The organism is Gardnerella nova (genome assembly GCF_049244055.1).
Lineage (GTDB): Bacteria > Actinomycetota > Actinomycetes > Actinomycetales > Bifidobacteriaceae > Bifidobacterium > Bifidobacterium vaginale_H.
Window position 1 is genome coordinate 749,248 of sequence record NZ_CP058369.1, and the last position, 57,671, is coordinate 806,918.

The window sequence follows — 57,671 nt, forward strand, 5'->3', positions numbered from 1 at the left end:
AAAGCGCATGCTCCAGACGTTGCGTATCTGTCTGCAATCAACTTTTTCACTCTGTGGATTCGAGAAATGCGACGCATACGAACTATTGCGCTTCCCTCGTCGTCGCGCGTCTGAGCCTCAATCATAAGATTATTGAGACTTGCACGAGTCACTCGAGGAATTGCACCTTCTGCAGCAGCCATGGCAAGAGACAACCATACCAACAATATTGCCAATATCACGAGCGCTGCTAAGCCAAACCACACGTGTACAGGCCAATCTGGAAACGACATACTTGCTAACATTTTTATAATATCGTTCATGACTTATTGCTCTTATTATTCTTATTATTTGAATCATGCTCAGCGTCGTAACGTTCCAGTTCGTTTATAGCACCTTCAGGAAGCGTTGCATCGAATAATTCGCCCGAACGCGCGGCAAAGAAAGTGAGCAGCAACTGTCGTTGCAAACCAAACATTTGACGTTCCTCATCAGCAGTGGTGTGATCGTATCCTAGCAAATGTAGTATGCCGTGAATAGTTAACAGCAACATTTCTTCCATAGTGCTGTGCCCCGCTGCGAGCGCCTGCTGCTGAGCAACCCACGGGCAAATTACTAAATCACCGAGCATACCTTCAGAAACTTTGTCGTCACTTCCTGGCGTCAGCTCATCCATAGGGAAGCTCATAACATCGGTTGGGCCTTCTAAGTTCATCCAACGTTCGTGGAGGCAAGCAATTGGCTCTGGATCGACGAAAGTAATGGATAAATCTGAGTGTGTGCTCACTTTCATTTGTTGCAACACCCACATGCCAAGATCGGAGAAAATTTTGGCATCGATATTCCATACCGTTTCGTTCATGACTTCAATGCTCATGATTATTCATTATTCCTCTCGCAGAATGTTCTGATACATTCTAAGCTTGCGTTTGCTGCGTTTGTTGCGTTTGTCGTTTGTGCTCTTTAGCGTTTCGCGCAAGCATCGCATCATATTGTTCATAAGCTTCCACAATGCGACCAACTAACGCATGCCGAACCACATCTTGTGCCTGTAAATGAACAAACGCAATATCTCGCACATCGCCCAAAATCCGCTCAATTGAGACTAAACCGGAACGCGGTACCGCCAAATCAACTTGTGTACTATCTCCCGTAATCACCATGGTGGTATTAAAACCAAGGCGTGTGAGGAACATTTTTAACTGCTGAACGGTAGCGTTTTGAGCCTCATCTAATATGACGAAAGCGTCGTTTAATGTGCGGCCACGCATATAGGCAAGCGGAGCAACTTCTACAACGTTTTCATCTAAATAACGTTTAAGTTGCGTAGCTCCGAGCATGTCGGACAACGCATCGTATAACGGACGCAAATAAGGGTCGACTTTATCGTTCAAAGTGCCAGGCAGGAATCCAAGATTTTCTCCAGCTTCTACGGCAGGACGCGTAAGTACAATCCTACGCACTCGACCATCTTCCAAAGCTCGCACTGCCTTAGCAACAGCCAAATACGTTTTTCCCGTACCAGCAGGACCAATACCGAAAGTTACAATATGTGAATCCATAGCCTGCACGTAGGCCGTTTGACCAGCTGTTTTTGCTCGTACAGGATTGCCACCTGCAAAAGTAATAACTCCTTTGCTTGCGCGCGCTCTTCTGCTCATTGCGCGACGGTGCGCTTCCTCACTAGAAGGTAGTAAATCACTTTCGTTTCGCGAAAATTCACTCTCTGAACTTGAGCCAGTACTGCTCATACTATACGTGCCACTCAGACTGTTAGCCAATACTCCGCCACCATGTCCTATGCGGTCTACTCGCACATTATGCTCATTGTTGTGCAATATATCGCGTTCAAGCATACGCCTGACTTCATGCGCATCCATAGGCTGCTCATATGCAGCATCAATCATGCGACGAAGCGCATACTCGGCCTTTGCAGCGTCTTCGTCAGCTCTTGCAGAACGAGCAACTATTTGCACACAGTTACCTCGAACGGTAATATCCGCCTCGGGAAAAGCGTGCTCGACTTCCCTTAGCCCCAAATCAGCCGCCCCCAATACCGCGACTGAGCTTAATTCGCTGGGGATTTGCACACAACGAGTAGTACTTGCCACGATTTACAAGCTGCCTTCTACCAATTTTTCACCGGTTAACACGTGAGCGTGCACGTGAAACACCGTTTGACCAGCATCAAGGCCGGTGTTGAACACCAGTCGGTAATCACCATTAAAACTATCGTCCGCAATATGCTGAGCGATTTGTGCGATATGAGCCAAAGTTTCAGGCGCCTCTTTTGCGAGCTCAGCAACGTTCTTGTAATGGTTGCGAGGGACGATAAGCACATGAACCTTTGCTTGCGGATTGATATCCTTAAACGCTACAACAGTTTCGTCTTCGTAAACGCGGCTGCTTGGAATTTCTCCCGCAATAATCTTGCAAAAAATGCAGTCTGGTTCAGTATGATATGCGGTATTGCATGAATTATTGCTCATGGTCTCCCCTTGCTATTATTCAAATCACAAATACGTGCTTAATACTTGCGTAATTCTGCACACTACACACTATTTTACACAAACTTAAGGCATTTTATTTATGATTTTTGCACTATTCGTAGCGCCCTAACGTGCGAGAAAGTAGCGAAAGTGCCACTGGTCCTGCGGTTGACGCACGTAAAATATTATTTCCTAGCACGCAACTATGCGCCCCTGCTTCAACAAACATGGATACTTCATTATCGCTGATACCACCTTCAGGACCAACGAGCACGTATATAGTTCGTTCTTTCCCATCGTTTAAGCAACGCTCAGTAAGCGTATTTACAGCACTCTCAATTTGACTCCAGCAGTCAGTTGCATCTTGATGCAACACAATTACAAGATTGCCGTGCACGCAAGCTCTGCGGCATATTGCCACAATTTGTTTACTCGAAACGCAGTCTTGAAGTTCCGGCATCCATGCGCGACGAGACTGTTCAGTTGCAGCTTGCAGAACTTGTTTCCAGCGTTTATCGCTACGCCCTGGCTTCCACTTTGCAATCGAGCGATCCGCACACCACGGGATTATTTCATCAACCCCAATTTGTGTTGCCATGTCAATAGCCTGCTCATCATGCCCTGTTTTTGCTAACGCTTGAACCAAAGCAAGCCTTGTAGTTTGTTTTGCTTCCCTACTAAACGCATCCACATGCACCAGGCCATTGTCAGCATCGGTAACCGTGGCGTGGATACGAAGTCCCTTGCCGTCAGCAAGCTGCAAAACATCACCATTTGTCAGACGCATAGCGGATAGGGCGTGACGTTTCACATTGGAAGGAAGAGTAAGAGTCCACCCTTCTTCAATACCGTCAGCTAAAACTGGAGCATCATCATGGTCAGTGTCTAACAAAAATAAAGCGTCGGTCATAGTTCAAGCCTAACGTGAGGATGCGCCAAGTTTTATATGAGCGCGCAACAACAAAGCGACAACAAAGCGACAACAATCGCGCGCGTTTGGAGCGATACGCCACACCAAACCCTCCAAACGCGAGAGAAATTACCGGCAAATGTGGTCAAAACAATAATCAAGCTACAAGTTTTTGCGCTCGTTCACGAGTGTTGTAAGTTGCCAAATTTCTTCTCCGACGTCAATTCCGCGCGGGCACTGCCTTGAGCACGCACGAACCGACTGACACGCGCTAATACCATCGCTACTATCTACTAAATCAAGACGATGCTCAGTTTCACTATCCCTGGAATCGTAAATAAAACGAGCAGCGTTAATCAAAGCAGCAGGTCCAATAAAAGCCTCGCCGCCGGCGTAGATTGGGCATATTCCTTCGCACGCACCGCACATAATGCAGTTACTTAAAAGCTCAAACTTTTGTAACTCTTCAGGATGCTGCAAAAACTCAATAAGCTTAAGTTTTCCTTCGGCATTTCGCACAGAAACGTCTGCTGCTTGTAAGTAAGGCTCTAAACGTTTTATTTGCGAAACCATAGGCGAAAGGTCGCAAATAAGATCGCGCTGAACTGCAAATCCCGCAAGAGGAGCAAGCTCAATAATACCGAAACTTCCATTTTTTTGAGCTACAGTCTGCGTAGATTCTTTTTGTAGAATTGACGATTTTGCTGAGCTTTCGCCACTACTTGCAGTTCCGGTTTTTCTAAATCCGCGAGATTGCACGTTATTTATGATTTCTGGACGAGCGTTCGCGCCTATTGTTGCGCTGCAAAGTAGAGTTGGCATGCCGTTTACGTTTGCAGCATCCGATCCGCAAACTCCGTGGCCACAAGAGTAGCGAAAAGCCAAAGTCGGGTCGATTGTGCGCTTAATAGTTAGCAAGCAGCTAAGAATAGTATCCGTGGAACGAACGCGTAAACTGTAATCTTGAACCCAATGCTTGCCTTGAATACGTTTCACAGAAGGAACGGAAGATTCAGCAGCGCTATCTTCTTTTTGTGCAGAATCTACTTTTGCAAAAGGGTTGCTACGCTTTTTTCGAGCAAATGGACTTTCGTGACGCTTTCGCACGAGTTTAGTAGCGTCTTCATCTTCAGGATTTTGCGTTTCTTCACACGGCACAAAGCGCGAAATACGCAAAGTAACAAGCGCAGTGTTATCACCAAGCTCATTACTCATTGCAACCTCCAGTACGTACTGTTCTAGTTTGCCACAATACTTGCACAGGACTGAACCGATTGCGTCGTTATTCATTCATGTGGATATTCGTGTGGTAGAGATTTGAGATTTTTCGCACTGAACGAAGGCGGACGTCAGAGCCGAAGGCTGCTGACAAGCCGAGCGAAGAAGAAAAATCGAAAAATCTCTGCGATAAAACACGGTTATTAAAGATTAAACACGCAGAGTTTGGGGGATTTCTCTACGAGAACTAAAAGAGGACTGAGGAAGCAACATTCTTTAAAGAACAAAGCAGACATAAAAAGCCTCTAACGGTCAGAGCGACGAAGGACGGGACGTTCGAGGAGAGAAGGAACGCTCGCGCGGGTAACGCGCTCGCTACTGAGCTTGCGTTGAAAGCACACCGTGCTTTCAACTTGAGCAAGCTCACGCTCCGAGTTGCCTTCGCGCGCGCAATGCTGCGCGAAAGCAGGTCATCGCGCAAAACTCGCGCCACATTAAACGAATTGCAATATAAACTTATACACAACTGTAAAGAAAATGTCACTTTCGCTTAAAATGCGGCTCGGCTAACAACTTAATTAGTACCAGACGCAATGCGCACTGCTTCCAGAGGGTCGTCCGTAATAGCGAAAAGATGCGGGTCAAAGGAGGAAATCAATCCACGATCCGTTACCGTGGATTGAAGCCAATCAATAAGCCCTTTCCAATATTGAGTTCCAAACAATACTACCGGCACTTTCGCAACTTTATGCGTTTGCACCAAAGTAAGAGCCTCAAACATTTCGTCCATAGTGCCAAAACCGCCAGGGCACACAATAATTCCTGAAGAATATTTCATAAACATTGTTTTACGAACGAAAAAGTAACGGAATTGCATTCCTAAATTAATCCACTGGTTCAAACCTTGTTCGTGTGGAAGTTCAATGCCGAGACCAACTGAGGTGCCACCAGCCTCAGCAGCGCCACGATTCGCAGCCTCCATGATTCCTGGACCACCGCCGGTAATCACAGCAAAACCGAGTTTTACAAGTTCCGCTCCCATAGTGCGTGCGGCAGCATATTCTGGCTCATTTTCTCGTATGCGTGCAGAACCAAAAATAGTTACCGCCTTACCAAGCTGTGATAACGCATCAAAACCGTCAACAAATTCAGCCTGAATCCGCAGCGCACGCCATGGGTCGGCACTGCGCCAATCCCAATTTTTATCTACTTCCACGCCAACACCCGAAGCAATCTGCTGACTATTATTGTTACGAAGTAATGTTTCTGTAGTACTTTCCTTAGGAATCATGGATCCTCTCATAACTACCGATCCGCAATGATAGGTTTTATGCCACGGAGGAACTTCGGCAGAGTAGTCCTGGCACTTGTCGTCCATACTTTACTCCTTATAACTATCGTTATACGTAACGTTATGCTTAACAATCTCGTTGTATAACATTACACAACTTACCAAAATAAACGCTTAATTAATCGTCTACGTCGTCCAATTCTTCTTCCATATGCTTAGATTGGCGAGCAAGCAGGAAACCTGCGACGCCAGCTGCCACAATCGAGGCAACGAGCACACCAAAACGAGCCTCAGCAGACAAATCCGCATCAGAGTACGAAAGAGAAGCAATAAGAAGCGAAACCGTAAAACCAATACCACAAGCACATGCAGTAGGTAGCAAATCACGAACTCGCAAACCGGACGGCACGCGCAAACCGATGCACTTTCGAGCAAACCAAGCAGTTAACATAATGCCAAGCGGCTTACCTACTACCAAAGCAATAGTAATGGCAATCAAAATTGGCGAAAGGAACAGCTCCCACGTAAGTGTCTCGAAATGAACACCAGTAGCAAACAACGCAAAAATTGGCAAAGCAACTAATGCAGATACTGGCTGAATTTTTTCACGGTAACGCTCAGCTCGAAGTGACTTTTCACCATGCACTAAATGAGCAGGAGTAAGCAACCCTACCATTACACCGGCCAACGTCGGATGCACGCCAGCCTCATACATCATTACCCAAGCCATAATGCCAACTATCGCTACCAGAGGCCATGGCACACGCTTTAACCGCACTAAAGTAGTCCAAATTAAACCACATACCACTACCCCAGCAAACCAATACCAGGCATTGAGAGAGGAGAAGAATACTGCGATAAGCGCTATGCCAAGGAGGTCGTCAACGGTGGCAAGAGTCATTAAAAATGCTCGCAACGCAGAAGGCAACGTTTTAGCAAATAGCGCAAGAACAGCTAGAGAAAAAGCAATATCCGTTGCTGTTGGAATAGCCCAACCGCCACGAACCATATCTAACGTAGGCAATGCGCCTGAAGTAAGACGCATAATCTCCTGGCCAGCATGAAGTTCAGAAAATATGGTTACTGTTGCCACAAAAAGTAACGGTGGAACGATCATGCCTCCAACTGCGCAAATCATAGGCATGGCTGCAGCACGAGGATCGGAAAGAGAACCGGCAATAAGCTCATGCTTTAAATCCAATCCAACCGAAAGGAAGAATATGGTAAGCACACCATCTTGAACCCAATGACCAAGCGACATGTGTATATTTGTAAACGGAATACCAATCTGAGTATGCGAGATAGCTTCAAAAACGGGCGCAGTTACGGGAATATTGGCAAGCAATAAGCCAGTAAGAGCAAAACCAAGCATAATCAAACCAGAAATACGCTCGTTATTGGCAATATTGCGAGCTATTCTCCAACTGCGTCTTATCATAATTGTAAAAAACTCCCAACTGCATTATTACGGGCAACGTAACCCATAATCTGCTCAACGTGTTGCCTCTCCCCAGTATACCCAGGGGGCCTCAACCATATATAACGGATCTATTTACAGGCAATGGCATCAGCCATTCATTGTGCACTTAATGGTGCGCGAAGAATAATAAAAGGCGGCAGAGTAGGACGCTCTACCGCCTGACGTAAATCTAGCTGCGAAACTAGCTGTGGAACTAGCTGCAAGTTTATCTGCGAGTTTGGATGTGAGTTTGGATGTAAATCCGGCTTTATAACTTTATAACAGAGTAAGCCTGCTGAAAATTGCCAGCTAACTTTTATCTGTTAGAACATACAAGCCGCAACTCACAAGCGCAACTCACAAGCCAAAACTCACACACCGAGATTTGCATCGTCCAAATCTAAACCTTCAAAATCAAAGTCATCGAAGTTGAAATCGAAATCATCCATGTTGAAATCGAAATCATTGAGGTTATCGTCTGCAACCGTCTCACTTGCCTGAACATTTTCTACGTTCGAATTCAGCCAATCTTCGATATTAAAATCATCAAATTCAATATCATCCATGTTGAAATCATCGAAATTAAATTCATCGAGATTTGCATCATCTTCTGGCTTATTCTTTTCAGCTTCAGCGGCAACTTCGGCTTCATTCTCAACATCCGTCTCAGCCTTATCTGCTGCTGGCTTCTCTGCTGCTGGCTTATCAGCAACAGCTGGCTTCTCAGCGTCGCCACCTGCCTTAGCGTTATTATCCTCTACCGGCTTTTCAGAATCTGCTGGTTTCTCGGAATTTGCTGGTTTCCCGGAATTTGCTGGCACTACAGGAGCCGAAGGAGCTGCTGGAGCGACTGGAGCAGAATCCGCAGGATTAGAAGCTGGAGGCACTGCTGGCGCAGGCTGCACATCATTAGGCTTATTTTCTCCCTCTACATTATCGAGAGCAGGATTAGGAGCAGCAGGATTAGGAGCTTCAGAAACAGATTCACTTGCCTTGCCTGAATTTTCATCGACTTTTAATTTCGCACCATTAGGCAAAACCTTCTGCAGAGCTTCCTTATCTTCTTCACTTATATTACCGGCAATATCAAGTTTGCCTAGTTTATTTAAGCCTTTTAACGCCTCAGCAGATTCTCTCGAATAATTTACACTCACCCATTCCAACTTAGTATTGTTTTTCAACAAAGCGGAAGCGTCAGTCACCTTTGTACCGCCAAGACCTAGTGCCACAAGATTAGTCAACTTAGAAAGAGAAGAAACGTTGGAAATGCTTGGATTATTATCAAGGTGCAAACGTTCTAAGTTGGTCAAACTAGCAAGTGGAGAAACGTCAGAAACTTTCGTACTGATAAGATCTAATACTTTCAAGTTTGTTAAGTCTTTCAACGCCTTAACGTCAGAAACTTTCGTGAAATCCAAGTGCAAATTTGTTAGATTCTTCAGCTTACTTAAAACAGATATGTCAGATACATTAGTGTTACCAAGTTTAAGAATGCGAAGATTGGTAAAATACTTAAGATCACTGATATCAGTTATATCAATATCCTCATCTGCATTATTATATAAACCCAAATCTTCAATTGTTGACGCCTTGGCAGGGGTGATTTCAGCAATTTTTTCCCCAGATTTGATATCTTGATTCAGATGCTTAAGTATTGCTTTCTTTAATGCTTTGTTAGTAAATTGAATAGGCGTATTAGGATTTTCAGTAGTTTCGGCAACCACAGTTTCACTCGCATAAGCGGTAGTTGGCATTGCTAGTAATGTAAATCCGCCGAGCAGCGTAGCGGTAGCTGTTAAGGTCGCTATAAACTTCTTATTCATCATGTACACCTTCTTTTTTAATTCCCAAAATATTGTTGTTACTTCACGGAGCGCAGCGCTTACAGATTATTCCATTTTTAGCCGTCAAAGCAGTTATCTATAAGCATAGGCCCTACGGGTATAGATTACAGGATAAACAGGAACGACACGCCCGAATTCACGCAAATATTTATAAGTCGTTTGACACGACAAGCAAGCACGCGTCTTTTGATAAAAATAGGCGGCGAGGATGCAATCCCCACCGCCTTACTAAATTGTTTTATTTAGTTATATGCAATCACTCCACTGCAATAAGAAGCAGAGCAATAAACCGTTCGGTGATTATTCAGCAATAGCTGGAGCAGCCACATCAGCCTGGGCAGCAGGAGCAGCCTCAGCATCAGACTTAGCATCAGACTTAGCATCAGAATTTTCAGACGAAACAGGCGCAGCCTCGGTCTTAGCAGAGTCAGCAGGCACAGCAGGAGCAGCTTCGGAATCATCCACGCCAAAGTCACCCAAATCTAAATCATCCAAATCCAAGTCGCTAAAATCGATGTCATCGAAATTAAAATCATCAACACTGAAATCATCAGTGTCACTTACATCAGAAACATCTGGAGTATCTGAATCATCCGACACATTTGACACATCAGACATATCACTCAAATCAAAATCACTCAGATCTATGTCATCAAAATTAAAATCATCGAAATTAAAATCAACATCCGGATCTACTGAAGGATCTACTGAAGGATCCACCGGCGGATGATGATCAACAGGAGTATCAGGACGTATTTGATCGTCGACATTAACAAACACTTCTGGGAAATTCTTAGATAAAGTATTTACTGTATCATCATCAATCGAAGGATTAACATTAATCATCCACAACTTACCAAAGCGGGAAAGAACAGAGTCACTAGGAACACTAGTACTGTGCACTTCAATTTCAGTCACCAAATCCGCAATAGTATCTATATTCTGTGACTTAGCTTGTGAGTCATCAATTGTTAGATCATCGACTAACAAATCCTTTAATATCGAGAAATCTTGATCCCCGATACCAGCAGTATTAAGCCCTAAATGACAATCTAATCCAACAAATGGTTTCAAACTTGAAACAGGCATATGAGATACATAAGCAAAACTCAAGTTAGGCAAATCTGATAATGGTGACAATTTACTGATAGTAGAATTAGTAAGACCTAAACGAGATATCTTAGATCCATTCAATTGAGATAAATCAGAAATTGTAGAATTTTCTATATGTATATCTTGCAGATTTTTTAGTCTAGTTAACGGCGACAAATCAGAAACATCACTAGAATCAATAGTCAAGTCCCTAAGTTTCGTCAAATTGCTCAACGCAGACAAATCAGAAGACTTATCAGCCTTAATAGTCAAGGTTTCCAAATTCTTCAAATTGCTCAACGCGGACAAATCAGAAACCTTACCAGCCTTAATAGTCAATTTAATAAGTTTCGTCAAATTGCTCAACGCGGACAAATCAGAAACCTTACTAGCATCAATATCCAAATAATGAAGGTTCGCCAAATTACTCAACACAGACAAATCAGAAACCTTACCAGACTTAATAGTCAAGGTATAAAGATTCTTCAAATTACTCAATACGGACAAATCAGAAACCTTACCAGACTTAATAGTCAAGCCACTAAGGTTCGACAAATTACTCAACGCAGACAAATCAGAAACCTTACCAGACTTAATAGTCAAGCCACTAAGGTTCGACAAATTACTCAACGCAGACAAATCAGAAACCTTACCAGCAGTAATATCCAAATCATTAAGGTTCGTTAAATTGCTCAACGCGGACAAATCAGAAACCTTATCAGCAGAAATAGTCAATCGATCAAGATTCTTCAAACCAGACAAATCAGGCAACTCAGAAACCTTATCAGCATAAATATACAAATACTTCAGATTCTTCAAACCAGACAAATCAGGCAACTTAGAAACCTTATCAGCAGAAATACTCAAACTATCAAGATTATTTAACCCAGTCAACGGTGGCAACTCAGAAGCGTCACCAACATTAATACTCAAATCCTTTAGTTTCGACAATCCGGCTAACGGCGACAAATCATGAGCATTGCTAAGACCAATACTTAAATTCTCAAGATTTGCTAAATCAGCCAACGGTGACAAATCAGAAACCTTACTATCATAAAGATATATTTTCTTCAAATTCTTAAGACCAGATAACGGTGACAAATCAGAAATGTTAGGAGCTGAAAATTGCAATTCTCTCAAATGCGTTAAATTAGCTAATGGAGACAAATCAGAAGCGTTAACACCTTCAAGCCAGATATATTCAACGTTAGGGAAATAACGTAGATCTGAAAGATCGTTGATACGCAGCCTTCTCACAGACTCGATTGGGTTCTTGCTAAAGACATTGCTTATATTATTAATCTCTTTAGCTTGAGCCTTAGTAATCTCATCGTTATCAGGCTGATTGTTATACATTACAATTGCACGCTTCAGCACAGGATCTTTGAACTTAATAGGCTGATTATCTTCGTCTGTAGTCTGAGTGCTGGTAGCCTCATCCGCGTAGGCGGTTGCTGGAGCGACAGCAAAAACAACGCCGCTCATAAGCGTGGCCGTAGCAGTCAAAGTTGCAATGAACTTCTTATTCAACATATGTACCTTCTTTAACTCGTATGCAAAACTGGGTCACGCCCAAAACTCTTTGCACTTGGTATCAGTGGCCCATAACCATAGATAATCAAAACGGTGCTACCCAAGTGGTTATCAACAAGCCCAAACGCGCCACCAAAGTCAGAGTACTCAGAACAAGAGAAAACGACATGCGAAACCAATACGCGCAACCAGTGCAGCGCTAGCATACAAGCTAGCTAAACCCCAGAGCAGCTCCCGTTTTTGGCTCCATCTTCAACGCAACTGCGACTTATGTTATCTCGTACTTTAATCACGGCATATTCTTCGATTTGATAACGCGCATTGAGCTGTAAAAAAAAACATACAAAAAAGCGCGGAACCGATGCTCCGCGCTTGCCTGTGCGCCAGACAGGATTCGAACCTGCAACCTTCTGATCCGTAGTCAGATGCTCTAATCCGTTGGGCTACTGGCGCATGTTTTCCGACTCCAAGAACCAAGCTCTTGTTTCCGGCAACTTGACTAATATACAACCATCCGCAGTAAAACACAAACCCCGGCGTGTCGACCGGGGTTTGCTGCATATTCTACGCGTTACGCTCTATGCTCAAGCACTTCATCAACCATGCCATAAGCCTTCGCTTCTGGCGCGGTCAAAATAGTATCAACCTCAATATCTTTGCGAATACGCTCAATATTTTGACCAGTATGCTTAGCCAACGTAGCTTCCAACCACTCTCGCAAACGCAACATTTCCTTAGCTTGAAGCTCAATCTCAGTAGCCTTGCCAAAATCCTGACCCATTGAAGGCTGGTGAATGAGCACGCGAGCATTAGGCAAAATCATGCGCTTACCTCTAGCACCTGCAGCAAGTAAAATGGCAGCAGCAGAAGCAGCCTGACCTAAGCAAACCGTTTGAACATCCGGCTTAATATACTGCATAGTATCGTAAATAGCAGTCATAGCAGTCATGGAACCGCCTGGAGAATTAATATACATCATCACATCGCGATCAGCGTCCATACTCTCCAACACCAAAAGCTGAGCCATAATATCGTCAGCAGAAGTGTCATCAACCTGAACACCCATGAAAATAATGCGATCCTCAAACAGTTTCGTATACGGATCTTGCGTTTTCAAGCCGTACGGTGTCTGCTCCCCAAACTGTGGAAGCACATAACGATTAGTAAAACGTTGCGCAGAAGCAACACCGCCAAAACCAGCTAAACGCTCCGCGCGCGCCACAAATTTCGCTTCTTCACTTGCCATAAATTACTCCTCACCGCGCATAGAAGCAGGAGTGGTCACAATCTTGTCTACGAAACCATACTCCAACGCTTGCTGCGCTGTAAACCAGTGATCATATTCGTTATCTCGATAAATTTCCTCAACAGTATGACCAGTCTGCTTTGCAGTCAATTCAGAAAGCGTTTTCTTCATATCCATAATCAGTTCAGCATTAATGCGAACATCCGTAGCCGTACCGCCAACACCACCAGAAGGCTGGTGCATAAGCACGCGAGCATGCGACGTAATAAAACGCTTACCAGGAGTGCCAGAACTGAGCAAGAACTGACCCATAGAAGCAGCCATGCCAACAGCAATAGTTGCAACATCTGGTTCAATCAACTGCATAGTATCGTAAATCGCCATGCCTGCCGTAATAGAACCGCCAGGTGAATTAATATACAGCCAAATATCCTTCTTAGGATCTTCTGCGGCAAGCATCAACATTTGCGCGCAAATAACATTGGCATTCTCATCTTTTACTTCAGATCCCAACCAAATAATGCGATCTTTTAATAACCGATTAAAAATAGAATCAGTTGGGGACGGTGCTTCAGCCTGTTCCATAACAGGAGAAGCTGTAAAAAACTCAGTCACCTTATCTCCTTACCATAAACTTAAGTATTCCTAGATTATCGTGTGTGCGTGACTGTAAAGCAAAAATGCGAAATAAAGTACTCAATACAATTAGCTACACAACTAGATACAATCACAGCAAATAGCATAAGAAAAAGTAACTCAAACTGTGCGTTTACTAATTCAGCAACTAAAAGCCACGCCATAATTGGAGCTTTTCTGGAAGACGCAAGTAAAGAAGCAGCACCAATAATAGCTACAGAAATTGCAGAAACTTGCGAAATATCAAAAGTTGAGGAGAAAGCAGTGTATAAAATCGCGCCAAAGCAAGCGCCAGTTGAAATACTCGGCTGCAGAACGCCGCCGGAAGCTCCATATCGCAAAACAAGAAAAGTAACAACCATTTTCATTATTGCAAGAATCAGCAAAATTTTCATAATATTCGGAACAGCTGCCACAAATGGAAAACTAGATACAGAAAACGCAAGCTGAGAAAGCGACCTACCATTCCCCATAATATGCGGAAACCAGCAAGCTGCAATACCAATAATTAAGCCTGCTACAGGCATCAAACAAAGCATTTGCATGCCACGCAAAGCATGAGTGCGGCACCAAATAATACCCAAGCGAAAAACGTAACCAATTAAGCCGCACACTGCACCAACAGCAACAGCTAAAGCGCAAATTTGCCAAGAAATATCGCAAGAAAATTGCGGAATATTGTAGTAGCTAGAATGATGCAGTAAAAATTCAACAACAAACGCCGAAATATAATTCATAACAAGAGCAAAAGGCAAGCAATACAAACGCTCAGAACGCGCAATATTTTTAACTACATTAGCTACTACAGAACCATTTTCGCGATTTAGCCACGCGTAAAAACCAACGCCCTGAGTTTTATTAAGCAGGCCTAACGAAAGCACGGTGCCAGCTAAAGGCGCGTGATACACTGCAGCCAAACCAGCACCTGCAGCAGACGCAACTAGTATGCGCTGTGTTTTATCAGACAAGTGAAAAATACTGCTGTAATGCTGAGCAATCATTGCAGCTAATTCTCGCGGAGCTACTTCCCTGCCGATTGAAATTCCAGAACCAACAATGCCGATTTGCAGCAAAACGTGTGCGATAGTAGAAAAAATTGGCATGCTATTTCCGTTAACAGCTTGCGGAATTGTGACAATACGAGGCGGATTCTCTCTTTTACGCAACAAATACCACGCTACTGCAGCAATAGTCATAGCAATCGTTGTAGATAGTACGTAGCGATACCACGGAAGCCCTGAAAATACAGTATTTTTAGCAGATTCGATTGAGCCAAAAGCAAGATATTGTACTGCGTAAAAAGTAAGCGTAAGAACTGTTGCGCCTAAGCCGGTAAGAAGTCCAAGAACTACAGAAGCTGCAGCAAAACGCGCTACTCGAATTGCGAAATTAAGTAACCTGCCAAATCTGTAACAAGATTCAGCCTTCGTTTCATCGCTACTATCCATAACTTCTCGCAATTCTTAATATTTTCCACAATTAGTTAAGTTCTTGTTTGGTGTGGCGCGAGTTTGAGGGGATTTCTCTCCTCAAACGTCCCGTCCTTCAGTCGCTCTGTTCTTAAGCGTTCGTAATGAGACGCTCGCGTTTTACTACGCTCGCTTGAGAAACTCGCGTTGGAAGTCCCCCGGACTTCCAACTTAAGCGAGTTTCCGCATTGAAGTGCCTACGCGCGCTACGCTTTAAGCGCTCCGGCAAGTCAATGCGCCTCAGTCCTCTTTTAGTTTTCGTAGAGAAATCCCCCAAACTCTGCGTGCTAATCGTTAATAACCGTGTCTATCGCCGAGATTTTTCGATTTTTCTTCTTCGCTCGACTTGTCAGTAGCCTACGGCTCTGACGTCCGTCTTCGCTCAGCGCGAAAAATCTCAAATCTCTACCACACTAATATCCCTACAAATTAATTTGCGCAGCCAACCGTAAGATAAATATAATTAAGACCCAGCAGAATAGAATAATTCCGCTAGGTCTTACTTAAAGTCGTTACGATTAAATTCGTTACGATTACAATCGTTACGAAATAAACGCAGCTATCACTTACTTGTTAGCAAGCTCGTCAGCAACGGCAGCAGCCTTAGAAGCAGCCTCGACGCTTTCGTCCTCAGACTCGTCTTCGTCGCTCAAGAAAGCGCTCAAGTCGACAGGCTCACCGCCAGAAACAAACTTAACAGCGCGCATACCGGCAAGAAGACCCTTAGAACGAGCGACTTCCTGAACAGCAGAACCAAGCTGACCATTGTTGATAATTGCACTGATGAACTGGTTTGGATTCATACCGTACTGCTGAGCAACAGAAACTAAGAAGTTGCTTACGTCTTCCTGAGAAACGGAGACATCAAGGCTCTCAGCCAAAGCATCAAGCACCATCTGATCGCGAAGCTCCTTCTCAGCAGACTTCTCGGCTTCTTCCTTCTGTTCCTTCGTAGCCTTCTCAGGATCTGGAGTCATACCCTTCAAATGCTCGGCAACAGCCTTTTCAAAAACACCCTTTGGAACTGGAATCTCAACATCTTCCTGAAGCTTAGCAATGAAAGCATCACGAGCGTTAGTAGCCTGACGACCTTCGGCAGCCTGCTCGCAAGCCTTGCGAACATCAGCTTTAAGCTCATCCAAAGTATCAAACTCAGAGGCTTCCTGAGCGAAATCGTCGTTAAGCTCCGGCAATTCCTGAGTCTTTACGGAATTAACCTTAACCTTAATCTGAGCCTTCTCACCCTTATGCTTGCCGGATTCGAGAGTACCTTCAAAAGTAGTCTCTTCGCCTGCAGAAAGGCTATCCAAAGCCTCATCCAAGCCATCGAGCAACACGCCAGAACCGATTTCATAGCTTACGCCTTCTTGTGCGTCAACCACTTCATCGTTAATGCGGGCTTCCAAATCAATATTGGTGTAATCACCCTTGGCAGCTGGACGATCAACGCCAACTAAGGTAGCAAAACGCTGACGAAGATTCTCCAAACGGGCTTCCACGTCCTTGTCAGAAACTTCTGGCTTCGCGACCTCAATTTCAACGCCCTTGAACTTGTTCAGCTTGAACTCTGGACGACGCTCAACGGTGACAACAAACTTAAGCTTGGCGTCCTCGTCAGTTGACGTTGGCACTTCCTGCACGTCAAATTCTGGCTGATCCATTGGGCGAATCTTCTTTTCTTCCAAAGCCTTTGAATAGAACTCTGGTACAGCGGAATTGACGGCTTCACCGGCAACAGCTGCAAAACCGACGCGCTGATCTACAATCTTGCCTGGCACATGACCCTTACGGAAACCTGGCACATTAATTTGCTTTGCAATCTCTTTACGAGCCTCGTCCAAGAATGGGTTGAACTCTTCGAGATCTGCGGTAATGGTGAGCTTAACCTTAGTTGGCTCAAGATTCCTGACGCTGATTTTCACGCTTGCGCTCCTGAAATTACGTTTTCTACCTTCTGCCGTATGGCACAACCGTTACATGATAGCGCGAGTTACGGACTCAGCTATAAGCGACGCCTGCCACGGACGCGCACCCTGCTCTAATAGAAACTCAGAAATATCAACTTCACGAATATTCTCAATCCAACATAAATTGCGAATAATCTGTGGTTTAATAATCACTTCTACCGGCGTACGCGTATCTTCAGCAATCTTGGCAAGAGTAGAACGAACACGCTGCAACTGTTCATAACGAGTAGGATGATGCTCTTTCCAATAGCGCATGGAACGCGGCGCAGTTTGCGCATCCTGTAGGTTCTGTACGTCATCAGATTCGCAGCTAAGAGTCTTATTTGACCGGTGCGATTCGTGCGATTCTCGCGCACCAGCACACACTGTGCCGTTTGGAAGCACCGTCGTTACATCACTCATAGCAGTTTCGCCAGTTTGAGCATAGTCAAGCGCTTTTTCAATAACATTTTTCCAAAGAGACGGCTTAATTTTACGCTGAATTGGAGCGTAGCGTTCGAACATTTTGTCTTGTTCACTGCCGGTATGTATACGCACTCGCTCGTTCAACACGCGAATTGCACGAAACGCACGAGCATTGCGCGGCTTGCGTTTTCCAGCTTCAATAATTGCAGCGTCAGAAAGTAGCAGTGTAGGCGCAATATCGTATTGGCGAGCTAAAGCGTCACGCTCTTGCCACAATGCTTTTGCAATAATTAAACCAACGCGATCGTGCATAAGAACGCTTATATGAGATATTCTCAACCACGGACGCGGATGCGGTGCTTTCTTTTGCGCTCCCTTGTTAAGTAAGTGCGCAAATTCTTCCTCCGCCCAAGAAAGTTTACCTTGTTTCTTTAGTTCCGCACGCATGACTTCTTCTAATTCGATAAGTAATTCAACGTCTAAAGCCGCGTAATTTCGCCAATCTCTAGGAAGTGGACGATAAGACCAGTCCGCTGCGGAATGTTCTTTTGCGAGGGTAAGCCCTAAATAATATTCAGTTACCGAACTTAAACCGAATCGTTTTCTTCCAAGCAGTTTAGCCGCAATCTCAGTATCAAATAAAGCACGCGGGCGCAAACCAATATCAAAAAATCCCGGCAAATCCTGCATCGAATCGTGAATAATCCAAGGCGCATCCCCTACTGCCTCGTTAAACTCATGCCAATCAACACCAAGCTTTGCAAGCGCTACAGGGTCAAGCAAACCAATGCCCGCACCTTTGCGCTTAAATTGAATCAGCCAATCTTCATGACTATAACGAAAACCGGAAGCTCGCTCAGCGTCCGCAGCCAAAGGTCCCGTTCCTGCTGCTAGTAAACTGCAATATTCTTTGTATGCTTCAAGCGTGTCAATGACTTCTGGAACTCCTTCTCGCGGCTCTTTTAAAAGCTTTGGTTCCTCGTTCAAGAAAGCCTCCTGATTGTACGCTTAGCAAACACATGCACTTAAAACTATACGTAATATTACACACATAGTTTGCACATTGCTACAGCGAGTAACGCAACCGGATATTCTAATTACGAGATTTACGCAACAATAGTATTCCTCGAGTAATCGCAAAACCTAATACGCTTATAACTAAGGTTGGAAGCATTGCAGTAAGGAAATATGATGCGTCCAAATAGAAGAATCTTAACGATATTGAGCCAAGACTAAAGCACACATTCTCGGCTACATTTTTAGAACCACAAGGTAAACCGAGCAAATGCAGAGGTACTGCAAAATACACTAAAAGCGCGTCATAAATAATACCTACAAGTACCACAATCCATCCGCCTTTGCCAGCCATTCCAGCGCACACGGACACTCCAGCCATAAGCAAGAATGGGAATATCATAAGCGAAATCATAATGCCAATGCCTTCGCTCAATAGCACGAGTACTGTAGAAGCAATATAACCAATAACTAAAGTAAACCAGCAACCAGCAAGAATATTATGCTTAGAAATCCAACTATCTTCTTTCATAAAATCTGTTTTACTCAAGCAATACTCTTTAACAGCATCCAACACGTAATATCCAAAAGCGTAACCAACCCAAGTACCAATAATTCCGCCAAAAGCAATAATTAGAAGCGCAAGTATTAACAAGCCGAAAGAAAGATTACTGCCTGCATAAGGATAAGACGCAAGAAAAATGTCGAAAAGTATGCCACATAACACGCTTAATATCGATGTGATTATCGGCAACGTTAAGCTTCTGGAACGCAGCATAGCAAATAACGATTGAATAACAAAAAATATTACAACAAGTAAAACTGCTGGACCACACGCAACTGAAACACTTAAATGACTACTATGCACCAATGCGTAAGGAGCGGAAGCAAGAACAGTCACATAAAAAATAAGCGAAACAATCACAGCAACCAAAGCCACAGTATGCGCACGATTCCAAGTACAATATTTCTTCAATTCCTTCAACTTCTCCACGATAAGCTCCTTTGCCTATGCAATATTGAATATTGATGAGATTCTATCATAAACAAAAAAAATGTAAATATAGAAAAATACGCTCTTAACAGAATTATTACAACTTACAGAGCGATATAATTTAAGCACTTCGACAATTCAATGCGCATATTTAGATTTAATACACTACAAAACCGTGGTCTTTGAACTGATTTACAACTCTCTCTTTAAGCGCTTTAGAAGGTCCTTTTTGATTCTCAAGAGGGTACGGAATCCTAAGCTCATGCCACTTTGGGCGGCCTAGTTGATGGAAGCCAAGCACGTCAATATGCTCAACAGCATCCCCAAACGAATCGCAAATCTCGGCAACTTTTTCAACGTTTTCTTCGCTGTCAGTCAAACCTGGAACAAGCACAAAACGCACCCAAATCTTCTTACCAGCCTTCGCCAATCGCTGACCAAAGTCAATAGTTGGCTGAAGCAAGCCGCCGGTAACTTTTTTATATGTTTCTTCAGTGCCGGATTTAACGTCTAGCAAGCAAAGATCGATATCGTCAATCATTTCATCCGTATAATTGCGATTCAAAAAGCCGGAAGTGTCTAGGCACGTGTGCACGCCCATTTCCTTAGCTGCACGAAAAACTCTAGATACAAAAGCTGGTTGCATCATGGATTCGCCGCCAGAAAAAGTGATTCCGCCGCCTGTTGCTTTGAACAGACTTTGGTAGCGATCAACTTTTTTAATCATCGCATCCAAGTAGACCGGCTTACCGTCGCGCATTTTCCAAGTATCAGGATTCTGGCAGTACTGGCAACGAAGCGGGCAACCACTCATAAACACTGTCATACGAGTTCCCGGACCGTCGACAGAAGTATTAATATCCCATGAATGCACGAACCCAATATCGCCTGTTTTAAGCGCTATCAGGCGATCTTTGCGATCCAATCCAATTGGGGATTCAAAACCAGAAAGACCACCCATTAATGTTTGACGGGCATACTCTTTCGACTCCTTCAACATGTGCTGTGTTGTAGTGCGAAACGCTGTATTTTCAACCATTGAGCTGCCCTCCAAACTACTGTATGAATAATGAGCAAAGCCGGGAGCGAAACTAATACTCGCTCCCGGCGATGTCTAACAATCAACCAAATCAGTCAGATACTGAACCCTGGTGGAATGTACGAGAAATAACGTCGAGCTGCTGCTCCTTAGTGAGCTTTACGAAGTTCACTGCGTAGCCGGAAACTCGGACCGTCAAATGCGGGTACTTTTCTGGGTGCTCAACAGCATCTTCAAGCTGTTCCTTGCGCAAAACGTTGATGTTTGCGTGGTACAAGCCATGGCCGTTGCCAGCATCCAAAATACCAACCAAGTTGTTAATGCGCTCGTCTTCGTCACGACCCAAACCGTCAGGAGTAATGGTGTTCGTAAGCGAAATGCCGTCGAGAGCATCGTCGTAATCAATCTTGCCAACAGAGAACATAGATGGAAGCATGCCGTGAGAATCCATACCGTTTTCTGGGTTAGCGCCTGGAGCGTAAGGAGTGCCCTTCTTGTGTCCGGATGGGAAGGAACCAGTGTTCTTGCCATACTCAACGTTAGAAGTGATGGTCAAGATGGACTGCGTTGGAACAGCATTACGGTACACAGGCAAACGCTTTACCTGACCCATAACCGTGCTTACAACCCACTTAGCCAAGTCGTCGGCGCGATCGTCGTCGTTACCATAAATTGGGAACTCGCCAACCGTCTTGTAGCCAACTACCAAATCGTCATCTGCGCCCTCAATGTACTCGTACTCGTGGCCTTCGGTGGTCTTAGCATCCTTGTTGTAGATTGGATAAACCTTCGCATACTTCAAAGCAGCTAAGGAATCTGCAGCAATAGACAAGCCAGACATGCCGCAACCAAGCGTACGATAAACTTCCCTATCATGCAAAGCCATTTCAATGGACTCGTAAGCGTACTTATCGTGCATGTAGTGGATGATATTCAAAGCTTCAATATAGGTTTCGGAAAGCCATTCCAAAGCCTTCTCGTAGTTAGCCTTAACCTTCTCGTAATCGAGAGTACCGTCAGCTTCTGGACGAACCGGCTCAATAACGCCCTTATCGATAACCTGCATGCCGGTCATCTCGTCGCGACCACCGTTAATAGCGTAAAGCAAAGCCTTTGCGGAGTTCACACGAGCAGCAAAGAACTGCATTTGCTTACCGACGCGCATTGGGGAAACGCAGCAAGCAATAGCAGCGTCATCACCCCAGTGCTCACGAATGTCTTTATCGGACTCGTACTGGATTGCAGAAGTGTCGATAGAAATACGGGAGCAGAAACGCTTGTAGGCTTCTGGAAGCTTTGGATCCCAGAAAATGGTGATATTTGGTTCAGGACCCGGTCCAAGATGTTCAAGAGTCAAAGTGTTGAGCAAGCGGAAGGAAGTCTTGGTTACGAAAGTGCGACCATCCTCGCTAAAGCCTGCATCGGACCAGGTTGCCCAGTAAGGATCACCCGAGAAGATTGCGTCGTAATCCTTCGTGCGCAAGAAGCGTACAATACGAAGCTTCATAACAAGGGCATCAATAATTTCCTGAGCGTCAGTTTCGTTAATTAAACCGGCCTTCAAATCGCGCTCAAAGTAGCAATCAAAGAATGCAGAAACGCGACCGAAGCTCATTGCAGCGCCGTCCTGGCTCTTAACGGATGCAAGATAACCCATGTAAGTCCACTGTACGGCTTCCTTAGCGGTCTGAGCTGGACGAGTCAAGTCCAAACCGTACTCGTTACCCAAGTTAATAAGCTGCTTCAAAGCCTTAATCTGCTCGTCATGCTCTTCGCGGAAACGAATCCAATGCTCAATCTCAGTCTCGGTGAAATCGTTGCGGTATGGAATCGAATCCTTATCGCGCTTCTTGAACTCAATAAGCATGTTAACGCCATAAAGAGCCACGCGACGATAATCACCAATAATACGACCACGGCCGTAAGCATCCGGCAAACCGGTCAGAATCTTATTATGGCGAGCAATCTTAATATTCTTGGTATAAACACCAAATACGCCATCGTTATGCGTCTTGCGGTAAACGGTAAAAATCTTCTTAACTTCAGGATCTACTTCCTTACCAGCTTCCTTAATAGCCTGCTCAACCATGCGCCAACCACCGTTTGGCATCATAGCGCGCTTGCAAGGCTCATCAGTCTGCAAACCAACGATAACATTATCTACTTCTGGGCTTTCAATATAACCTGCTGGCATAGCGTCAATGCCTGCTGGAATATGCGTTTCCACGTCATACACACGGCGCTCACGTTCAACAGCCAAGTAGTTATCGTCAAGATACTTCCACATGTGCTTCGTCTTCTCAGTAGCATTAGCTAAGAAGCTTTCGTCACCTTCGTATGGAGTGTAGTTCTTTACGATGAAGTCACGAACGTCAATATCTTTTTTCCAATTGCCGTCAGTGAAACCGTCCCAAGCCTTGGTGCGAAGATCCTCGTCACTGAGAACGGAAGCATCAACTGATGTCATTTTTAAACTCCTTTTATAATCGCAACGCATCTTCACGCTGCCTTACTTAACTATGGTAAAACATGAACGCAACAGTACACGTCGTGTTTCACAAAATTAAGAGTGAATTGCGTCACATTTTAGAAGCATTCCTTACTTAAAATAAAGCGCCAGTCTGCAAAATAACAAACTGACGCTTCTTCGTATCACAACTTTACTTAACGCAATTATTCACGAAAAGCGGTGGTAACCGGCATTCTGCGATCCCTACCAAACGCAATAGCACTTACTTTTGGACCGAGCGGATACTGCCTGCGCTTCCATTCAGCGCGATCAACCAAACGCATAACAGTATCAACCGTATGAGCATCAAAACCGTCAGCAAGCAAATCAGCTCTACCATGCGCAAGCTCAATATGAGCCTGCAAAACGCGATCGAGCAACTCGTACTCAGGCAAAGAATCCGAATCCTTCTGCCCCGGACGCAACTCCGCACTAGGCGGCTTAATAATAGAATTAACCGGAATTAATACACCATCTTGCGGAGCTTCTACTTTCGCAGAATCTTCAAAACCGACAATTGACAACATGCCGACGCCAACCCCATCGCCTGCAGCACGATTCCTCCAACGAGAAAGCGCCCACACGCGCGTCTTAAGCAAATCCTTAATAGGAGCATACCCTCCTACTGCATCGCCGTATATAGTTGAATATCCGCAAGCAAGCTCTGACTTATTGCCGGTTGCGAGCGCCAAAACTCCGCGCGAATTCGAGTAAGCCATTACGATTACGCCACGTACGCGAGCCTGCAAGTTCTCCGCAGCAACTCCTTCTAAGGAAAGTTGCGATTGGAAAGCATTGAAAAGTGGTTCAATAGGTTGCACATCGTAATGCGCACCAATGCGCTCTGCTAAATCGCGCGCGTCATCTTTAGAACCGTCCGACGAGTACATGCTTGGCATAGAAATGCCATACACGTTTGCTCCCCCACACGCGTCCGCTGCCATGGTTGCCACAAGAGCTGAATCAATACCGCCAGAAAGACCTAAGCACACACCCTTAAAACCGTTCTTGCGCATATAATCTCGAAGTCCCACAACGCACGCGCAATACACTTCCTCATCCGCATCAAGTTTTGGCGCAATACTCGAAACTTTCTGCTTTTTAATCGAGCTATCAAAATCTACAAAAGACAAATCTTCAGCAAACATTGGCGAGCGCTCAAGCAAAGTTCCGTCCGCATCTACAACAAAACTTCCGCCGTCGAATACTAAATCATCCTGACCGCCAACTTGGTTCACGTATACAACAGGCGCATTAACTTCAGCCGCGCGCTTTTGGGCTAAATTAAGCCGCACATGCGTTTTACCCTCCTCGTATGGGGAGCCATTCATGGTGATTAACGCGTTAATTCCAAGTTTTGCGAGTTTAGCTACAGGACCACCGTCTTGCCAAATATCTTCACAGATTGCGAAACCTAAACGCAATCCGTCAACTTCCAAAATTTCGCACTTGTTTCCGGAAGAGAAAATACGAAACTCGTCAAAAACGCCATAGTTTGGCAAAAAATGTTTATCGTATTGCAAAACGGACTTACCTTCATGCAATACAAGTAGTCGGTTGCGTGGCTTCCCAGATGACTCGTCAAAACCTACCGTTCCAACTACTACGTAAAGCTCCCCCAAGCCTTCATTCACAAGTCGAGCCGCAAGAGTATCTACTGCCTGCTGAGCAGCGGTACGAAATGTGCCGCGCAACGCAAGATCTTCAATAGGGTAACCAGTTAAAGTCATTTCAGGAAACACGACTACGCGAGCGCCCGACTGCTGTGCTCGCGCCGTATATTGCACTACTTTCGCAACGTTGTTGTCAATATTCCCCACGCAGGTATCTACCTGTGCTAAAGCCAATCGCAAAAAACTCATATTTTATAGTGTAATAGCTGGGCGTAATAGCGGACGCAACAGCAAACGTAACAGCAAACGAAACAGCAAACGCAATATCTGAAACTACGCAACTCAACAACACACTGCACTACTTTGTTACAACACTTATTTTACTTATTTTACTTATTTTTTCGCGAACTTTGCCGACAACCCGCGCATTACTAACACGTCATAAATAATACTAATAAGCAAAGTGTAGAATTATTAATTTTTCTCGCCTATATTGATAATTCGTTACTCGCGAAGGGGATTAACTTTCAACGAATTTCACAAAAAGGAGTAGGAACCATGCGCAACATTAAAGTTATTGCTTCACTCACTGCACTGGCAGCACTGACAACCTTTGCTTTGAGCGGATGCGGAAGTGCTAACAAAAACGCAGCCAAGCAGAACGACACCACCATTACTATCGCTGCAACTCCTACTCCACACGCGGAAATTCTCAATAAGGTTGTGAAACCGATTTTGCAAAAAGAGGGTTACAAGCTGGTAGTTAAGGAATTTACCGATTACGTGCAACCAAACACCGCTACTGAAGAAGGTGAAGTTGACGCAAACTACTACCAGCACTTGCCTTATCTCGATAACTTCAACAAGGAAAAGGGAACGCATCTTATTTCGATAGGCGGAATTCATTTTGAGCCTTTCGGATTGTACCCAGGAAAGACTAAGACGATTAAGGCTTTAGCTGATGGTGCAACCGTTGCCGTACCAAATGATCCAACGAACGAAGCTCGCGCACTTCTGTTGCTTCAGGATGCGGGTTTGCTCAAGTTGAAGAATCCAAAAGACGTTAACGCTACCGTGAAAGATATTACGAGTAATCCAAAGAATTTGAAGTTTAAGGAGCTTGAGGCAGCTACAGTTCCTACAGCCATTAAGGATGTGGATCTTGCTGCTATGAACGGCAACTATGCTATTCAGGCTGGTTTTAACCCAATTAAAGATCCGCTTACTTCAGAAAAGGTTGGTGGCATTGCCGCTAAAACTTACGAAAATATTATTGTAGTGAAAAAGGGTTCGGAAAAACTCGCCAAGATTAAGGCGTTACTTAAGGCTTTGAAGACGAGTGCAGTTCGCGATTATATTACGAAAACGTATAAGGGTGCGGTACTGCCTGTGTTCTAAATCTACACTTACCTTGTAGCCATTAATGCCGCATCGTGTATACCTTGCGGCATTATTTTATAGGCGCACATTAAGTTATGTCGTATTGCACAGTTTGGATTCAGCGTTAAGTTCAACGTTGATTCAGCGTTGACGTGTAGTATACGTAACATATACATCGTCGAGGAAGCATATCTGTTAAGGAACAGCATGATTCAGATTGAACATCTTCATAAAAGCTACGGCAAAGGTAGCGACGCACATGAAGCATTACACGACATTAATCTCACCATTGAGCCGGGCGAAGTATTTGGTATTCTCGGCTCTTCAGGCGCGGGAAAATCTTCATTAGTGCGTTGCATGAATCTGCTTGAACGACCTACTTCCGGCAGCATTGTGATTGATGGCAAAGATATTACCGGAGTAAAAGATCGTGAACTTGCTCAGGTGCGTGCCAATATTGGCATGATTTTCCAAAACTTTAGTCTTTTCCAGCAGCGTACAGTATTGCAAAACGTCACATTTCCACTTGAGCTTAACCATGTTGACAAGGCGGAACGTGAAAAGCGCGCACACTATTTGCTTGATTTAGTTGGTTTGAAGGATCTCGCCAACCGCTACCCAATCCAACTTTCCGGCGGTCAGCAGCAGCGTGTTGCTATCGCTCGAGCATTAGCCAACAATCCGTCAATTATGCTGTGTGATGAAGCAACTAGCGCACTTGACTCCACTACTACTGCGCAAATCCTCGACTTATTGCGCCGAATTAACCGTGAGCTTAACGTAACGCTAGTTATTATTACGCACTCTCTTGCTGTAGCTCGAAATATTTGCGATCGCGTCGCGATGATTGACGGCGGTCATATTGTGGAGTTAGGCGATACCACAGAATTATTTGCGAATCCACAAAGTGATATTTTGCGCACGCTTATTGCAGACGAAAAGCAAGAAAATCATCGTAAAAAGCCTGCTGCTGCTCATACGCTTACGAATGAGGTGAAATAATATGTTGGAAGCTGTTACACAATTTACGAGCGAATACGGTGATTTGCTGGTTGAAGGCGTGCTCGATACTTTAGTTATGACTTCAATCGCAACAGTGTTGGCATACGTTATTGGCCTTCCTATTGGCGTGTTGCTGATTACTTCCGGCAAGAAAGGTATTTGCCCAAATGCGCCGTTGAATGCTGTTCTTGGTTGGATAGTTAATATTGTGCGTTCGATACCATTTATTATTTTGCTCGTAGCTTTAATTCCGTTCACTCGCCTGATTGTTGGCACTTCCCTTGGTGTTCCGGGTGCTATTGTGCCGCTGGTTGTTACCGCTGCCCCATTCGTTGCTCGTATTGTCGAACAGTCGTTGGCAGAAGTTGACGGAAGCTTAATTGAGGCCGCACAAAGCTTTGGCGCTAGTAAATTGCAGATTGTGCGCAAAGTATTGTTGTGGGAAGCGTTACCTTCGCTTATTCGTGGAGCTGCTCTTACCTTTATTACGCTTTTTGGTTTCTCCGCAATGGCTGGAACCGTAGGCGCAGGCGGTCTTGGCGATATTGCTATTCGTTACGGCTACCAGCGTTACCAGTACGATGTAATGGCTGTGGCCGTGGTACTCTGCATTATTCTCGTGCAAATCGTGCAAAGTTTGGGAGATTTTATTTCCAGCTACATTAATCACCACGAGCGCTGAATTTCACAACATACCGTAACTTGTTAAGGTCATATAATCGTGTAAACTAGCCAACGATTCATTTTTTGCAGGGGAGCTTTCGTAAGAAGGCTGAGATAGGCGAAAACCTGACCCTTAGAACCTGTTAGTTAATACAACGTAGGGAGCAATGATTCTCATATGACCTCGAATTATCCGTATGCCTCGATGCGTGACCAATTCAATATAAACGCCTGCTTTATTGCAGACCCACAAGCTTGTAATAATCGACCACTTACAGATATTGTTGACGACGCTTTACGCGCTGGAGCGACACTTGTTCGCCTGCATTGCAACAATGAAAACGCTAAGGAAATTACAACTATTGCTCGCGATATCGCTCAAATTATTGAAGATAACAATAAGTGCGATTCCGTAACGTTTGTTATTGACGAGCGAGTTGACGTTGCTTGGCAAGCTAGAAATCAAAGTATCAAAGTTGACGGCATTCACCTTGCCCAAAGCGATATGGAACCTCGAGAAGCACGTGCTTTGCTTGGAGAGGACGCTATTATTGGCTTGTCTGTTGAAACCGAAAGTTTAGTCAAAGTTATTAATGAGCTTCCGGATGGTTGCATTGATTATATTTGCGTAACTGCCATGCACAATCCTGAAGAAGGATGCGAAAATACTACTGCCTCCTACGAATTGGAAGCAAATCATACTACGCTTGACGAAGCAAAAATTAATACGATTTGCTCTGCGAGTGATTTTCCGGTTTTGGTTGGTGGCAAAACGCAACTTGACGATGTGTCTATGATCGCAGGAACTAAAGCTGCGGGCTTCTTCGTTTCCGAGCCGCTTTATGCTTCAGAAACACCAGAATCCACTATGCGTGAATTTGTTGAACGTTGGAAAGCTGTACGGGGTGAAGTAAAACATGGTTACGCTAAACGCGTAATCGTAGCGGAAAATACAGAAGAAAAGTCTTCAAAACCATCTGAAGAAAAGAAGCCGACGTTTATTAACGCTAAAGAAGCAAAAGATGCAGCAAAATTAGCTAAGCAACAACGTGTTGATATTGCGGCTCGCGGTTGCACTCAGCGAGACAAGGCGCATATTCGCAAAACAACTCCTGTTCATTTTGAATACGAGTACGGTTCCTACGATTTGGAGGTTCCGTACACGGAAATTAAGCTTTCGGATACTCCAGGCGTGGGACCTAACCCGCCTTTTAAGGACTACAATACGGAAGGTCCAAAGTGCGATCCTAAAGAAGGTTTAGCTCCACTTCGTCTCGATTGGATTCGCGACCGCGGTGATGTTGTAGAGTATGAAGGACGCAGGCGTAATCTCCAAGACGATGGCAAGCGCGCTATTAAGCGCGGTAAGGCTTCTAAGGAATGGCGTGGTCGCACGCATAAGCCAATGAAGGGTGCGGATCATCCGATTACGCAAATGTGGTACGCTCGCCACGGAATCGTAACTCCAGAAATGCAATATGTTGCTACTCGCGAAAATTGTGACGTGGAGCTGGTTCGCGAAGAAGTTGCAGCCGGACGCGCTGTAATTCCTTGCAATATTAACCATCCGGAAGCTGAACCTATGATTATTGGTTCTCGCTTCTTAACGAAGCTCAACGCAAACATGGGCAATTCTGCTGTTACGTCGTCTATCGACGAAGAAGTAGAAAAGCTTACGTGGGCCACGAAGTGGGGTGCTGATACCGTGATGGATCTTTCCACCGGTAACGATATTCACACGACTCGCGAATGGATTTTACGTAACTCCCCTGTGCCAATTGGAACCGTACCAATGTACCAGGCTTTGGAAAAGGTTGAGGATGATGCTTCTAAGCTTAGCTGGGAGCTGTTCCGAGACACGGTTATTGAGCAGTGCGAGCAGGGCGTTGACTACATGACTATTCACGCTGGCGTGCTACTTCGCTACGTGCCGCTTACCGCAAACCGCGTAACAGGTATTGTGTCACGCGGCGGCTCGATTATGGCAGAGTGGTGCCTACAGCATCATCAAGAAAGTTTCCTTTACACGCACTTTGAAGAGTTATGCGAGATTTTCGCAAAGTATGATGTTGCTTTCTCTTTGGGTGACGGTTTGCGTCCAGGTAGCTTGGCTGATGCTAACGACGCAGCTCAGCTTTCCGAGCTTATGACGCTTGGCGAGCTTACGAAGATTGCTTGGCAACATGATGTGCAAGTAATGATTGAAGGTCCAGGACACGTGCCATTCGACACTGTGCGCATGAATATTGAGATGGAAAAGGCGATTTGCCAGAACGCTCCATTCTATACGCTTGGTCCTTTAACTACCGATACTGCCCCGGGCTATGATCATATTACTTCCGCAATTGGCGGCGTAGAGATTGCACGCTACGGTACTGCAATGCTTTGCTACGTAACTCCTAAAGAGCATTTGGGATTGCCGAATAAGGATGACGTGAAGCAGGGCGTGATTGCGTATAAGATTGCTTGCCACGCGGCTGATCTTGCTAAGCATCATCCGCATGCTATGGATCGCGATAACGCTATTAGTAAGGCGCGCTTTGAGTTCCGTTGGTTAGATCAGTTTAACTTAAGCTACGATCCGGATACTGCAATCGCATTCCACGACGAAACGCTTCCTGCAGAGCCTGCAAAAATGGCGCACTTCTGCTCGATGTGCGGACCAAAGTTCTGCTCCATGGCTATTTCTCAGAATATTCGTAAGCGTTTTGGCGGCGCCGCTCAACAGGAACAGCTTGTTGAGGAAGCGCGTAGCCAGGCAATTGCCGACGGTATGAAAGAGATGAGCAAGAAGTTCCAGGAATCTGGTTCGTCGTTGTACCAAAGCGTGAAAGAGTAGCGCGTGTGATTGCGTAGCGTGGGCGCTTGCGTGTGTGCAGAATCGTAAGTGCGGAATCGTAAGTGCGGAATCGCAAGCTCAAAACGCATATATGCGAAGTAACGCAATCGCGATTTAATAAATAATACTTGCAACAAATAATAATCGAAGAAGGTTAATTTAGATAAAGCGAGTTCTGTAGTAAATGTTCGTTTACTGCAAAACTCGCTTTTTTATTTACTACTAAACCGTTACTTTCTTTACACGACTGTAAAGTTTCTATCGCTATTTGGCGAGATTCCGACAATTTCTATACACCGTCGTAAATAAATTGTCGGTTTTACGCAAAAATCCGATATTTTCTTTACACAAGAGTAACGAAAATATCGGATTGTAATAAAGGCAGCGTTTAAGATTCACAAAACTTCAACAGAAATAATGCCAACAGGCTCAAGAGGAGCATCAGAGCGATCTGTTGCAACCGACTCGAGCTTATCTACCACAGCTTTCGACTCATCGTCCGCAACCTCGCCGAAAATCGTGTGATGACCGTCAAGCCAAGGAGTTGGAACGGTTGTGATGAAGAACTGCGAGCCGTTAGTGCCATGCAAAAGACCGTCACGGCCGCGACGCTTACCAGCATTCGCCATAGCTAGCAAATAAGGCTTATTAAACTTTAGTGACGGATCAATCTCATCGTCAAACTCGTAGCCAGGTCCGCCAGTTCCATTACCAAGCGGGCAGCCGCCCTGAATCATGAAGTCCTTAATAATGCGGTGGAATGTAAGACCATCGTAAAATGGCTCATGAGAAGGCTTTCCTCTAAATGGGTCGATCCATTCGCGCTCACCGGTGGCGAGGCCAACGAAATTCTTTACTGTTTCAGGCGCTTTGGTATCAAACAGGTTGATTTTAATATCGCCTTCAGAAGTATGCATAATAACTGTAGTCATATTCGTAATTTTCCCATACGTTAGCGACTACTCTAAACGCTTGAGTTGAAACGCTTGAGTCCGTTTTTAGATATAAAAATGCCCTCACCTACTGGAGTAAATATAAAGGCGAGGGCATGACTTAATTTATTAGCTAATCTGCTTAAGCTCAGTGATTAGTTAAGCAGATTAGCTACATAGCTTACTTGCTGCAGTGGCGGGAGGTTCCGCGGCGCTTGCTCACGAAGAGTGCAGCACCAGCAGCAGCTATTGTTGCAGCAAACGTACTCAACGCAGACACTGCGCTACCAGTATTACTAAGCTGAGCAACTTTACCACTCTTCAGCACCTGAGCGCGCACAGAAGCACGAACCTGAGCCGCATGAGCTTGAGCATCCGCAAGATTCTTACGGGCATCCGCAAGCTTACGCTTAGCAGCATCAACCTGAGCCTGAGTTGCATTATGATCAGCCGCAACCTTCTTAGCCTCAGCCAAAGCAGAGTCAAGAGCCGCCTGAGCCGCAGCAACCTGAGCATCAGCCTGCTTTACAGCAGGATTATTCTCAACTGCAGCAGTCACAGCAGCGTTATTGTTAGCAGCAGCGTTAGCACCAGCGTTACCAGCGTTTGCACCAGCGTTACCAGCGTTCGCAGCGTTGTTAGCACCAGCATTACCGGCATTTGCACCAGCGTTATTAGCGTTCGCAGTGTTGTTAGCACCAGCATTACCAGCGTTTGCAGCGTTGTTAGAACCAGCGTTACCGGAATTTACACCAGCATTACCAGCGTTTGCAGACTGCGAATCAGACTCAGCACCCTGAATCTGAAGGTTCAACTCACCCTTATCTACAGTAGTAGGCGCATTATCATTCACACCAAACCCAAGCGAAGTATCACCCTCATGACCACTACCAGCAACACCAGAGTTATTCGTGCCAGTATTACTCGTACCAGCGTTACTCGTACCAGTAGAACCGAAACCAAAGTCACCAGAACCAGGAACCGTACCAGGAACAACACTAGAACCACCAGGCACAGCACCGGTTCCAGCATTACCGGTTCCGGTTTCAGAACCAGTGTTACCAGTTCCAGTGTTGCCGTCGCCAGCATACTCGTCACCACTCAAACCATTAGCTTGAAGAATATTACGCTTAGCCTCACGAAGCTTAGACAAAGCAGCATTCACCTGAGCCTGAGTTGCATTAGGATCAGCAAGCACACGACGAGCCTCAGAAAGCGCCGCATTATACGCATCCTTATGAGGAGCATCTGCAACAAGATACGATCCACGAGCACGGAAAGCAACATCGTCGCTAACCTCCGACTGCAAGTGAGACTTATCAACAGTAGCAGAATCATGCAAATCCTTCTGAGCATTCTTCAAATCCTCAGCAGCCTGATTCACCTGATCCTGAGTTGCATTCGGATCCTTATTCACTTCGTTAGCGTGATCCAAAGCGTGATCATAAGCCTGCTTCTTATCCGAAGGAGCATTATTATAATCATCCGACTTCTTCACATTAGGCTCATTGCCAATTTCCTTTTGCAAACCACTCTTATCAACAGAAGGAGTTGGAGCTGGCTTCAAATCATGCTCAGCCTTCTTCAAATCCTCAGCAGCCTGATTCACCTGATCTTGAGTTGCATTCGGATTATTGTTCACTTCGTTAGCGTGATCCAAAGCGTGATCATAAGCCTGCTTCTTATCCGAAGGAGCATTATTGTACTCATCCGAATTCTTCACATTAGGCTCGTTGCCAATTTCCTTTTGCAAACCACTCTTATCAACTGAAGGAGTTGGAGCCGGCTTCAAATCATTCTCAGCCTTCTTCAAATCCTCAGTAGCCTGATTTACCTGATCCTGAGTTGCATTCGGATTATTGTTCACTTCGTTAGCGTGATCCAAAGCGTGATCATAAGCCTGCTTCTTATCCGAAGGAGCATTATTATAATCATCCGACTTCTTCACATCACCACTACCATTAATACCCTGCTGCAAGTGAGACTTATCAACAGAAGGCGCTGGCGTTGGAGCATGGCCGTCAAGAGCCGCTTCAGCTGCCTTAAGCTTTGCAAGAGCATCATCCAAAGCCTTCTGCTTATTATCCTTGGTGTCCAATGTGATTTCACCGTAGTTAGGTGTAGTACCATCAGCGCTAGGAGTAGTCAAATTCTTGATAAGATCCTGAGCATCCTTAAGAGCCTTATCAAACGCAGTCTTCTTATCCGTAGTAGTAGCATACGTATACTTATCTGAGTTCTTAACATTGCTGTCCTTATCAATCTCATCTTGCAACGGCTTGGTGTCAACGCCATCCAAAGCAAGGCGAGCCTTAATAAGCTTGTCAAGAGCGTCGTCAACAGCCTGCTGAGCAGTTGCTTCCTCTTCAGCACTCATCTTCTTGGCACCAGGATTCTTAGTATCTTCAGCAGTCTTCAAAGCTGTTTCAGCCTCGCTCAAAGCTGTATCGAACGCAGCCTTCTTTTCTGCAGAAGAAGTGTTGTAAACAGAATTGCCTGGAGTCTTAGGATCGGTTTCGCTTGGCTTGTAGGTCTTATCGGACTTAATCTCAGCAGCGAGAGCATCAGTCTTAAGACCAGCACTCTTAGCATCAGGATTGATAGCGCGCATTGCCTTAAGAAGGTCATTGTACAGCTCATTAACCTGATCCGCATTCTTGGCGTCGCCATCGGCCTTATCAAGAACATCCTTAGCAGCTTTGTAAGCGGCGTCAAACGCATCTTTCTTAGTTTTATCGGCGAAATTCTTGTATGTATTTCCGTTGGAGAAATCATCAGCCGTCTTCTTCAACTCTTCAAGACGAGCCATAGCATTATCGGTGTTTGCAGCGTTAGCGAGCGCAACATCGATATCATCTATGCCAAGATCCTTACCGTTCTCATCCGTGTGATTATGTGCATCAGTATCTTCAATAATCTTCTTGAAAGCATCACGCTGCGCATCATTAAGATGCTTGAACTCATCAAGCTTCTTTAGAGCATCTTCAATCTTCTTGTGCTTCTTAGCCTGATTGACTATTGCTTCAGGATCGCCGGAATGAGTAGAATCATCAATCTGCTCCTTATACTTATCTTTTTCGTCTTTAGTCAAGCCAGGAATATTGTCAATTTCTTCCTCAGCTTTCTTCTTTTCCTCGCCAAGTTTTCCATTTTGTGTTTGACTTGGATCACTAGCACTTGTCTTCTGCGCGTTAGTCACCTGAGTGTTGATTGCATCTTTTGCAGCCTTGATAGTTGCATCAATATTCAACGCATCCTTAATCTGAGAAGGTTTGGTTGCCGCATTGACTGTGTTTTTTGCCTTAGTAATGGCGTCCTTAGCAGCTGAAATCTTTGTTTTAACTTCCTCCGTTTTTTGAGCATCAGTTAACGAAGACTCAGCGCTTGTAATCTCCTGCAAAAGCGCATCAAGCTTCGCAATACCAGCATTCTTGGCATTCTGCTCGTTAATTGCGTTCTGGCGCTTGGCTGCATCAAGAGCAGTCTTAATCTCTTTTGCAGTAGCAGCAGGATCCTTCTTTGCAAGAGCGGTTTCCAAAGCAGCGAGGGTTGAATCTTTACCAGGAGTTCCGCCGAGCAACTCATTTAGAGCAGCGTCCTCATTGTGATTTGGATCAGACGAATCAGCATCTCCACCCTTACCGTGGTCGAGGAACACAAACTTTGCTTTTTGTGCTTCATCCTTAGCGCCCTTAAGCTCATCTGCTAGCTTTGCAGCATCAACAATCTTCTGGACGTCTGCAGGAGTCTTAACGTTTTCACCATTAAGCTTATTCTTAAACTCCGTCTTTTCTTCATTTGACAAATGAGTAAGAGCTTCGATTGCTTTCTTGGCAGCTTCTTTAGCGGCATCAAGCTCGTGCTTATCCTTTTCGTCGCCACCATTCTTGTTCTTGTTGATGATTTGCTGAACGTTAGGATCAGTCTTGTTAGTATTACCCTGATTCTTAGCATCATTCAGGATCTTTTGAATACCAGGCTGATCGGTAGCATTATCAATATCGCTCTTGAACTTCTTCTTCTGATCAGGAGTCAGATAAGGATTCTTATCAATAATCTTCTTCGCATCATCCTTCATCTGCTGGAGTTGCTCAGGAGTTAGAGCTGGGTTTTGATCCTTAGACTTAGGAGTAAACAAATCAGCTTTCTTAATACGAATCAGTTCTTCCGCATTAGCGCTGGTAGTACCTGCTTTCCAGCCACGAACAACCAAATCTCCGGTATTTGAATCAACAACTACACTCGTCACACCACCTGCTTGCCTATCCCCAGTGTAAATATTCAAGCCGGATGTTCCACTTGCAACAGGAGTTAAGCCATACGTGTTTGCATTGCTGCCAGAAAGAACAGTAGCACTCTTAGAATAAGCATTCTCGAGATTTGACCAGTCAGTCGTCGTATAGTTCTTCTTCAAGAACTGCTCTACAACAATCTTCTTGTAATCAGCATCAGTTAAATCACCATCATGATCCAATGTCAACTTCTCAAAGTTATACTTATACTCAACTGGCTTTGGCTTCTGATAATCAGCAATCTTCTTGATAAGTTCACGAAGAGCTTTCTCATCAGTCATGCCATTAATATCTGTGTCAGTAGCTTTAAGAGTAGTTATATCGGCATCTGCTAACTCTCCAGCATTCTTTCGCTGGTCGCGAAGCTGCCTAGCAAGAGTCTTCAACTGATCAATAGTGTTATCCGTAGGAGTCTGGCTTCCGCTATTTGGAGTGTACAAATCATTTGCTGAAATAGTAAATAATGGGCCGTCAGTTGACGCATCAATCTCAGCATCTTCCTGGTCTGCATAACGATAACCAGTAACCGTTAATCCATTGTTATTTGTATTTACACTAATTGATGTAATTCTTCCATTACCATTATTATACGGTTCAAGATTTTTTGTGCCTTTTTTTGCCTTCCAGCTTGTACTAATAGCCACATTACTAGTAACATGTTCTAAATCTTGTTCAGTCCATCCGGTGTAATTATCTTTAACAAACTGCTTTAATGCCTTAACAGCTTCTTGAGCCGTTACATCAGAAACTTTAGCTTCACTAATTTGAGTCTTAGTAACAAAATATGTATAAGTATTTTTGTTGTTGTCAGATTCAGTATACGTTTTGCTCGTAGGAGTCTGCTGCGTAGGATTCTGGGTACCAGTGCTACCTTTCTTAAACAGCAAAGGCATAGGATAAGACTGATCTTTATAGCTTTCTCCAGCCTTAAAAATAACTTTGCCGTTATCGAAGTCGAACTCAACGTCAGTAATAGTTACATCTTTCCCATCAGGATCCTTTGCCTTAAGCGCGGTAAACTGCTTTTTAACAGCTTTAACTGCACTCTTAGTTGTTTCGTTCGCAGACGAAGCATTAAATGGATCAAAGTTAGGTACAACTTTCTTATTAGAATCAGAGAACTCAACTGTAAACGTCTTCTTTTCTTCAGCTGGCTTCGGAACAGGCGGTTGAGGAGCAGGAGTTTTTTTCTTTTCCTTAAGGAATTGCCATGCGTCAATAACTGTTGTAGAGCCATCTTTCCAGGTGATGGTCGCATCACCAGTTGTTTGGTTAACTGTTACAGGTGCTGTATTGTTATGAGCTGTTTTTGCCTCATCATACGGCGTTATGCCAGTGTTGGCTGCATCAAAAGCATTGACAATCTTGGTTATTTCTTCTGGCTTAAGCTGCTTAAGATTCTCAACTTCCATAGTGTCCGGCACAACGTAAGGTGCCCAATCAGCGATAGTTGCTCCCTGATACACGAGTTCAGACGCAGGGATTTCAAGCTTTGAATCATCCTTGTAGGTAATAACAAGCTTTTCACCTTTTTCGTCAAACTTAATACCATCAGGATCAGCTTTTACATTATCATTAAAGCCCTTGTTGTTCGCGTTCGCCTTCTTAAACGCAGCAATAACAGTCTTTTTGTCCTCATCGGTCAACTTAGACGGCTTAACCACAGGCGTGCGATCAGGCATGACTGGCTTATACTTATCTTTATCAGTCTCATCTTTTGCAACAAGAATACTTGCAGGAATAGTGCGAATCGTCTTGTCTTTAAAGGTAATAGTTGCAACACCCTTATCAGATACTTCTACTTTATCTACTAATTCCGAGTAGTGTTTAGTATCCTTATTAGCGTCTGCAATTTTCCCTTTAATTGTCTCTTGCTCAGTAGAAGTTACATTGCTAGGATTCTTAACCTTCGTAACCTCTGGATACACAAGCTTCAAATGGTCCGCAATCTTTGGCGTATCATGCTTTTGACCAACTGCATAATGCCAATTTCCAGCAAAACGATAAACACCCGCTGCAAAACGAAGCGGATTCTCATCGCGCTTTTTCCAGGCGTCATCGGTCATTTCGCCAACGTAAGTCATGTCATAGAAGCGCTGTCCTGCAGACTCCCAGTCAACGAAAATGCCTTGCAAGCCTGCGGTTTCATTCTGATAATCTTGCCACTGAGTTTCAGTATTACCGACAGTGTCGTATTTGCCACCATTAAGGCCAAGCAGCTGCTTCCAGCCCTTGCTGGCGAGCACTTTACTATCCTTAAAGTAGAAATTGGAAATGTTGTTCCACTCTTCTGGCTTATTGTATTTCTTCTGCGAGACCTGGCTATAGCCATCAGTATTCGTAAACTTAAACTGCGAAGAACCGGCTGGAGTAAATGGTTGCTTTTTCCCATTTTGTGTCAGTTTTTCAACGCGCGTATACGTAATATCCTGAACATTCTGCAAACCTTTTGGAACGCCAAACCACCACATTGGGCGGAATCGCCAATCGTCAGCTGTGCCGCCGTCCTTATTGCAATTAGAAAGATAATGAACGCGAACAAACTTGCCAAGCGGGTCTTTACCTTTTTCCTCGCCCGCCTTAGCATGCGCAAGCGTATCGTAATAATCCACCTCAATGTGGAAACGAGCCTCGCTATAACTTGCGTCAGTTTTAAAACCGTAATAAATGTTGTTGCCAGTGCCGTCTACATAACCATCAGCATACGCAGGCGCAGGAGAAACGAATACCCCCCCCCCCCAAGCACCATTGCACCGGCAAGCATCGCAGCGCACACACTCTTGGATAGTGGCGCGTAAGTAGTATGCTTAGTAGACTTTTGCAAATCAGTAAGATGCTTTACAGTAATACTCTTCTTCGTCATTATTCCTCACTTCAATAATGTGTATTCTTTATGTTCCTGCATATACATAATTTGTAATATACAATTATGCGTCCGCCAATAAATTAGCATTCGCATCTTCGTTTCCACACCAATTTGCTATTTAAAACGCTTCGCACTCTCTTAATATGTTCAGCATACATAAATTTGCAAACTGACGCCAGTACAGATTGTATGTTACTCAACTATTCATACATTGCAAGTCTTTTTATGCAACAATTTATGTCGCGTAAATCACATAATTCGCAAATTCCGCATAAATTGAATGATAAGACGTCATAATGTTTACTAAAAAAGTTATAACACGCCATGAGATTATTAGTTACTTAAGATACGGGCGCAACTTGTCAATTAACAAACCGTTCGACGCCACTACATCATTCTCGCGGCGGTAATGAATAGGACTTCCATCCCACTGGCACACTTGTCCCTGAGCTTCTTGCACCACCACGGCACCGGCAGAAACTGCTGGAATATCCCACTGATGCAAATGCGGCTCAAAATACGCGTCGTACGTGCCATCCGCAACCTTGCACAAATCAAGAGAAGCAGGACCGATACGTTTAATATCAGCCGGGCACATTTCTTCAATCGAAGCAACAACATCAAGAGCGCGCTTGGATTCTCCAGGAATATAGGACATTCCATAGCACACTACCGACCCGCGCAATTCCGAAGAAGTAGACGGCGTAATCTTTTCACGCTTCTCACCTTGAGGAGTTCTACGAATACGAATCGCACCCTGGCCCTTTGCAGCCAAATAAGTTAATCCCAATGCAGGAGCGTGCACAACGCCAAGCACCGGTCGCGCAGAACCTTCTTCGTTAAATTCAAACAGAGAAACCGTAAGCGTCCATTCGGCCATGTCTCGGTTGAAATTAATAGCACCGTCGACATTGCCCACACACCAGAAACGGTCGCCCGGATTGCAATGCTCTGGTCTCGTTCTCCAAAAACCTTGGAAAGGATTGACATAGGTTAAACGGTTTTGAATAAAACGTACCAGCTTGTCCGAGAAACCGGATTCGGATTGCATCGGATCTCCCAAAGCCAACGACGTCATATCTTGCGGACTTAACTGATCCTGGTACGCGTGTTTGCCAACATCCTCTAAAATACGCGCAACTTCAAGCGCTACCTCTCGTAAATTCACTATATACTCCCTACCCTGCTGTACGTGAACTTCCCACATTCACGCACACTCTTCTCCATCTAATAAAACTAATTGTCATTTTACTCATTGAATTGAAAGACTTACCAGCACATATATGTTCTGTGGATAAAAGCTACAGAACCTTCACAAACCAGCCTTTAACGCCAGCTAATCACTAATGCATAACATTAATATTTAATCATTGCTTCATAATTCTACATTGCCCATGTACATTCTTCAACTTTTCGTTTTATAAACGCATTAATTCGCATTCACAAAACGCAAGACAGCGCTCAAGTCACGCGTATGAATGCGGTAAGGAGTTGACGCTTCAACTGCTGGCTTTGCGCAAAAAGCTACGCCTAGTCCAGCATGTTGAATCATAGCAATATCATTCGCTCCATCGCCTACCGCAACCGTTTGTTCGCGCGCAATTCCAAGATTATGCGCCCACTTTTGAAGCGCATCAACTTTTGCGTTAGCGTTAACAATATTTCCAAGTACGTTGCCAGTAAGTTTGCCGTCGCGCGATTCCAAATAGTGAGCCGTCCAAAAGTCGATACTCAAACTCGGCAACAATTCGTCTAATATTTCGTGAAAACCGCCGGAAACTGCGCCAACTTTCCAACCGCGCTCGTGAAGCGCATCAATTAAAACTTTCGCACCTTTAGTTACGTGAATACGCGAAATAATACGCTTTTTGCACTCGTCAATATTCAAACCGCGAAGCATGCTCACGCGCAAACGCAAGGAAGTATCGAAAGTAATTTCTCCACGCATTGCGCGCGCTGTAATCGCAGAAAGCTCATCGCCGCATCCAGCTTCTGCACCAAGCAAATCGATAACTTCTTCTTCAATAAGCGTGGCGTCAACATCCATCACCAAAAGCCCCGGCTTCGCCAAAGTTGGCAACAGCGAAGAAAAGTTCATACTCATAATTTTATGCGCAGTAGGCTTTGGCAGAAAGCCTTGCTCCACGCGCCCAATCAGCCGCCTTCATAGCCTTTTTACCTTGCGCTTTTACTTCCAAAAGCTCAAGCGCGCCGCTTAAAGTACCAATCCAAACTTGTTTCTTGCCAGCAAGTAACTTTCCAGGATCAAGCTGATTAAAATCTACAGCATGCGGATTATTAGCATCTGCCGGAACCGCGCGCAACACGTGCAAAGTAATCGGATCCGCGTTATTGTCGTCGTCCGCGTGCAGCTCGCACCACGCACCCGGATTCGGCGTGCAAGCGCGAATCTGACGATCAACCGCAAAAGCTGGCGCGTGAAAATCAATATGCGCATCTTCAACCGTAATCTTTTGCGCAACTTCTTGAGGAGTTTGATCTTGCTCTACCGGCACAATTTCGCCGGTTTCCATGCCTCGAAGTGAAGCAGCAAGCAGCGGAGCACCGTCGTGAGCAAGTCTCATAAGCAAATCGCCAGCATTTTCGTGAGACTCAATTTTCGTAGTAAACTGCGCCAAAATAGGGCCACAATCCATGCCGCGCGTAATGCGAAAAACAGTAGCTCCCGTAATATCATCCCCAGCCCAAATTGCGCGCTGCACAGGAGCTGCACCTCGCCACTGCGGAAGCAACGAAAAATGCAAATTGTACCAACCGAGCGGCAAAGCATCGAGCACACTCTGGCGCAAAATCTTTCCGTACGCCACAACTGCCGCAGCCTTAGCACCCGTGGCGGCAAGCTGCTCAAGAAACACAGCTTCATCTTTTGGATCGGACTCAAGCACGGGCAAACCAAGCTCAAGAGCAGCCTGCTTTACAGGGCTTGGAACCAGCTTCCTGCCGCGACCAGTGGGAGCATCCGGGCGCGTCAGCACTGCGCGCACGTCAAAATGCTCACGATCTTCAGCTAACTCGCGAAGCGCAGGAACCGCAACTTCTGGAGTTCCAGCAAACAATATTGGTAATGCCATATTTCCTCACTATTTTATTAAAGCCGTAAATTAAATCAGTAATTAAAGCCGTAATTAAAGCTGCAATTAAAGCTGTAAAAATCAGCCAACAAAAGCTTCCTTTAATTTACTAAAGAAACCTTTATGCTCCTGAGACTGATTCGCCAACGATTGCTGCTGAATCTGCTTCACGCTGCCATCGTGAGTACGCGCAAACTGTTCAATAAAAGCGCGCTCCTCTTCAGTAAGCTTCGTTGGTATGTGCACCAACACGTGAACAATAAGATCACCGCGATCCGTGGAACGCAACTGAGTCACACCAAGATTTGACAAAGTGACAGTATCGTCGTTCTGGCAACCTGCAGGAATCGTTATTGTTCGTGGACCATCGAAAGTCTCGATAGTAATGTCGTGGCCGAGCACAGCCCAGCTCATAGGAACAGTAATCCAGCAGTGCAAATCATCGTCTTGACGCGTGAATTGTTTGTCGGCACGAATATGAATATCGACATACAAGTCACCAGCCGGACCACCACATTCCCCAACGCTACCCTGCGAAGCTAAACGCAAACGACTTGCATCATGAATACCAGCCGGCACGTTAACGCCAACCTCTCGCATAGTTCGCACACGACCATGACCATGACAATTTTGGCAAATATTACGAATAATAGTTCCGTGACCTTCACACTTGTCACAAGGCATGGAAGACATCATCTGACCAAGCATTGTGCGCACAACTTTCTGGCAGAAGCCAGAACCATGGCACTGTGAGCACTGTTCAGGTTCAGCAGCATCCGCGGAACCGGAACCGTTGCAATCCTGGCAAACGCCAAAAGTTGTTATGCGCACGCTCACATTGCCGCCAAAAATAGCGGTTTTCAAATCAATGCGAGCTTCCGCTAAAGCGTCGTCGCCAGGCTGCACACGAGAAATTGGGCCTTGCGAAGTTCCAAAAGAGCCGCCAAAGAACTGGCTAAAAATATCGCCCATGTCGGCAAAACCAGCGCCGGCAGCACCAGCACCTGCACCAGCTCTAGCTGCGGCAGGATCATTAGGGTCAACGCCCATATCAACCATGCGACGCTTTTCAGGATTAGAAAGCACGTCGTAAGCAGCGTTTACTTCCTTAAACTTATCCTCAAACTCAGCACCGGCAATATCTGGATGATATTTGCGACTCATCTTACGGTATGCTTTACGAATTTCATCATCACTAGCGTTATGATCAACGCCCAAAATCTTATAATAATCAGTCACTTTAATACCTCTAAAATAAACCCCATCAGTATTACTCAACCTCACCTATTGTGCCATATACCAATGTCAGTAGTAAAACGTAGTTCGAATTTATTTTCAGCGATTTTGCGCAATAAACGCGTTCAGATAGCGGGCCACGGCTTTTACCGCTGCCATCGTAGCAACATAATCCATGTGCTGCGGTCCAATCGATCCTATGAAAGCTACAGGAGCGTTTTGACGAACCGCAGATTCAGAAATATTTTCAAAACTATCGATACCATTACTTGTACTACCGTCGTTACGGGCATCACTAGTGCCGTCACTTTGAGAAGTAAAATGCTCCTCTTGAGCAGTATCGTTACTTTCGTGCGCGTAATACGTTTCGTTAGGACAAGAGTTATAACCGTAACCACTAGTAACAATCGAAGCATGCAACAAGCCCGGATTATGCGTTTCTGAACCAATCGCTACGCTTACTCCACTTGCGCAATCACTCGCCTCTTCACTTAAGGTAGTCATCAAACGCATAATAACAGCCTGCTCTTCAAGCGCGTCAAATAGTGAAGCAAAATCACTCATCGTTTGACGGTGAGCAAGCTGGGAGGCTCCAGCCATATACAAATCGTGCGCATGCTCACCAACGTGCATATCTTCCAGCGCTTTCGCAAGAGAACGCAATAAATTACGCACACTCATACTCGCAATAGTTTCAACAAGCGCGTGTAATCTTTGCGAAGCAACTTTGAGCGAAAGTCCCACACACAATTGGTTAATCATAGTAATTGATTGTCGAAGTTCTTCTGCAGAAACGTTTTCAACTTGTAACATATGTTGCGCAACACTGCCAGTATCGGTAATAACAACAGCCAAAAGAGTAGCTGAAGATACTTGAACCAGCTCAATACGACGCACGCTGGCACGAGATAACGATGGAGCCGCAACAAGCGCAACCTGTCCAGTAATACTGGCAAGCAAGCGAGCAGATCTTTGTAAGGTATCTTGCAAACTCACCGACCCGCTTAAAAAGTTGCGTATAGCGCGACGCTGAGGTTCAGAAAGTGGAATAACCGCAGCTAAACCGTCAACAAAGTAGCGGTACCCTTTTTCTGTAGGAATACGACCTGCGGAAGTATGCGGCTGAATTAAATAGCCTTCCTCTTCCAAAGCTGACATATCGTTGCGAATAGTTGCTGAACTAACGCCAAGCTGATGATGCTTCGCTAACGCCGCAGATCCTACTGGCTCCTGAGAACGAATATAATCCTCAACGACTGCGCGCAAAATCATCATGCGTCGGGACTGCATCAAAACTCCTATCAACTTTAAGACTAATAACTTCCAACTTTTAGTCTTCTTTACTCAATTGTACCTAAATTTATTGTACCCAACTCCTTATTTATTGTACCCAAATTTATTCAATACGCGACGAAAAAGTCTGTTATCTAAGAACGATGTTGCTATACGAAATAATTAACGGCAAAGATTCACACAAGGGTTACAGAACATGGACATAATGACACATTTTGACACACATTATTGCATGTTCGTCTCACGCGAAAGATAGGATTAAAGGGCAATGAGAGGGTAAAAAGCCAGCGTGAGCTGTGCTTAAAAACCCGGATTATTGGAAGGAAAGTAGATCACATGACCGATTTCAACTGGTCTGCATTAGACGAGCGCGCCGTAAAGATGGCGAAGGTTCTCTCGGCTGATGCTGTTGAGCGAGCAGGACACGGACATCCTGGCTCCCCTGTTTCATTGGCACCAATTGCGTACACCTTGTACCAGCACTTCATTAAGCACGATCCAGCTGACCCAAAGTGGGCCGGCCGCGATCGTTTTATTCTTTCTGGCGGTCACGCTTCGCTTACGCAATACGTGCAATTGTTCTTCTCTGGTTACGGCTTAACTCTTGACGACCTCAAGTATTTCCGTGGCGGCGCAGACACGCGTACTCCAGGTCACCCAGAATACGGCTTAACTCCAGGCATCGAAATGACCACCGGTCCACTCGGCCAGGGCCTTGCATCCGCTGTTGGTTTTGCTTACGGCCAGCGCTTTGAGCGTGGACTTCTCGATCCAGAAGCTCCAGCCGGCACTTCCCCATTCGATCACAAGGTTTGGGTTATCTGCGGCGAAGGCGACGTTGAGGAAGGTGTTTCTTCTGAAGCTGCTTCCTTGGCTGGAAACCAGAAGCTCGGCAATTTGACCGTAATCTTCGATGCAAACCATATTCAGATCGAAGGCGACACCAAGCTCACCTTCTCTGAAGATATTCTTGCTCGTTACCGTGCATACGGTTGGTACACCGATGAAGTGAGCTTCATCCAGCCAGACGGCTCCTACAAGGAAGACGTTCAGGCTTTGGCTGCAGCTATTGAAAAGGCTCAGGAAGTTACCGATAAGCCTCACTTCATCAAGGTTAATACTTTGATTGCTTGGCCAACCCCAGGTAAGACCGACAACGAAGCTTCCCACGGCTCCAAGCTTGGCGAAGAAGCTGTGAAGGGCTTGAAGGAACTTTGCGGTTTCGACCCAGAAGTTTCGTTCCCAATCGACGAAGAAGCTTTGGCTCACGCTCGCAAGGTTGCAGAGCGCGGCTTGGCTGCTCACAAGGCTTGGGATGAAGCTCTTGCAAAGTGGGCTGCCGCCAACCCAGATAAGGCTGCTCTGTATGAGCGTCTTAAGGCTGGCAAGCTTCCTGAAGGCTTCGACAAGGCTATCGACGACTTGGTTGCTGGCTTCGAAGTCGGCTCCAAGGTTGCTACCCGTAAGGCTTCCGGCGCAGTTCTTAACGCAATTGCTGCCGTTATGCCAGAACTTTGGGGTGGTTCCGCTGACTTGGGCGGCTCCAACAACACCAACATTAAGGGCGCTGACTCCTTCGGCCCATCCGAGGATGCAACCCGCACTTGGCCAAACGTTTCCGAGTACGGCCGTCAGCTCCACTTCGGCGTGCGTGAGTTCGCAATGGGTGCTATCACCAACGGCATTTTGCTTGGTTCTGACACTCGCCCATTCAACGGCACCTTCTTCCAGTTCTCTGACTACGAGCGCCCAGCAGTTCGCTTGGCTGCTTTGATGGAGATTCCAAACCTCTATGTTTGGACTCACGATTCCGTAGCTTTGGGCGAAGATGGTCCAACCCACCAGCCAATCGAACACTTGGCTGCTTTCCGCGCTATTCCTCAGCTTGAGGTTGTGCGCCCTGCAGACGAGTACGAGACTGCTGAAGCTTATCGTTACTTCTTCGAGAAGAAGAACAGCTACCCAACCGCCATGATTTTGACCCGTCAGGGCGTTCCAACCCTCGCTGAGACTGCTGAGAAGGCTCGCGAAGGCGTGAAGCACGGCGCTTACGTTTTGGTTGATTGCGAAGGCACTCCAGACGTAATCATCATGGCAACCGGTTCTGAAGTTCAGTGGGCTGTTGCCGGCGCCAAGACTTTGGCAGCTGAAGGCATCAAGGCTCGCGTTCTTTCCATGCCATCTCTCGAATGGTTCGAAGAGCAGGACGAAGAGTACAAGGAAGCAATCCTTCCAAAGTCCGTCAAGGCTCGCGTCTCCATCGAAGCTGGCTTGGCATTGCCTTGGTACAAGTATCTTGGCGATTGCGGCAAGGCTGTTTCTATCGAACAGTACGGCTTGCAGGGTGACGGCGGTCAGAACATGATCGACTTGGGCATTACTGCTGAGCACGTAGTAGAAGCTGCCAAGGCTTCTATCGAAGAAGCTCGCGCTTAAGATAGTAAGTAAGCAAAAAGCAAGTAAGCAAAAATAAAACTTGATGTATCAAAATAAAATTGATATGTCACAAAACTAGAAGTGCTAATTTAGTAACTTCACAAGAAACAGCGACGGCGTGTTGGTGCCGAGCTACCGTTGGTTCGACATCAACCGCTGTTTCTTGTAACAACGCCACAATACCGACGTGCCCCAATTGGTGGAGCACAGTGTTAAGGAGATAACATGACTGAAGCAACGCAGCGCACCAGCGATTCCGGCGTTTCTATTTGGTTGGACGATTTGTCCCGTACCCGCATCGAATCCGGTTCTTTGCAGGATTTGATTGCTAACAAGAATGTTGTTGGCGTTACCACCAACCCATCCATCTTCCAGAAGGCTTTGAGCCAGGTTGGTCCATACGATGCACAGCTTAAGGAACTCGGCAAGGTTGACGTTGAGACCGCTATTCGCGAGTTGACCACCACCGACGTTCGCAACGCAACCGATATCTTCCGCGAGATTGCTGAAAAGACCGATTTCGTTGACGGCCGCGTCTCCATCGAAGTTGACCCACGCTTGGCTCACGATACTGCTAACACTGAGAAGCAGGCTGAAGAGCTTTGGGCAAAGGTTGATCGTCCAAACGTTATGATCAAGATTCCTGCAACTTTGGAAGGTCTTCCAGCTATCACCGCTACCCTCGCTAAGGGTATCTCCGTGAACGTGACCTTGATCTTCTCCCTCGAGCGCTACGAGCAGGTTATCGACGCCTTCATCGAAGGTATCGCTCAGGCTGCCGCTAACGGCCACGACTTGAAGCACATTGGTTCCGTAGCTTCCTTCTTCGTCTCCCGCGTTGATAGCGCTGTTGACAAGCTCCTCGAAGCTAACGGCTCCGATGAAGCTAAGGCTCTTGAAGGCAAGGCTGCTGTTGCTAACGCTCGCTTGGCTTACGAACTCTTCGAGAAGAAGTTCGCAGCTGACCCACGTTGGGCTGAGCTTGAGGCCAAGGGCGCTAAGAAGCAGCGTCCACTTTGGGCTTCCACCGGCACCAAGAACGCAGCTTACTCCGATTGCAAGTACGTTGACGAGTTGGTTGCTGAGCATGTTGTTAACACCATGCCAGAAAAGACTTTGAACGCTCTTGCTGATCACGGCAACGGCGCTGCTTCCATTAAGGGCACTTACGAAGAGAGCCACGCTGTTATGAACAAGCTTGCTGAGCTTGGCATCAACATCAAGGACGTTACCGACAAGCTTGAGGCCGACGGTGTTGCCGCCTTCATCAAGTCTTGGGATTCCGTGATTGCAGACGTACAGTCTGGCATCGATCGCGTAAACGCCTGATTTGATTAATCAGTAATAAATAAACATAAACCGCACATGTTCGTGGATTAATTCGCACATGTGCGGTTTTTGTTTTGCGCAGCGCTCCAAACGCTAGATAATTCCCCACATTTGGAGCGTTCAGCAAACATATAAGTAAAGTGGGAAGAATCCAACCGAATCCTTCCCACTTTTCTATAGATTTAGTATTAGTCACTCAACGCATCAGCATTAGTAGATTCGCTAGATTCGCTAGAGTCGCTAGAGTCACCTAGATTGCCCAGATCATCCACGTCACCTAAGTCACCAAGGTCACCCAGATCTCCTAAGTCTCCTAAGTCTCCCAAGTCTCCTAAGTCTCCCAAGTCTCCCAAGTCACCCAAGTCACCCAAGTCACCCAGATCACCCAAATCACCCAAGTCTCCCAAGTCGCCGAGATCTCCCAAGTCACCCAAGTCTCCAAGGTCACCAAGGTCTCCAAGGTCACCAAGGTCTCCAAGGTCACCGAGATCACCCAAGTCACCAAGATTATCTAAATCGACATTTTCATTATTCCCGTCGCCGTTTTCTGTACCATTCCCGTCGCCGTTTTCAGAAGTTTGATCGTCATGGACAAAATCAACTCTGAACATTTTGTCGCCACGCTGTAACATCTCCTGAGCAAACTCATAGTATAAATTCTGCTCATTCAAAGATTCCTTGGCTTCTTTTTCTTTATCACGAGAGTAGAATGTTGCTAAATCCTTTATACTGACATCTTTCGGTAACATCGACTCAATATTGGCATACCGATAATGACTATACAGATCGCGCAATTTGTCGTTTTCAGCTTCATATTCCTTAATAACCTGAGCAAGAGTCTTCCCCTCGCTCATTGAATCACGAACATGCTGCAACTTATCCATAATGCTTATATGATCTTTAGAATCCTGAATATCCTTTTCAAGGGAAGCTATTTCCTTGTCGTTATCATACTTTTCTTTTGCCTCATTTAAACGTTTCTCTGCCGCATTAAACTCTTTATCAAAACCAGAGTGGTAATATGGGCCACCATATACCTTACTAAGAATTTCCTTAACTTTGTTTTGCGCATCATGGTAATCCTTATAAAGCTGATTGTCTTTAAGTTTATTCTCAAGAATTACGCAATTCTTACGTTCAGTATGCAAAACCTCTTTAATATCCGCACCACTAGATAGCAAGTCACCAATAAATTCCCTTAAATCGTAGTCATGCCTTACTTCTTTAAGATTTCTCTCAATAGTATCGGCTACATCGTATTCGCTCATAGGCAGTTCTTCATATTTAACAGAGTTGCCCTTACTCATATCTCTAATATAACTATTGTAATAATCGTGATATTGCTTATTCCAGGTATTGAGTTCCTTAGAAATTGCGTTGAAACTCTTACCTTTCTTCAACTCTTCCTTTATCTTATTTTTAGTCGCAATATCAATAAACTTGCATTTTACTAGATATTTTTCAGATAAAATATCTTGCTGCATAGCATTAACCAAAGCACGATCCGGAAGATCTAAAATTTCAGGAAGCGTATATTTTTCAAGAGATTTTAATTGCAACTCAAATAATTTGCTTCGTAAGCGCAAAGCATCTGGCGAATTCTTCTTAGCAGAGTCATCACCCAATTTTCCAATTTGATCTTTAAGTCTAAATATGGCATTCTCTTCCTCTTTTGGAACCAAAAAGGCTCCATCATCTTTAAGGAAGTCCGAAATTCGCGAGAAGCGCTTCGCTAAAGTATCAATACGGTTTGCAGATTCAGTTTCCGTTTTCAGGGCATCAACATTTTTCATATCATCGGTATAAATAGGTTCGGAAACATCAGCACCATACTGCAATCCGTATCTTACAGCAGTATACAAGAATCGTAACGAAGCAACGGATGATGGGAGATTATTATTGTTAATAATAGACCAATATTCATTCATAAGATTATCGCGAGCGCTCTCAAGCTCTTCAATCTTTGCCTCGTCTAAACTATTTTTTGACACCTCAAAAATTTTTCTCAAATCGCCAACACGCTTCTGAAATTCCGATGCTTCATTACGAGCATTAGGATACGCATTAAGCATTCTCTCGCGCAATTGAAGGAAGTATTTTGAATGGTGCTCATTTGGCAAGTTAGTATCGTCATCTAAAGTTTCTTTGGAAAATCCATAGGTCGACCTAAAAGCTTGGTCTATGGAACTCCATTTAGTTACATCATATTGGCTCTTACCTAAAGACTTTTCAGCAGTGTTCTTAACCCATTCGCTATAAGAAGCCGCATCGTTAGCATCATTAGTATTACTGGAATTATTAGTATTATTAGTATTATTTGATGAACCAGCTTCTTCTGCTACGGCAACTGTTACCATAGGAGTAGCAAATGCAGCACTACCGAATAATGTGGCAACTGTTATTACAGAAGCTAAAGCTTTCTTATTGTACTTAGTCATATCACAACCTTCTAAACTCTTGTAAAATTGACCGTTCAAGAATACCACAAATAAGGATTCGAAACCACACTTTTTACTGGCTCACTTCGACTTAATCACACTTTTTACGGACCTGCTTCTACTTAATATTTCCTTTATAGAAACCTAACTGCGCCAGTAACGAAAAAATGACAATATGCGTTACTAACGCAGCGCGACGACCTGCCTGAGCGCATAGAGCGTAGCGCGCGAAGGCAACTCGGAGCGGAAACTCGCTTAAGTTGGAAGTCCGGGGGACTTCCAACGCGAGTTTCGTAAGCGAGCGCGTCGCAATCCGCGCGAGCGCCAACTGCGCCAGTAACGAAAAAAGGCGGGTTATTCGCAATCTAGCAAAAGGTTTGAATTAAGCCAGTTAGCAACGCCGTCGTCGTTGTTAGAAGCGCAAACTTCGTCCGCAATCGCAAGCAAACGCTGGTTACTATTCGCCACCGCTACCCCATAACCGCCGGCACGGAACATATCAATATCAATAATATCGTCGCCAAAAACAACCGTGCGGCTCGCCTTCACGCCCAAGCGATCGCAAATAACGTTCAGCGCATGCCCCTTGTTTGCAAGAGGATTCGTAAGCATCCACAACACATCTTCGCTAATATGCAAGGAAAAATCGTCCGGAAGAATACGCTGAAGCTGCTCCTTCTCGCCATCTCGCGGAACAATAATAATCTTATCTGCAATGCCACTTGGAACATTAGAAAAATCGGTAATAATAAAATCCTGCTCGTTCCAAAGCATACGAACGTCGAAATTAGTATAACGAACGTCGTTCATAACGATACCAATGCGAAGCGTAGGAATCTCACTCAGCAAACGCAAGCAGACATCACTCGCATGCTCAGAATCAAATCCAAAACGCGTAAGAGTATCAATACTGCGCTGCGAAGTAAGCTCACTAACGGTGCTGTGCGCGCAATTAAAATCAATAAGCGCTCCGTTGAGATACGCACAAACTTGAGCTTTTAAATCGTGAATAAAATCGAAAGCACTACCAACAGGGCGAGCTGTAATAATCGCAAGCGGAATACCCTTATTGCGCAAACGCTCAGCAGCCCGCACAGTTTCGCAACTTAAGTAGCGTCCTTCAAAAGTTTCCGAATCGTGAAGCATAGTGCCGTCGAGATCAGCAATTACTAAAGAAGGAGAAAAACGAAGCATAGGAAACACCTACATAAATAAAAAAGCGCGCAATCTTTACGACCATGCGCTTTTAAAAAACACTTAGATGAGCGAGAACTTAGTCATTAAGTTCAAAATCACAACTACTGCAACCCAAATCAGTGCAATAATAACTGTCCAACGATTTAAGTTCTTTTCCGCAACACCAGAGCTACCAGCATTCTTCGTTAAACCGCCGCCGAACATGTCGGAAAGGCCGCCGCCCTTGCCCTTGTGCATCAAAATTAACAGCGTGAGCAAAATGCTAGTAAGCACAAGCAACACCTGCAAAAAAATCTTTACAGCGGACACAAACAACCTCCTGTTTCGGTGTACTTCGTTTAGTCTAATAAGAACCGTTGACCTATAGACGCGCTTGAGCTGCGGTGAGTCGCACAATATTCGACAGCTCTTCCGCATCCAAAGAAGCTCCCCCAACCAAAAATCCGTCAACGTCCGGTTCCGCAATAAGACTTGACGCATTAGCGGACGTTACCGATCCGCCGTAAAGAATACGCACAGCATCGGCAACCTCGCTGCCAAAAGTCGCACGCAAATCTTTGCGAATAGCAGAAGCCGCTTCCTGCGCCGACTGAGCAGTAGCAACCATGCCTGTCCCAATCGCCCATACTGGCTCGTAAGCAATAATCAAGCGTTTAGCCTGCTCAGCATCCAGATCGCGCGTTACATCGTGAACCTGGCCAACCGCAAAATCAAGCTCAATACCCTGCTTACGCTCCTCAAAACTCTCTCCAACGCACAAAATTGGAGTCATTCCGGCCGCAAGAACCGCACGCACTTGATCTACAATATTCGCGTCGTCTTCCGGATGATACTTGCGGCGCTCAGAATGACCAACGATAACCATTGAACAACCAAGGCTGGCGAGCATATCCGCCGAAACATCCCCAGTAAAAGCGCCTTGTGCAGTAACAGAAACCGCCTGCGCTCCATACAATATTGGAAGATGGTCAGATTCAACAAGAACTTGCACGCTGCGGATAGAAGTAAAAGAAGGCATAAGAGCCACTTCGCAATCGCGATAATCGTAGTGCACGTCACGCAACAGCCACGCAAATTTTTGTATAAAATGTGTAGCTTCGCGGTGATTGAAATTCATTTTCCAATTGCCAGCAACCAAGTAAGTGCGACGAGAACTCATGCAAATCCTTCTTAGAAATAATCACATAACTACATTGCACAATGCCGGTTCAACCGAGAAATCAATAAATACTGAAACAATAAACAATGAAACAATAAATACTGAAATCCCTGTTGAGCCGGCACAATATTCACAACGTAAAATTTAAGCGAAGGTTTTATCGCTTTAAATAATTACTTTATAAATAATTACTTTATAAATAATTACTCAAGCACGCTCAAGCCTGGAAGGGTCTTGCCTTCCAAGAACTCGAGGGAAGCGCCACCACCAGTGGAGATGTGCGAGAAGCCATCTTCCGCAAATCCAAGGTTACGTACTGCGGAAGCGGAATCGCCGCCGCCAACAATAGTAAAGGTGCCGTTCTTAGTGGCGTCAACTAAGCCCTGAGCCACAGCGCGAGTGCCGGCTGCAAACTCTGGAACCTCGAACACACCCATTGGGCCGTTCCACACGACGGTCTTGGAATCAACAATCTTGTCGTGGAAAAGCTTCTGGGAATCAGGACCAATATCCAAGCCCATCTTGTCGGCAGGAATAGCGTCAGCTGGAACTACTTCTGGAGCAACCGGAGTATCTCCCGCTGGGAAGCCGGCGTTCACAACAATATCGGTTGGAAGCACAAGCTCCACGCCGTTTGCTTTAGCGGTTTCAATGTAGCCCTTAACCTTCTCAAGCTGATCTTCCTCAAGCAAGGAAGTACCAACTTCGTGACCCAAAGCCTTAAGGAAGGTGAACACCATGCCGCCACCAATAACAAGACGATCAGCCTTAGCAAGCAAGTTTTCAATAACACCGAGCTTGTCAGAAACCTTAGAACCACCAAGCACAACAGTCAGAGGACGCTCTGGATTTTCGGTCGCGCGAGAAAGTGCCTTCACTTCCTTCTCAACAAGCAAGCCCGCAGCTGCTGGAAGGTCAGCAGCAACATCGTAGTTAGAACCCTGGGCGCGGTGAACAACACCGAAACCGTCGGAAACGAATACTTCACCAAGAGCGGCAATCTTCTTAGCGTAAGCTGCGCGCTCGGAAGCATCCTTGCTGGTTTCTTCAGCGTTGAAGCGCACGTTTTCAAGCAGAACAACGTCACCATTGTTCATGGCAGCAACCTTAGCCTGAGCATCCTCACCGTAGGTATCTGCAGCCAAGGAAACTTTCACACCAAGAAGCTCACCTAAACGCTCCGCCACTGGAGCCAATGAAAGCTCTGGAACAACCTGACCCTTTGGACGACCAAGGTGAGCCATCAAAATCACCTTCGCACCCTGCTCACGCAAAGCCTTAATGGTTGGTAAAGCAGCTCGAATACGACCGTCATCGGTAATCGTCGTACCCTTGAGAGGAACGTTAAAATCAGCGCGAACCAACACGCGCTTGCCACTCAAATCTCCCAAATCTTTCAGTGTCTTCATTGGTATCCTTTCCAAATCGTATTGGCTTACCATTCTGGCTTAATTTGTTCAAAAAGACGTAGAATCAGCCTCAAATATTAAACAATGCCGTGCGCAATTATACCGCATATCTTCAACAATCCACCACCACGCACCAACCACCCGCAGCTACAAACGCCGGAGAAAAAACTCCCGCAAATGTTTCTATAGCTTTGCAGTTGTGCTCTGTGTGACAGTTGCTTTACGTGCACGTATAGGAAATGTCGAAATCTGACGAAATATTGACATTTGTTTTACAGTCACGTAAAGAAATTGTCGGAATCTCGCAGAAAAGTGATTATTACTTTACATGAATGTAAAGGAAAAAACGAAATCCGGCCCAAAAACGACAATTCCTTTACAACTATGTAAAGAAACCGTCGGAACAATCTCCGGCAAATGTTCCATAATTACGCAAATTCAGCAACAAATGCCGGAAAATCTCCCGCAAATGTTCCATAAAACGGCTAATACAGCTACAAACGCCGGAGTTTTTCCAGCAAATGTTCCAAAAAATGGCCAGCGCAGCTACAAAAGCCGGAGTTTTTCCGGCAAATGTTCCAAAAAACCACCAAAACAGCAACATTTACCGGAGAAAAAACTCCCGCAAATGTTTCTATAGCTTTGCAGTATCGCTGCTGCACACGCTGAGTATTTATTGCCTAGAAGCCACTAGCATTCATGCTGCCGCACACGCTGAGTACTTATTGATTAGAGAACACTAGCATTAGTGCTCTGCAGACACCACACCAGACTTTCCTACCACTCCACAAAACACTAGCGGTTTTATCAGTAGTGAGGGGTGGGTGTTGCTTGGTCGAGCAAATATTCGTGTGGTGAGATTTGAGATTTTTCGCGCTGAGCGAAGACGGACGTCAGAGCCGTAGGCTACTGACAAGTCGAGCGAAGAAGAAAAATCGAAAAATCTCTGCGATAAAACGAGGTTATTAACGATTAGCACGCAGAGTTTGGGGGATTTCTCTACGAGCACTAAAAGAGGACTGAGCGAACGCAACACAACATAAACAAGGTTTTACTACAGTAAAAATATTTCACATGAGTGCGGAGCGAAGGACGGGACGTGCGAGGAGAGAAATCCCCCAAAACTCGCGCCACACCAAACAAGAACTTGCGCAAACACAAATTTTCCAGCCTCGTAAAAACCAAAAAACTAAATCAGTTACAAAACTCATAGACGATACGCAAGAATCACGAAAACAAAAAGCGCGAGAAGCGAAAATCGCGCTCGCGCCAATTAAGAAAAATCAACTCCGCAATAAACGCTCAAAAACAGCACTAAAGCTGCTGCATACGCGACTTCTCAACCTTCGCCGAAAGCTGCAAAAGCCTGCGGATTCGTCCTGCGATAGCATCCTTTGTGATAGGAGGATCGGCTAAATGTCCGAGTTCTTCCAAGCTGGCATCGCTATGTTCCAAACGGAGCCTACCAGCCATCAAAAGATTATCTGGAATATCGTCCCCTAGGATTTCAAACGCATGGCGAACTTTTTCGCAAGCTTCTGCCGCAGCCTTGGCACTACGACGCATGTTTGCATCGTCAAAGTTGGCGAGACGATTGGCTTTTCCGCGAGCTTCCCCGTCTGAACGCTTGCCAGTCCATTCGCGGGCTGAACGAGGAGCACCGATCAGATTTAGCATGCGCTCGATGGCGTCAGAATCGCGTAAGGTCACGCGTTCGGAGCTACGAACCTGACGAGCTTTGGCGCTAATTCCTAAGCGCGCAGCCATGGTTTGTAAAGCATTTGCAGCCTCATGCGTTGGGCATACAACTTCTAAGTAACTTGCTTTTCCAGGATCAGAAATAGCACCGTGCGCCAGGAACGCACCACGCCAAGCTGCCTTAATTTGAGCAATACTGCCGCTAATAATCTCTGGAGCCAAGCCTGCAACAATGCGCATTCGGCGGTCGAGTAAGCCGGATTGCAGAGCCAACGCTGCTGCCCCACGTTCAACCACTACGTCGTAGCGAATCACAGTACCGGTAGGAGTTTGGCGCGTAACTTGGGAAATAACCGCTTCCCTTTGGAAATGCGTCTTCAATACTTCAACAAGCCACTGTGCGGCACGCTGAGAATCAAACTGAGCGCGAATAATAGCCTGGTTGTTCACCGGCCTTAAACCGCCTGCAAAACGCATCATCGCTGCCGCTTGAGCCATAATGACAGTCGGGAGCTCATTGTTGTTGGAAACGAGTTCATTTTTGACGTCGTCAAGAAGAGCCAAGGGACAACCTCCTACTTTTGTTCTTCTTAAAATATGCGTGCTGTGAATACTTGCATGATGCTTTGGCACACGACATGCCCGGCTTTCTGTGATACAGAATACGTTGGACATTTTAGTGATTTTTTGCACACGTTTGCACGTATTTACAGCACAAAACTTTTGAATTTGCTTGGAATTACTTCATTCTATTTAATTTTGCATATTTTTGTCCAATTTACGAACTTTGTTTAGCTCAATTTTGTTTAGCTCAATTTTGTTTAGCTCAACTTTGTTTAGCTTTGCTAAGTCCGATACTACTGAACTTTATTTTGCTTTTATTTACGATCTCCGCTGAAGTTCGCGAGCGGATACTGTAACTTGCAAGCCGTGCAATCTCAAACGTCGCGCAAGTTCAATACTTACCGCTACCGAACGATGCTGACCTCCTGTACAACCCACGGCAATAGTCACGTAATGCTTGTCTTCCTTAGCAAAACCGTCGATAGCGGTGAGTAGCGCCTTTTCGTAAGCGTCCAAAAAAGCAACCGCTGCAGGATTGGAAAGTACGTAGTCGCTCACTGCTTGATCTTTACCGGTAAGTTCCCGCAAAGAAGGTACCCAGAACGGATTAGGCAAAAATCGCATATCAATTACAAAATCAGCGTCCATTGGCATGCCGTATTTAAAGCCGAAGCTGAAAATGTGCACGGATACTGTTGAGGAACCTTTGCCAAGTAGCCCTTCATAAAGCTTTGTGGAAAGCTGGTGAATGCTCAGTGTTGAAGTGTCGATAATAATATCCGCGCAGTCTTTTAAGTGCCCGAGTAATTCGCGCTCTTCTTGAATGCCGTCAATCAGCCTGCCGCCGCGCTGCAGAGGGTGAGGCCTGCGCACGGATTCGTACCGCTTAATGAGCACGGAGTCTGAAGCGTCTAGGAACAAAATGCGCGTTTTTACGCCAAGCTCGTCAATATGCGCAAGAACCGCAAACAGGTCGTCAAAATACCCGCGCGAGCGCACGTCAATAACTGCGGCGAGTTTATGCACTTTTGAGCCGGATGAGGTCATCATATCCACTAGCGGTATGAGCAGTTTCGGCGGAAGATTGTCGATAACATACCATCCCATATCTTCCAAAGCGTTGGCTGCGTGCGAGCGCC

At 45.3% G+C, this 57,671-nt stretch carries 39 protein-coding genes, 1 tRNA gene, 1 pseudogene and 1 riboswitch (2 of these 42 only partly in view); of the genes and pseudogenes, 7 read left to right on the forward strand and 34 right to left on the reverse strand.

The window, feature by feature from the left end; all coding sequences use genetic code 11:
• The 20 genes and pseudogenes from HXT56_RS03130 to HXT56_RS03225 form a co-directional block, all read right to left on the reverse strand.
• Positions 1–302: the beginning of a hemolysin family protein gene (locus HXT56_RS03130; protein WP_421778422.1), read on the reverse strand. The gene continues 1,210 nt to the left of window position 1, outside the view; only the first 302 of its 1,512 coding nucleotides appear in the window; it begins with the start codon at positions 300–302; its stop codon lies off the left edge, out of view.
• Positions 299–856: an rRNA maturation RNase YbeY gene (gene ybeY / locus HXT56_RS03135; protein ID WP_421778423.1), complete on the reverse strand. Its 558-nt coding sequence runs from the start codon at positions 854–856 to the stop codon at positions 299–301. Before ybeY ends, HXT56_RS03130 begins: the two co-directional genes overlap by 4 nt.
• A 40-nt stretch (positions 857–896) precedes the next feature.
• Positions 897–2,093: a PhoH family protein gene (locus HXT56_RS03140; RefSeq protein ID WP_421778477.1), complete on the reverse strand. Its 1,197-nt coding sequence runs from the start codon at positions 2,091–2,093 to the stop codon at positions 897–899.
• Complete coding sequence (locus tag HXT56_RS03145) at positions 2,094–2,468, reverse strand: histidine triad nucleotide-binding protein (protein ID WP_250309469.1); 375 nt, start codon at positions 2,466–2,468, stop codon at positions 2,094–2,096.
• Positions 2,469–2,580: 112 nt separating this feature from the next.
• A complete protein-coding gene (locus HXT56_RS03150; protein ID WP_421778424.1) occupies positions 2,581–3,378 on the reverse strand; it encodes a 16S rRNA (uracil(1498)-N(3))-methyltransferase in 798 nt (265 codons plus the stop codon).
• 162 nt (positions 3,379–3,540) lie between these two features.
• A complete protein-coding gene (locus tag HXT56_RS03155) occupies positions 3,541–4,593 on the reverse strand; it encodes a succinate dehydrogenase/fumarate reductase iron-sulfur subunit (RefSeq protein ID WP_421778425.1) in 1,053 nt (350 codons plus the stop codon).
• A 577-nt stretch (positions 4,594–5,170) separates the two neighbouring features.
• On the reverse strand, positions 5,171–5,974 hold the full coding sequence (locus HXT56_RS03160) for a TIGR00730 family Rossman fold protein (RefSeq protein ID WP_116711810.1): 804 nt from the start codon (positions 5,972–5,974) through the stop codon (positions 5,171–5,173).
• Between the two features lie 112 nt (positions 5,975–6,086).
• Positions 6,087–7,325, reverse strand: a pseudogene (locus HXT56_RS03165) (Na+/H+ antiporter NhaA); the annotation flags it as partial.
• Positions 7,326–7,717: 392 nt separating this feature from the next.
• The gene (locus HXT56_RS03170; RefSeq protein WP_421778426.1) at positions 7,718–9,172 is read right to left on the reverse strand and encodes a leucine-rich repeat domain-containing protein; all 1,455 of its coding nucleotides are present in this window, start codon (positions 9,170–9,172) and stop codon (positions 7,718–7,720) included.
• Between the two features lie 318 nt (positions 9,173–9,490).
• Positions 9,491–11,815, reverse strand: a complete 2,325-nt coding sequence (locus tag HXT56_RS03175) for a leucine-rich repeat domain-containing protein (RefSeq protein ID WP_421778427.1) — start codon at positions 11,813–11,815, stop codon at positions 9,491–9,493.
• A 379-nt stretch (positions 11,816–12,194) separates the two neighbouring features.
• Positions 12,195–12,268: transfer RNA gene (locus tag HXT56_RS03180), tRNA-Arg, on the reverse strand.
• A 118-nt stretch (positions 12,269–12,386) separates the two neighbouring features.
• Positions 12,387–13,061, reverse strand: coding sequence for an ATP-dependent Clp protease proteolytic subunit (locus HXT56_RS03185; RefSeq protein ID WP_421778428.1), 675 nt, complete (start codon positions 13,059–13,061; stop codon positions 12,387–12,389).
• A gap of 3 nt (positions 13,062–13,064) precedes the next feature.
• A complete protein-coding gene (locus tag HXT56_RS03190; protein WP_284346605.1) occupies positions 13,065–13,676 on the reverse strand; it encodes an ATP-dependent Clp protease proteolytic subunit in 612 nt (203 codons plus the stop codon).
• 35 nt (positions 13,677–13,711) lie between these two features.
• Entirely contained in the window at positions 13,712–15,145 is a 1,434-nt protein-coding gene (locus tag HXT56_RS03195; protein WP_421778429.1) for a chloride channel protein, read from the reverse strand.
• 587 nt (positions 15,146–15,732) lie between these two features.
• Positions 15,733–17,088: a trigger factor gene (gene tig, locus HXT56_RS03200; protein WP_421778430.1), complete on the reverse strand. Its 1,356-nt coding sequence runs from the start codon at positions 17,086–17,088 to the stop codon at positions 15,733–15,735.
• A 51-nt stretch (positions 17,089–17,139) separates the two neighbouring features.
• The gene (locus HXT56_RS03205) at positions 17,140–18,525 is read right to left on the reverse strand and encodes an HRDC domain-containing protein (protein WP_421778431.1); all 1,386 of its coding nucleotides are present in this window, start codon (positions 18,523–18,525) and stop codon (positions 17,140–17,142) included.
• Between the two features lie 106 nt (positions 18,526–18,631).
• The gene (locus tag HXT56_RS03210) at positions 18,632–19,546 is read right to left on the reverse strand and encodes a hypothetical protein (protein ID WP_421778432.1); all 915 of its coding nucleotides are present in this window, start codon (positions 19,544–19,546) and stop codon (positions 18,632–18,634) included.
• Between the two features lie 157 nt (positions 19,547–19,703).
• Positions 19,704–20,585: a pyruvate formate-lyase-activating protein gene (gene pflA, locus HXT56_RS03215; RefSeq protein WP_116711820.1), complete on the reverse strand. Its 882-nt coding sequence runs from the start codon at positions 20,583–20,585 to the stop codon at positions 19,704–19,706.
• Positions 20,586–20,676: 91 nt separating this feature from the next.
• Entirely contained in the window at positions 20,677–23,052 is a 2,376-nt protein-coding gene (pflB, locus tag HXT56_RS03220) for a formate C-acetyltransferase (protein ID WP_116711821.1), read from the reverse strand.
• A gap of 206 nt (positions 23,053–23,258) precedes the next feature.
• Entirely contained in the window at positions 23,259–24,956 is a 1,698-nt protein-coding gene (locus tag HXT56_RS03225) for an NAD+ synthase (protein WP_421778433.1), read from the reverse strand.
• A 309-nt stretch (positions 24,957–25,265) separates the two neighbouring features.
• Here HXT56_RS03225 and HXT56_RS03230 point away from each other — a divergent pair, with 309 nt between their 5' ends.
• The 4 genes from HXT56_RS03230 (at position 25,266) to thiC (ending at position 30,591) form a co-directional block, all read left to right on the forward strand.
• Positions 25,266–26,105 (forward strand): MetQ/NlpA family ABC transporter substrate-binding protein, encoded by an 840-nt coding sequence (locus HXT56_RS03230; protein WP_421778434.1) that lies wholly within the window; start codon positions 25,266–25,268, stop codon positions 26,103–26,105.
• 189 nt (positions 26,106–26,294) lie between these two features.
• Positions 26,295–27,089: a methionine ABC transporter ATP-binding protein gene (locus HXT56_RS03235; protein ID WP_116711824.1), complete on the forward strand. Its 795-nt coding sequence runs from the start codon at positions 26,295–26,297 to the stop codon at positions 27,087–27,089.
• A gap of 1 nt (position 27,090) precedes the next feature.
• Complete coding sequence (locus tag HXT56_RS03240; protein WP_421778435.1) at positions 27,091–27,771, forward strand: methionine ABC transporter permease; 681 nt, start codon at positions 27,091–27,093, stop codon at positions 27,769–27,771.
• Between the two features lie 59 nt (positions 27,772–27,830).
• Positions 27,831–27,933, forward strand: a riboswitch (TPP riboswitch).
• Positions 27,931–30,591, forward strand: a complete 2,661-nt coding sequence (gene thiC / locus HXT56_RS03245) for a phosphomethylpyrimidine synthase ThiC (RefSeq protein WP_421778436.1) — start codon at positions 27,931–27,933, stop codon at positions 30,589–30,591. Its footprint overlaps the riboswitch before it by 3 nt.
• Positions 30,592–30,986: 395 nt before the next feature.
• On the opposite strand, the gene HXT56_RS03250 is transcribed toward thiC, so the two are convergent.
• The 7 genes from HXT56_RS03250 to hrcA all read right to left on the reverse strand — a co-directional run bounded on the left by HXT56_RS03250 (position 30,987) and on the right by hrcA (position 44,299).
• Positions 30,987–31,523 (reverse strand): peptidylprolyl isomerase, encoded by a 537-nt coding sequence (locus HXT56_RS03250; RefSeq protein ID WP_421778437.1) that lies wholly within the window; start codon positions 31,521–31,523, stop codon positions 30,987–30,989.
• A gap of 181 nt (positions 31,524–31,704) precedes the next feature.
• A complete protein-coding gene (locus HXT56_RS03255; RefSeq protein WP_421778438.1) occupies positions 31,705–38,589 on the reverse strand; it encodes a GA module in 6,885 nt (2,294 codons plus the stop codon).
• Between the two features lie 429 nt (positions 38,590–39,018).
• Positions 39,019–39,849 (reverse strand): inositol monophosphatase family protein, encoded by an 831-nt coding sequence (locus HXT56_RS03260; RefSeq protein ID WP_165846023.1) that lies wholly within the window; start codon positions 39,847–39,849, stop codon positions 39,019–39,021.
• 261 nt (positions 39,850–40,110) lie between these two features.
• On the reverse strand, positions 40,111–40,785 hold the full coding sequence (serB, locus tag HXT56_RS03265) for a phosphoserine phosphatase SerB (RefSeq protein ID WP_421778439.1): 675 nt from the start codon (positions 40,783–40,785) through the stop codon (positions 40,111–40,113).
• Positions 40,786–40,789: 4 nt separating this feature from the next.
• On the reverse strand, positions 40,790–41,773 hold the full coding sequence (gene fmt / locus HXT56_RS03270) for a methionyl-tRNA formyltransferase (protein ID WP_421778440.1): 984 nt from the start codon (positions 41,771–41,773) through the stop codon (positions 40,790–40,792).
• Between the two features lie 81 nt (positions 41,774–41,854).
• Positions 41,855–43,012, reverse strand: a complete 1,158-nt coding sequence (gene dnaJ / locus HXT56_RS03275; RefSeq protein ID WP_421778441.1) for a molecular chaperone DnaJ — start codon at positions 43,010–43,012, stop codon at positions 41,855–41,857.
• Between the two features lie 96 nt (positions 43,013–43,108).
• On the reverse strand, positions 43,109–44,299 hold the full coding sequence (gene hrcA / locus HXT56_RS03280) for a heat-inducible transcriptional repressor HrcA (RefSeq protein WP_421778442.1): 1,191 nt from the start codon (positions 44,297–44,299) through the stop codon (positions 43,109–43,111).
• Between the two features lie 339 nt (positions 44,300–44,638).
• On the opposite strand from hrcA, the gene tkt reads away from it, so the two are divergent.
• Both tkt and tal read left to right on the forward strand, forming a co-directional pair.
• The gene (gene tkt / locus HXT56_RS03285; RefSeq protein WP_421778443.1) at positions 44,639–46,738 is read left to right on the forward strand and encodes a transketolase; all 2,100 of its coding nucleotides are present in this window, start codon (positions 44,639–44,641) and stop codon (positions 46,736–46,738) included.
• A gap of 225 nt (positions 46,739–46,963) precedes the next feature.
• Positions 46,964–48,067, forward strand: coding sequence for a transaldolase (gene tal / locus HXT56_RS03290; RefSeq protein ID WP_004125840.1), 1,104 nt, complete (start codon positions 46,964–46,966; stop codon positions 48,065–48,067).
• Between the two features lie 188 nt (positions 48,068–48,255).
• Here tal and HXT56_RS03295 read toward each other — a convergent pair whose 3' ends face one another.
• The 5 genes from HXT56_RS03295 to HXT56_RS03315 all read right to left on the reverse strand — a co-directional run bounded on the left by HXT56_RS03295 (position 48,256) and on the right by HXT56_RS03315 (position 54,270).
• Positions 48,256–50,505 (reverse strand): hypothetical protein, encoded by a 2,250-nt coding sequence (locus HXT56_RS03295; RefSeq protein ID WP_421778444.1) that lies wholly within the window; start codon positions 50,503–50,505, stop codon positions 48,256–48,258.
• Between the two features lie 354 nt (positions 50,506–50,859).
• Positions 50,860–51,699 carry an HAD-IIB family hydrolase gene (locus tag HXT56_RS03300; RefSeq protein WP_421778445.1) on the reverse strand — a complete coding sequence of 280 codons (840 nt, stop codon included), beginning with the start codon at positions 51,697–51,699 and terminating at the stop codon, positions 50,860–50,862.
• 63 nt (positions 51,700–51,762) lie between these two features.
• A complete protein-coding gene (secG, locus tag HXT56_RS03305) occupies positions 51,763–52,011 on the reverse strand; it encodes a preprotein translocase subunit SecG (RefSeq protein ID WP_116711835.1) in 249 nt (82 codons plus the stop codon).
• Between the two features lie 52 nt (positions 52,012–52,063).
• On the reverse strand, positions 52,064–52,861 hold the full coding sequence (gene tpiA, locus HXT56_RS03310) for a triose-phosphate isomerase (protein WP_421778446.1): 798 nt from the start codon (positions 52,859–52,861) through the stop codon (positions 52,064–52,066).
• 203 nt (positions 52,862–53,064) lie between these two features.
• Positions 53,065–54,270 (reverse strand): phosphoglycerate kinase, encoded by a 1,206-nt coding sequence (locus HXT56_RS03315; protein WP_116711837.1) that lies wholly within the window; start codon positions 54,268–54,270, stop codon positions 53,065–53,067.
• 328 nt (positions 54,271–54,598) lie between these two features.
• Here HXT56_RS03315 and HXT56_RS03320 point away from each other — a divergent pair, with 328 nt between their 5' ends.
• On the forward strand, positions 54,599–54,910 hold the full coding sequence (locus HXT56_RS03320) for a hypothetical protein (protein WP_421778447.1): 312 nt from the start codon (positions 54,599–54,601) through the stop codon (positions 54,908–54,910).
• A gap of 674 nt (positions 54,911–55,584) precedes the next feature.
• Here the strand turns inward: HXT56_RS03320 and whiA are convergent.
• On the reverse strand, positions 55,585–56,532 hold the full coding sequence (gene whiA, locus HXT56_RS03325) for a DNA-binding protein WhiA (protein WP_116711839.1): 948 nt from the start codon (positions 56,530–56,532) through the stop codon (positions 55,585–55,587).
• Between the two features lie 318 nt (positions 56,533–56,850).
• Positions 56,851–57,671, reverse strand: the 3' portion of a protein-coding gene (gene rapZ, locus HXT56_RS03330; protein WP_250309526.1) for an RNase adapter RapZ. 55 nt of this gene lie beyond the right edge of the window; 821 of the gene's 876 nt are visible here — the last part of the coding sequence; its start codon lies off the right edge, out of view; its stop codon occupies positions 56,851–56,853.

What these genes read in the sequence shown, in the direction of transcription:
- ybeY (WP_421778423.1), bottom strand. Translation starts at nt 856, where the DNA reads ATGAGCATTGAAGTCATGAACGAAACGGTATGGAATATCGATGCCAAA.
- HXT56_RS03145 (WP_250309469.1), bottom strand. Translation starts at nt 2,468, where the DNA reads ATGAGCAATAATTCATGCAATACCGCATATCATACTGAACCAGACTGC.
- HXT56_RS03150 (WP_421778424.1), bottom strand. Translation starts at nt 3,378, where the DNA reads ATGACCGACGCTTTATTTTTGTTAGACACTGACCATGATGATGCTCCA.
- HXT56_RS03155 (WP_421778425.1), bottom strand. Translation starts at nt 4,593, where the DNA reads ATGAGTAATGAGCTTGGTGATAACACTGCGCTTGTTACTTTGCGTATT.
- HXT56_RS03160 (WP_116711810.1), bottom strand. Translation starts at nt 5,974, where the DNA reads ATGGACGACAAGTGCCAGGACTACTCTGCCGAAGTTCCTCCGTGGCAT.
- HXT56_RS03170 (WP_421778426.1), bottom strand. Translation starts at nt 9,172, where the DNA reads ATGATGAATAAGAAGTTTATAGCGACCTTAACAGCTACCGCTACGCTG.
- HXT56_RS03175 (WP_421778427.1), bottom strand. Translation starts at nt 11,815, where the DNA reads ATGTTGAATAAGAAGTTCATTGCAACTTTGACTGCTACGGCCACGCTT.
- HXT56_RS03185 (WP_421778428.1), bottom strand. Translation starts at nt 13,061, where the DNA reads ATGGCAAGTGAAGAAGCGAAATTTGTGGCGCGCGCGGAGCGTTTAGCT.
- HXT56_RS03195 (WP_421778429.1), bottom strand. Translation starts at nt 15,145, where the DNA reads ATGGATAGTAGCGATGAAACGAAGGCTGAATCTTGTTACAGATTTGGC.
- pflA (WP_116711820.1), bottom strand. Translation starts at nt 20,585, where the DNA reads ATGGTTGAAAATACAGCGTTTCGCACTACAACACAGCACATGTTGAAG.
- pflB (WP_116711821.1), bottom strand. Translation starts at nt 23,052, where the DNA reads ATGACATCAGTTGATGCTTCCGTTCTCAGTGACGAGGATCTTCGCACC.
- HXT56_RS03225 (WP_421778433.1), bottom strand. Translation starts at nt 24,956, where the DNA reads ATGAGTTTTTTGCGATTGGCTTTAGCACAGGTAGATACCTGCGTGGGG.
- HXT56_RS03230 (WP_421778434.1), top strand. Translation starts at nt 25,266, where the DNA reads ATGCGCAACATTAAAGTTATTGCTTCACTCACTGCACTGGCAGCACTG.
- HXT56_RS03235 (WP_116711824.1), top strand. Translation starts at nt 26,295, where the DNA reads ATGATTCAGATTGAACATCTTCATAAAAGCTACGGCAAAGGTAGCGAC.
- HXT56_RS03240 (WP_421778435.1), top strand. Translation starts at nt 27,091, where the DNA reads ATGTTGGAAGCTGTTACACAATTTACGAGCGAATACGGTGATTTGCTG.
- thiC (WP_421778436.1), top strand. Translation starts at nt 27,931, where the DNA reads ATGACCTCGAATTATCCGTATGCCTCGATGCGTGACCAATTCAATATA.
- HXT56_RS03250 (WP_421778437.1), bottom strand. Translation starts at nt 31,523, where the DNA reads ATGACTACAGTTATTATGCATACTTCTGAAGGCGATATTAAAATCAAC.
- serB (WP_421778439.1), bottom strand. Translation starts at nt 40,785, where the DNA reads ATGAGTATGAACTTTTCTTCGCTGTTGCCAACTTTGGCGAAGCCGGGG.
- fmt (WP_421778440.1), bottom strand. Translation starts at nt 41,773, where the DNA reads ATGGCATTACCAATATTGTTTGCTGGAACTCCAGAAGTTGCGGTTCCT.
- hrcA (WP_421778442.1), bottom strand. Translation starts at nt 44,299, where the DNA reads ATGCAGTCCCGACGCATGATGATTTTGCGCGCAGTCGTTGAGGATTAT.
- tkt (WP_421778443.1), top strand. Translation starts at nt 44,639, where the DNA reads ATGACCGATTTCAACTGGTCTGCATTAGACGAGCGCGCCGTAAAGATG.
- tal (WP_004125840.1), top strand. Translation starts at nt 46,964, where the DNA reads ATGACTGAAGCAACGCAGCGCACCAGCGATTCCGGCGTTTCTATTTGG.
- HXT56_RS03295 (WP_421778444.1), bottom strand. Translation starts at nt 50,505, where the DNA reads ATGACTAAGTACAATAAGAAAGCTTTAGCTTCTGTAATAACAGTTGCC.
- HXT56_RS03300 (WP_421778445.1), bottom strand. Translation starts at nt 51,699, where the DNA reads ATGCTTCGTTTTTCTCCTTCTTTAGTAATTGCTGATCTCGACGGCACT.
- tpiA (WP_421778446.1), bottom strand. Translation starts at nt 52,861, where the DNA reads ATGAGTTCTCGTCGCACTTACTTGGTTGCTGGCAATTGGAAAATGAAT.
- HXT56_RS03315 (WP_116711837.1), bottom strand. Translation starts at nt 54,270, where the DNA reads ATGAAGACACTGAAAGATTTGGGAGATTTGAGTGGCAAGCGCGTGTTG.
- HXT56_RS03320 (WP_421778447.1), top strand. Translation starts at nt 54,599, where the DNA reads ATGAATGTAAAGGAAAAAACGAAATCCGGCCCAAAAACGACAATTCCT.